The organism is Gemmatimonadota bacterium (assembly GCA_009838645.1).
In the GTDB taxonomy this organism is placed as follows: Bacteria; JAAXHH01; JAAXHH01; order JAAXHH01; family JAAXHH01; genus JAAXHH01.
The window spans coordinates 57,672-114,988 of record VXRC01000032.1 but is presented as its reverse complement, the minus strand read 5'-3'; the positions used below and the strand labels follow the sequence as shown (position 1 = coordinate 114,988).

Here is a 57,317-nt window from a genome sequence, read left to right as displayed (position 1 = left end):
GCCTCGGACTTTTTTCTAAATGTCACAGCCTGTATCCCGGGGGGGGCCGGGGGCGACGCCGGGGGCAAAGCGGGGATCGGAATCGGAGGCCATGAGCGCCTCGAGACGGCCGGTGTCGTTCAGTCCCGCCGCCGCGCACGCGTCGTATGCCGCGCCGTCCTCGATCAGCATGCGGGCGACTTCACGCTTGCCAAGGTTCCTGGGTGAATCGTCGTCGCCCCAGAGTCCGGGAGACACGGCCTCGTGCAGGGACGTTACGCCCCGCTCCCCGTTACCCTTGATAGGCCGTTCGTGATGTCTTCCGGCGCCGTACGCTATCAGAAGCCTGGCGACCTGGGGATACCCGCCCCAGGCGGCCCAGTACATGAGGGAAAGGTTCGCGGGCCAACCCGTATGGGGCTTTTCGACGGACACCGGGGTGGCGTCCGCCGCACCCGAAGTGAAAACGGCTTCGAGCGTGTCCGCGGAACCCGCCCAGGCCGCTTCGTGCAGCACGTTGTACGCAGTTGGGTCGATGTTGAACGGCACACCGCGATCAAGCAGAAGCGACACCGCGCCTCCGCAGCCGCGCATGCCGACGATGACGGTAAGCAGGTGGGCGCCTACGCGGTCGAGAACGGTAGGATACTCGGCAAGGATCGCGATCATCCGCGCCAGGTCCGGCTGGCCATCCCAACGACCGGGGTCCGGTCCCATGGCGGCTTCGATCAAGCGTCCTTCCGCCTGCGTGAGGTCCGGTGACGGCGCTTCGCGAAGGAACCAGTTTTCGTGGAACAGTCTGATGGATGGACTGTCGCGCACCGTACCTCCCGCAGGTCTTTCGCGCACTGCAGCGACCTCTGAAGCACCAACCGCTGTAACGGGACAGCCGCTATTCGAGCAGGTTCTCACCGCCGTCGTCCATCTTGTCGGGCTGTCGCCAGTACCGGTACTGGGGGGTCCATTCCGCTTCGCCGAGACCCGCAAGGCCCAGCAGGTTCCAGAGGGAGCAGTACAGGTCGCCGGGGCCGAACACGCCACTGTTCTTTCGCAGCACCTGGTCATCCTGCTGTTCGTAAAGCACCGCGCCAGGCATGTTCTCCACGCCCTCCATTACCGTCTGTTCTACGATATACGCGCCGCCACCGTGGGAAGCGAGGCGAAAGCGCCAGTTCCGCGAATTGGCGAAGTCACGCTGCAGGGCGGGGGGATCGCCGGACAGCAGCACGACGGACATGGCGTCCTCGAGATGGGCCAGCATGCCGTTGAATCCGTCCGCCCAGAGCGTACAGTACCGGCAGCCCTGTCCCATGTTGTGGATGGCCAGCAGGCGGTCGCGGCCGGCGAACAGATCGAGCAGGGAAACCTCTCCGGTCAGGGTGTCGAACCGGTAGTTCGGCACCGGACTGGGGTCATTGTCCCGCCGCAAGGCGTTCAACTTAGCGGTGAGTTCGAAGATCTGCCGTTCGAGGGCAACGATGTCCTTCTCGGCCATGCGAATTCCTTTCGTCAGAACTGGTCGATGACCGTCAGAACCGGTCGATGACCGTGACACCCGTCTGGCTGAATCGGCCCATGGCTTCCAGTTCGGCGCCGGCCTCTTCGAGGGAGACGGTCTTGCCGACCAGGCGACCGGGCTGCAGCGCGCCGGAGGTGACCATGCGCAACAGATCGGCAAACCGGTGGGCCGGCATGCCGTGGCTGCCCACGATTTCAAGTTCTTTTGCAATGACCGCGTTCATGGGGATCGGGACGTCGGCCTCGTCCGCCAGGGTCAGGCCGATCTGCACGTGGCGGCCCCGCTTGCGCAGGCACCGGACGGAATTGCGGCTGGTGACCTTGCTCCCGAGAGCATCGATCGAGATCAGGGCGCCGCCGCCCGTCTTCTGACGTATTTCTCTGACCACGTCGGTACTGGACTTTGCATTCACCGTCATGCGCGCGCCGAAGTCCCGCGCCAGCTGCAACCGGGTCTCGTCGATGTCCACGGCGATCACTTCGGCCCCCACGGCCGCCGCGATCATGGTCGCCGACAGCCCGACCCCGCCGCAGCCGTGAATGGCCACGAAATCACCCCCGGCGACCCGGCCCTGGTCCACCACGCCGCGGAACGCCGTCATGAACCGGCAGCCCAGGCTCGCTGCCTCGACGAAGTCCAGGTCATCGGGCAGGCCCACGAGATTCACGTCGGCGTACGGCATGGCCACGTAACCTGCGAAGGCGCCCCATCCCGTAAACCCCGGCTGGTACTCGTTGTCGCAGATATGGTGATGGCCGGCCAGGCACTGCGCGCAAGTGCCGCATCCGCCGCAGAAGGGCACGGTCACCCGGTCGCCGACCCGCCAGTTCCGCACCAGGCCGCCCTTCTCGACAACCACGCCGGCGAATTCGTGGCCCGGCACGTGCGGCAGCTTGATCGACGGGTCGTGTCCCATCCATCCGTGCCAGTCGCTCCGGCAGATCCCGTTGGCCCGAACCTCGATCACGACGCCGTCCTCCGACGGCACGGGATCGGGAACCTCCCGCACCTCGAGGGGTGATCCGAAGGCGTCCATTACGGCGGCTTTCATCAGGCTGTCCAAGGGCTTGGCGGGTATCCCGGCGACCGCAGGACTACCGGACGCACCCGCCTCGTGAAAAGGTGATCGATCATGGGACTGGAACGACGGGCAGTCCTAGAGACGCCAGACCACCAGGAACTGTATGGTGTTCTCGTCGTCGTCCGTACCGAGTTTGTTTCTCCAGTACTGGTACTCGAATCCGAGCAGCAGCTGATTCGGTTCACCGGCCGCGGCCCGGCCGATGTCCCAGACGAATTGAGGCTGCGCGAGTATCGACGCGTCGTACCGGCCGCCGAGTTCGTTGGACCTGCTTCCGATATACTCCGCGTGCCCACTAATCCCGAAGGACTGATTGCCGATTCCGAAGGGAGCGGCCCAGTTGACGTCGAACATGAAACTGTGCCCTTCCTTCGGCGCACCGCCTTTTGCCACGCCAAAGTTCCGGTCGATATAGGCCGTGAGATCGGTGTTCAGGAACAGGAATCCGGGGATATCCCACGACACCCGGAGTCCAGGCAGGAACTTGAACACTTTCGCGTCACCGGCCATGTTGATTCCCGCGATGATCGCCAGGTCGGAAACGAGCCCCAGGCTGGCATCGGACTGCTGCATCTTGCCGATACTGAGCGTCGGATACCACTCGCCGTAGAAATCACGGTCGTTAAACCCGTCCGTCTCCCGGTCAGTCAAATAGTTAATGAAGAAGAAACTGTCGCCGAGTTTCCATTGGGAGGCCTGCTGTACGTTGAGCACCAGGGACTGCACGCTCTTCTGCGCGAAGGGATTCCTCAGCTTCCCGGCCTTCAGATGGAACTCGGTCTGGGGGGCGGCCGCGGACGTGTACGCGGCGGCGATCGACATCACGGCGACTGCCGCGATTCGCCTGAGGCCGCTGTAGGCGTTACGCTTCATCCTGTGTCTTCGTCCGGTGATATCCACCCCCTGTTTCTTCCGAAGTGTTGCCGGGCGAAAAGAGTAAGGTTTGATCAATCTTCCCAGCGGTCGGGGTCTATCCCCCGCGCCTCGCTCTTCATGCCCTTCGGCTTGTGCGGCTGCTGCCATTCCAGGCCGGTCGTGTTCAGGCTCTGCAGGAAGGGTCTGGCCTGTGCGGGCGCGGCGGCGACGTCCCCGGGATCCCACTCCTCCATGGGTTGCACGGGTCCGGACCAGGCCGGCCGGTAACCGAACTGGATCAATTCCCGGGGAACCGTGTCGCGGTTGGGATGGGTACCGTGAAAGACGTCCTTCGGTATGACCAGGGCCGACCCCGCTTTCGCGCAAAGGGTCACCTCCTGGGGATGGGACTTATAGCGCACGTACGGGTTGCCATGGGCGTGGAAGGACAGGTGCGAACGCGGCACGACCCGGAACGGCGCTCTTTCCGGCGGCAGATCGTCCAGGTAGTAAAGCACACGGACCAGACGCGGCGAACTGCCCTCGAAGCTGAAAATGGAGGAGCCGTAGGGCTGGCCGTCCGTATGCATGGAAATGGGCGGCGAACCCGACAGGGTCCGCGTGAACAGGCCTCGCGTAAACACGATATCCGGCCCCATCAGCACTTCGAGGAACTCGATCATGGGCGGATGCCCGATCAGGGCGCACATGGCCGGACTGAGCCACTGGGCCTCCAGGCAGTAGGTCTGGCAGTCGCTGTAGTCTTTGCATTCCATGGGCACATCGGCCAGTTCGGCCTTCAGCGACGCGATGTGTTCGGCGTCAAGCATATCCGGGAGGAGGACAAAGCCCTCGACTTCCAGGTGACGGATGCGCTGGGCCGTCGTGAATGATCCGAAGTCCGTCTCGTCGACTTGCATGAATCCGATCTCTTCCCGGGGATCGATTTGAACCGTGGCGCTTTCCATGATGCGCTCCTTGATGTACTAAGGCATAATCTTACGGTAATCGATGATCGTGACGTTTGAGGAAACTATACGACATGCCCGGGTCTGTTCAAGGGTTTTCCGCGCGAAATCAGGCGAGACCGGCAACCTGCAGGCGCGCCGAAATGCCGGCGCACGAAATCCCAGGCCGGCGTCTTGAAGAACCGGTGTCCGCCTTCCCCGACGGCCAGCTCGCATTTATCTCCGGCGCCGGCAACCTCGTAGACGGCCTTGAGCCGGTCGAAGGCGGCATGGACGTGGTCGATGGGGAAGATGGGGTCGTGCCGGCCGGCAATGGCACAGAAAGGGCGGGGGGCGATCAGTCCGGCTACGTCGTACATTTCTCCCAGCCGCAGCAAACCGGGCACGTAGTTGCATTCACAGTGGTGGATCGTCCCAATGCTGCCCACGAACGTGCAGAAATAGCACCCTGGCATGGAGAGGGCGATCCGGGAGTCGCAGGCTGATGCGAAAAGCGATATCGTACCGCCGCCGGAGTTGCCCGTGATGGCGATGCGGCCGGCGTCGATGGGCAGATTGGCGACCGCCCAGTCGATCAGGCGGGACGTGTCCCACACGCGTTCGCCGATGGGCGTTCTCCCAAGCAGCAGGTCGTGGACGAGTTGGTCGCGGCAGGAATGGACTCTATCGGTCTCGATGTCTTTCGTGGTGCGTGTTTCCCCGAAGGCCCGAGTGGTCGGCGCGATGACGATGTAACCTTCCTCGGCGGCCGCTTGCCGGGCGATGTCGCGCTCGCCCTCCATCATGTGCGCCTCTTCCGCCGCGTCCCGGGCAATGCCGACGTAGATGTGGGGATGATTGTGGCCATGGGGCACGAGGACCAGGGGGAGCACCTCGTCGCGGTCGGTCCCTTCTGTGTCTGTGCCAGCGCCTCCGCCTGCGTCCCCACGCTTCACGCCCTTCGGCAACAGGAGGTAGAAGGGCAGCGGCACCGTCGGTTCGACCCAGAGATACCAGCGTTCCCGGACATGACTGCCCAGGTCGGCAGATTCAAGCCGCTCCGCCTTCGGCAAGTAGCCTGAGAGATCCGCCTCCATGTTATCCAGGCCAAGGGCTTCCCGCAGTTTCGGGCGAAAGGCGGCCTGCCAGGCGGACAGTCCATCCGGATCCGTCGCCCTGAAGGCGTACGCCCCGGAGACGTTTTCATACATGGCATTCAAATGAGTTTCCTGGTCATAGGGTTTGAACTTTCCGGCCGCCCACTTTCCCGTCCGGTTTTCCATCATGTACTCCAATGCTGGTTACGAAAACTTGATACGTTTTACGCGTGTGCTGCCAGGTGGTGCGCGTGTGCCGCGTCCTGTTGTATACCGTGTGTCAACGATATCCGAAGATCAACGGAAAAACGGCCACGACGAATGCCGCCCACACGGAAAATACGGGGAGATAGTCCGTCTGCCACCGTTCCACGGCAGAGAACGGCCCCCGCCGTCGAAGGAAACCGATGTACAGGCGGGCCGTCCACGCCAGGTTGACGAACAGGATGATGTTCAGTCCCATGGCCCACATTCGGTTCGGCGTGACCCCGAATTCGCTGATGCGCGCCGTCATGGCCGCCAGCACGAGGACGTCTACGACCAGGGCGGATGAAATGAGGGCAATCTGCAGGCCGTCGAAAATGCCCGGCGGCGCCACAGGGTCTCTTGCCGAGACCGAATACAGCACGAGACCCAGGACGACGATGAGCAGCGCATCGAAGGCGATCAGCATCTCGCGCTGCACGTCAATCCCTTTTCCGGTCCACACCATGACCGCGAGAAAGGACAGAAGCATCAACGTGAACAGTGGCGTGAAAATCCGCGTGAGCACCGGCGCCACCTGTTCGATGGCGCCCTGCCCGGTATCCACGAGCCAGGCCGCTACGACGAACGCGCCCATCGCTCCGCACGGAATGATCCACGACGCGGCGGCCCATTGCAGGTTAACGCCCAGCGCGTTAAACACTGTCAGTGTAATGCCGGTGAGCACGCCGCCGCCCAGGGCGATGAGCACGTACAGGATGAAGAGCTGTCCGCTGAACCGGACGAAATCCATGCGCAACCCGCGCGTCCGCCAGTCACCCCCGGCGTATGCGAAGCCGACGACGAGCCACAGGGCGATGGGCACATGCAACGTGACGAGTATCGCGGTATCGCCGCCCGGCTCGAATGGAAAGACGTTACACAGCAGCATGGCCACGAAGAAGGGCGGTATCAACCAGCTCCATCGGGCAATGTCCATCCCGCGTTTCCATGCGAAATAGGCCGTCACGAACGGAAACGCGAAGAAACTGATGTTCAGCGCATAGAATTGGTTGACGTCATCGTCGTCGAATGCGTATCCGAACAGCGCGGGGACCTTGATCGCCAGCGCCGCGCCGGCGGCTATGCAAAGGACGAAGATGAACTCCGTCAGCCTGGTCCTGGCGATCCCGGTAGCGGCGTGGGTTGCGCCTGTTTCCGTGGACACACCGGCTACGTCCGTGGCGGGTTCGTCTGTTGAAGCGCCCATCAACTGCGCCGCGTGATCCTGGACGAAAGCGCGCGTCGCCGTGTCGTCGCGGCCGATCCGCCCCGCCGCGACCTGGAAGGCTTCTTCGGCCGAGAGACCGAGCCGCAGCAGGTCGTCTGCCTGGACCCTCAGCCGTTCTTCGAGCTCGTCCAGCCCGGTCGCCGGAAGCGATCTATGCCGTTCAACGTAGGTCCGCCACCGCGCGATTGCAATTTCAAACAAGGGTTCGTTCAAGATCCGGCCCGAGGTTTTCTGGATATCCCGTAACCATGCGAAACGCCGTATTGGATACTAACGCGGAGTGCCGTGGAATGTTCCGCAACTGGATCAGTCTGCGCCCGGAAGATCACTGGGCAGTATTCCCCCGTACTGGGTCAGTCTGCGTCCGGCGGATCGCCGAGATCCGGAACCTGGAGCAGTGCGCCTCCGTGGATCGCGGACTCATGGGCCGTCAGTCCGGGCAGCATGTACCGGGCGGCGTCCCAGGCGTTGTTGGGGGGCAAGGTACCGTTCACACAGGCCATGACGAAATCGTCGACGAGGAACTGGTGGCTGCCCGCATGGCCGTTGGGCAGACCGGCGAAAGCCTCCGGTAGCCGCTCGACGGGGTGTGCCACGGAGACGCCGAGATGGGTGCCGTCGGATGCGGTCACCTTGCCCATCGGATCGCTGCCCGGCACGGGCTGGCCGGTGCAGGCGAGCAGGTCGTCGAGGGATTCCACCCGGTTCCCGTCCTTTCGAAGCCAGGACGCACCGGCGGCGGTCTGTTCGAAGCCGCCCTCGGTCCCCTGCAGGCCCATGCGCACGCACCCTGGATGGCCTACGCGGCGGAACTCGTTGATGCGGCAGACACTCCCGTCGGACATGCTGTACAGCGCGCTCTGGTTGCTGAAGGGATTGGCCCAGTCATTGTCCTCGTAGATCCCGTCCTCGTGGACGTCTCGATTTCCCTGGCAGGATACCCGGATCATGCGCGCACCGGTGACGGATATGATCTGGCTCGTCGAGTGGGTCGGGTAGTACATGGGTGGAATGCCGGCCGTTTCCCGCCAGTTCTCGCCGCCGCGCCAGCGCGCCACCTCGTAGAGGCCGTGGTCCCAGTCATGGTAGTACTCCGCCTGGCCGTAGACGATCCGGCCGAAGGCGCCCCGCGCGTACTGTTCCCGGCAAAACAGCACGCCTGGATAGTAGTAGCTCGTCTCGCCGAGCATGTAGACGGTGCCCGAGGCCCCGGCAGCGGCCACCAGGTTTTCGATTTCGGCCACACTGATCCCCGGCGGTACGGCCGAGTACACGTGTTTTCCGGCTTCCAGGGCCTGGACGGCCTGGGGACCGTGAAGCCAGTTCTGGGTAAAGAGGCACACGGCGTCCACGGCGGATTCGCAAAGGGCATCGAGGGAGGGACTGGTGTCCCTGATCTGGAATCGGGCGGCCGCAGCCGTCCTCTTTTCTTCTTCCAGGTCGCAAAGCACCAACCGTTCGACCTGTGGATGCGCCTTGAACAGGGGAATGAAAGACTGGGAAAAAGCACCCGTGCCGACAACACCGACCTGAAGCCCCATGACCCCTCATGATTTCCCAGGCGCGCCTGGAGGCCGCCCCGTAAACCGATGCCCGGTTTATTCGCCATTCCTACCGAGTAGATTCTGCAAGAAAGCCACGGCACGGGGAATCGCACTCGGCATCGACGTGATTTCGTGCGTTGCACCCGGATAGATATAAGCCTCGAACTCAGGCGGTCCGCGACCGATCTCCCTCATGGCCCGGATCATGGATTCCGCCTGGGTGACGGAAACCACCCCGTCCATGTCGCCGTGGTGGACCTGCAGCGGGGGAAGATCCTCGGCAAACAGGACGGGGGACCGGCGGATGAGCGCCAGCCTGGCATCCTGGAGTGTAACGTCTCCGGTCCACCATGGTACGAGGTACGTGGCGCGCAAGTGTTCGACACCGGGCAGGTCGACCGTCACGCCCCTCACCAGGAGACTGGCGATGTCCCGCGCCCACTCGTTCTGGAAATCCGTCGGGCCGAAGAACGTGATAACGCCCGCGATACGTTCGTCCCGGATCCCCATCAGCATGGCCACGCCGCCGCCTCTGCTTGCGCCCGCTGCAATGTACCGGTCGGTCCGGGCTTCCGGTATCGTCTCCATGGTGAGGTTGACCAGCGACAGCGCGTCGTCCACGTCGCGGTCCCACGGACTGGCCGGACCATCCGACAGCCAGGACCGGTCATCGTATCTGAGGGGTTCGTCCCGGAACGACGGGATCACATAGACGAAGTCGTCCGTCATTTCGCCGAGGGCGACGGTCAATATAAACAACGTGGTTTCCACCGTCACGCCGCCGTCGCCGCCATGGGCGTATACAATGATGGGGAGTTCCCCGGTACCAGCGCCGTCAGGTACGACGATGGCGCCGAAATGTCGCATGCCCTCGACCTGGTGCGAAACAACCCGCAGGCTGGTCGAATGACCGCCCATGTTGTAGGCTTCTTCAAGCTCGACCGTCCCCCCGGACGCCGAGAAATCCCGCGAAGCCCAGTCGGCGCGGATGGCCGACAATTCGTCCTCCTTGGCCGGCGCGAACAGGACGTCGAGCGAGTCTTCCACGGAGATCGCGTGACCGCTCACGGTGGTGGTCGCGCTCGAAGCGGTGACGGTCAGCGTCTGCGGTCCGGTGGTCGAACCCAGCGTCCAGTGGGTGGCGGCCATGCCGCCCGGGCCGGTTCCGACGGTTGTCGGTTCGGTAACGCCGTGGTTCGATGAAAACAGGACGAGCGCGCCGGGCAGGGGCTGTGCTTCCTCGTCGAGCACCTGGACCACGACCGGTTCCCGCAGACTCGAACCGGCAAGCGCGCGCTGCCCGTCGCCGGAAACGACGTTTATCCTGGCGGCCCGGGGCGGATCCACGGGATCGGGTGAGGTCGGACCTTCGCCGCTGCAGGAAACCAGTACGGCAAGGGAAAGGAGCAGCGCGATGGGAGCAAGGATGCGCCGGCGCCAGCCTGTGGATCCGAAGCCCGTCGTTCCGGGGCCTGCCGGTCCGAAGCTCGTCGTAACGGAGTCGTAGAAGGATACTGGCTGCGAAGGATTCTTAATTGGACGCATATGCTTTCTCGGCGGTAAGTGCAACGGAGTGTCGATGGTTTCGTAACTCTCGGTGCGAGTCTGGTATATCGGCGGCATTTAATTTACGGTTTGGCCGCAGAGATAGAAAGCATCGATTGCGGGAACCGGCCAAATTGTTGTGTTTGTTTAGTAATCTACCCTTTCAACCAGCGTATTGCGCACCATTCAACCTGTGTATCGCGTGCCTTTCAACCTGCGTGTTGCGCCTTTCAAGCCGCGTGTTGTGCGCCTTACAACCGCGTGTTGCGCTACGCGGTGAATCGGGAAGTGACGATCGAAGCAGGTACGCGCCGGAGCCACAACAGGCACGCTATGCCCGCCACGGCCAGTACGCCGTTGAAACTGAATACCAGGATCCACGCCGACGGCGCGCCGGAAAGGTCGAGAATCGATCCAGCCACAACCGGTGCGCCGGTTCCCACGACAAACCCGATGAAGGACTGCACGGCCTGCGCGGATCCGACCAGGTTCCTCGGGGCGAGTTCCGTGACAGCCATCGAGTAGATGGCGGAATCGGCCGCCGTGAAGAATCCATAAAGGAATCCCAGCGCAATGAGCCACGCAATCGGAAGTCCGACGAGCCAACCGGCGAGAAACGAACAGATGGCGCTGACCGCAAAGATCAACGTCGCCGTCCGGATTCTTCCGAACCGGTCCGACAACCATCCGCCCAAAAGCACGCTGAAGATGCCGGTCATGAACATGAAGCCTGCCAGGGTGGCGGCGCGCGAAGCAGCGGCGTCCGAATCGTAACCCGTCATCATGAGTGCGGCGACGAGCAGCAGAGGCAACCACAGGCGGGCCACGAAGAGTTCGGCCGTGTGCAGCGCGTAGGCCATGATCACCAGCATCAACCGGCGGTCTCGCAGCGGCGCCAGGGACAGCCAGCCCCGATTCCCATGGCGACTCTCCTCATGTGGGGACCGAGCACTTCGTCCGGAAGCAAGAATCGCAACAATTACAACGCTTGCCAGACCGGGAAGCGTGGTCGATAGAAATGCTGGCTCCCATCCGTCCAACCAGTCCAGCAAGATGCCCATGAAAACGTATGAAACCGTCGTACCGGCGTAACCTGATCCCACGAAGACGCTGACGGCCGTAGCCCGGCTAAGGCCGGCAAATCGGTCCGACGCTAGGCGGATCCCGGTGATGTAGACACATACATGACCGACTCCGTAGGCGAATCGCAGCAGACAGGCGGTCCATAACCCCTCCGCAAGTATGGGAAACAGCAACCCGCTGCTCGCCGTTAATACAACGCCAAAAAACAGGATCCGAATTGGATTGAACCGATCGGTGAAGGGTACAAGGAGCAGAGACGAAATGGCATAGCCGGCCAGGTACGAAGAGAAGATCACGCCCGACTGGGTATTGTTCAGACCCCACGCTTCGCGAATGAAAGGAAGGGAAGCGACGTAGCTCGAGGAGGACAGCAGGATGAGGAACAGAGAGGCGCTAAGTCCTGCGAGCCAGGCTAAGTCCGGTCCGGAGGATGTGTTGGACCGGGTGTGTCGAGTTAGGAATGGAAGACTAGGTGAAATTGGTCCGAATCACTTAGGGAGTAGCTGTTCGTAAGGGTTCAGATTGAAGTACGCCCGTATCAGCAGTCACTGGGATTTCCACTGGCTTGGATAAAGGCATTAACAGTTACTAGATGATAGCTAACTGATCTGAAATGACGCCAGCCAAATCGGGATATTTCACTTCACATCGACCTGTCTCCTTACTAATCAACCTTCTCAAAGGTTCAAGACCTATTGTTTTCTGTAACTCCAATAATCCGTTGAAGCTACATGTTCTGATGACGTAGAACGACCACTGATCTAGAATGAGGGGATCTGGATTTAGATCTGCTGGATCGCCAAGAAGGCAGAAAACATATGCGTCACTGCGATGTTCAGGGGTTTCAACGCTTTCAGACTTATTTGTAACGGGATCCCAAAACCACTTTCTAGGTGTGATATCGAATCTGATCTTGGACGGTTTATCTTGAGGCCAACTCTGATAGTAAGCTGCACTCTTAACTTCTATCTTTTTCTTGTCCGTGGTCTCCAGATCATACCATCCCCACTCAAGGCGAGGAGCATGGTTCACCTCCATGGCTTTGGCAACAAGAAACTCCGCAAGCACACCACGCTGAGCATTACTCAACAGGTCGGTGCCGGACCATTTCCAGTAATCACTCAACGAAAATCCGGCCGATTCGCCTCTTACCTTGAAGGTTTCTCTGCATGATCTTAATCTAGGCGGATGATCAAAGTTCGCTGTTCTCATGAACTTAACTTCTATTCTTCATAGTTTTGGGTGTGCGCAGTAATCAGTTCGGCAATCCTTTTGATTCGTCCCACGACTGATTCTAACACCGATTCATAATCGATCCCAACAGGCAGTGGAATCGGAACAACCACTTCATCAACTTCGCCGTAACATTCTTTTGGATCCGAATGTTCAAGCGACTCAAGTGCCTTTCGAGTCTGATCCAGTCTGATCGACGAATCCGCCTTCCATTGTTCGAAGATGAGCCAAATGGGAGTATCGGGATAGGAACCCTTTGCCCATCGAACAGAGTCAACTCCAAACCAGACTCCAGCACCGGCAATTCGCAGGTACCTACCATATCCACGATACCTCGGTGTGATTCTCAAACCTGCTATATCAGCGTATTGACGCTCTACCGAACGGTTTGTCGCATCGTTAACCAGTTGCCGTAGACCACGTAAACGTCGTGGAAACTCCGGCCCGAGTTCTTCAATCCTGAGCGGCGGAAATCCACTTTCGTCGATTCGGTTGACAAATCCCTGGAGTTGCCTGATTTCATCGATCATATCCAAGTCGTCGGCGTTCTCCAAGTGGTTAAGCAAATCCTGCCAACTAATCAACATGAGGTATTTCGTGCCGAAATCTGCTCTGCTTACAGTAGCACTCTTGAATTCGGTGGAACTCATAAAGATACTGATCGAACCATAAATGCCTGCAAGGTGTCGCAATTCAGCCCAGAGTGTTTCGATCCTAGAAACTGGTACGACGAACAGGAGCGCTTTCTCCGACGGCAGCCGCTTAAGGTATGCGGTCGGCTGATTGCCGGTAAGGCCAGCCCAAAACTTCGCTTCGATGATAAGGCACTCGTTGCTGTTTTCATCAAATCCGACCAGGTCGGGTCGGGTCCCGTCCTCACCACCAACCTGTGTCCGAACACTGGATATTTCTCCCGTATTCGTACCGCCGCTCTTCACTAGGTATTCCAAGACCTTTCGCGCCGTGGCGGACTTCAGAATGTATCCTAGTGCTTCAACGGCGACATCCTCGTGTCGCGATGACAGCATCCAGGCAAGATGGGCCAATAATGAATCATCGTTTGTTTTTATCGTCACTATCCGATCCCCCTCCATGGTCGTAGACATGGTTTCACCTAACCGAACTTTTAGCCAATTTAAAACGTTCTTTCTGCACTTTTCAACGATTACATTGTATACAGAAGTTGGACCGAAGAAAGAGGCGGATCATGACTAAACGCAAGGACCCCGACGAAACCTACCTTGCCTTGCTGCGCGGAATCAATGTCGGCGGGAAGAACATCATCAAGATGGCAGATCTCCGGAATTGTTTCGAGGCCGAAGGATTCCGCGATGTCGCCACGTATATCCAGAGCGGAAACGTGATCTTCCGCACGCCTTCCACCGGGCTCAGGACCTTGACTAAGCGAATCGAGGAGATGTTGGCTGTGGCGTTTGACTACGAAGCAAATGTCGTGATGCGCTCTCGAAAGCAGATGCGGGGAGTGGTTTCCGATGCGCCGGCTGGTTTTGGACAACGGCCGGAGACGTACAGATACGACGTGATCTTCCTGAAGGCACCACTTACGGCAACAGCCGCCATGGAGGGCGTCCCCACCAGGCCCGGCGTGGATGAAGCCTGGGCGGGCAGCGGTGTGCTCTACTTCTCCAGACGGATCGACCAGGCCTCGCGAAGCTATCTCAGCCGGCTTGCGTCGATGCCCGTGTACCAGCGCGTGACCGTCCGCAACTGGAACTCCACGACCCGGTTGCTCGAACTCATGGAAAGAGACTGAATGCAGACTAACCTGTCCGACGCCGGCCCGTCTGTGTTTCTTGTCGTCCGCTGTTCGGGGATTTGAACAGCGCTGACCGGGTTGAGCGTCGCGCTTGAGGGCAAGGCGTCACTCGGCGATGCACCGACCATCCTTAAACACCAGAACCGGCCTGTTGGGAATCGAGCAGTCGGAAACGTACCCGTAAAGCTCATTCATCTCGGCTTCAAAGGCGTCATACGCTTTCAACCGCTCGGCCAGTGCCGTCGAATCGGTGGATGAGACGGAATAAACGATGTACTCCCAGGGACCTCCGCAGGGCTTGGAGCCCAGGCCCGCGTAGCGACAGTCTGCAATCGACGCGGCCGCAGCGTCGCCGATTAGCATGTCGATTTCCTGACGCATCTCTACCAGCCGCGCCCGATCGCCTTCCTCGGTCCTTTGTTCGACTTCATTGGTCGGCTGTTCATCCTCATCGGATTGCAGTTCGCCATTGTTGCCTGATCCAACGACAGGATCGCGGTCGTCACAGGCAAGGAGGGAAACTGAGATCCAAATCGCCACAACCAGGCATACCGCCGCAACCAGGTATCGCATGAACTTTCCTTTCTTTCGGAAATGAGTCACAGATCCCACTTTGTAGAACGTGACATTTCCCGAACAGTTCCTCTGCCGAAATAGGAATCTCCACGGCTACAGATACTGAACTCGACCGCCAAGCCGATCGGCAGATCAGTTCCCAGGTTTCCTTGAAACAGATTCGAATTCCAATCTACTTATCACACCCTCCACTCTTCCTAAACGGGTGTTCATGTCATGCACTTCTTTACTTAGGTCTTTGATGTCTTCCCTGGAAGCCATTTTACCGCGTATAAAGAACAACCATCCGAGAATCAAGCAGGCCCCGGTGGTTACAGGCATGATCCAATCACTCATGTCGATTCCTTTATTGGTTTCGGCCTTTTCTCATAGATGTGAAACGTCTTCTTCGTTTGCAATGGTCTTTTCTCAGCCGCCTGCCGAATCCCGCGTTCGTTCCTCGAGCTTGACGTCTAATCGTTCGACCTTCTTGCCAACGCTCTCAGATCATCTTCGACGGAGAGCATCCGTTCGCTGAGGCCACCGATCAGAAAAACCATGATCGTACCGATGAGGCCCCTCATGGTAAGAAAAGGCACCCAGGACCAACCTCGCTTGTTTTCCGCCATGCCATCCCCTTCCTAATCTGTCGAATTACAGTGCTGGTGTCTTTCTTTTCTAACCGTCCGGGTAGCGTTAATTTCATCCGATACTACGTGTGAATCTCCCGGTTAATTGTTATAGTAGCCTTAACACATTCTATTCTCGAGTTCTGTAGCCGGAAAAGGAGATCGCTCCATGCAACCGTACCGAGTTGCTATTTTGGGCTGCCGAGGCCGGGGCACGGCCGCGGGCCGCGCGTACCATCAGCATCCCCGCACCGAGGTTGTGGCACTGTGCGACCTCGTGCCCGAGCGGCTGGCGACCCTCGGCGACGAACTGGGGGTTGCGGCTCGTTACGACGATCTCGACCGCATGATCGAGGCCGAGGCGCCGGACATTGTCGCCATTCCCACGGGCACCGAGTTCCACTATCCCCTGGCTATGCGCGTGCTGGAGCACGGCGTCCACATCGACATCGAAAAACCGATCTGCACGACCCTGGCCGAGGCCGACGCGGTGTTGGCCAAGGCCGCGGAAAAAGGGGTGCAGGTGGCCGTACATCACCAGGGGCGCAGCGGCGGCGCGCTTCAAGCGGTCAAAGCGGCGATTGCCGAGGGCCGGATCGGCGACTTGCGCTATGTCCAGGGCAGCGGCAAGGGCTACTACGGCGGCTACGGCCTGATGAATATCGCCACGCACTCGCTCAATGCGATGCTTGGTGTGGCTGGACCCGTTCGGAGCGTGCAAGCCGTGGTCTTGACCGATGGCCGTCCGATCACGCCCGAGGACGTGGTGCCGTCGCCGAGTGGCATGGGCTATATCGCCGGTGAGCATGTGACCGCGGCCCTTGCCTTCGAACACGGGATTTCGGGTGTCCTCTTGCAGCACCGCTTCCCCGTGATGGATTCAACAGCCTATATGATCGAGATCTACGGCACCGAGGGCCGGCTCTACTGGAAAAGCGACGCTCCGTGGTTTCTGTCCACGCCGCACTATGCCCCCGGCCAGACTGAGTGGCAGCCTCTCGCCCCCATCGTACCGGAGCACTACGATCCGGCGGGACCGGCTTCCGTGGAGGATTATCAGTTCGCCGATGAGTACGTGAAGGCGCTCGACGAGGGCCGTGCTCACGAGTGCTCGGGTGACGCCGGCCGCCACGTGCTGGAGATATTGATGGGTATTTTCGAGTCGGGCGCGCGCGGTCGGCGCGTGGATCTGCCACAAGCGGAACGCAATCACCCGCTCCTGCGCTGGCGCGAGGAGCACGGTCTGGACCCGCCCGGCCCGATGCCGCGCCCCTATGCGGAATGGCTCGCCGCGGAAGACAGCCGTTTGGGCCTGAATGCGAGCTAGCCGCCGGGCATTTCCGACAAATCCACCTCGTCCGCAGGCTCAACTTACCGGGATGTCGATAGTCCCATCCGTTGACTCGGACACCGAACGGCCCCAACAGGCCCCTGCCTCGTTCTTACCCGGCAAACCTGCCCACCTCCATGATCCGCTCCATATTGCCACCGAGGATCGCCTCCATCTCGCACTCGTCCAGAAACGGGCAGTAGCGCCTCACATAGTCCAGGCTCTGGCGATAGGTCCAGTGCAGCAGCACGATGGGGATGTCCGTTCCCCACAGGATGCGGTCGGCGCCGAAGCGTTCGACCATCTCTTCCAGGACGGGCCGCATCTGGGGCATGGGGTAGTCCCAGCGCGACTGCAGGAACACGGCGAAGAGGATCTGGATGTGAAAGCGGGGGTGGTCCGATGGCGCCGCGGCGTACACTTCATCGGGGACGTTGATCCGGTCGCCTTCGGCAAACATCCGCCAGGGGAATCCGTGCGTCACGATCACGTCGACGTCGGGGAACCGGTCCATCCATGCACGCAACGAACGTAACTCTTCCATGTATGCGGAAGGCGACCCGACCGCACCGAGGGTGAAAAACACCGGTATTTCCAACCTGGCCACCGCTGTCCAGAACGGGTCGAAATCGGGCCCGGTCCATTCAGCGGAGAGGTCGTAAAGCGGCCGGTGGAATGGCGCGAACTGAAGGCCCGATAGACCGTGAACACCGATTGCCCGTTCCAGTTTCGCAATGGCTTCGCCGGTCCTGTCGGGTATCCACCACTCGGGTATCTGGGCCAGTCCCTGGATCCGCTCGGGGTGGCGGCGGCAGCATTCCGCGATGTAATCGTCGTCGAGCCCCATGTAGGGCGTGCGGTGCAGGAGGGCCCGGTCGACGCCGGCGTAGTCCATCTCCGCTACCAGATACTCCGAAGAGAAGGAGAAGTCCTCCGTCCACGGCGGCAGGGCCTGCTTGACGTAATCTTCGCCGTCTAGTGTCCATTCGGCCAGTCCGTGTTTTCCGGTGCGGAAGTCTGCTTCCCGCAGGCCTTCGAAGCGCCAGGGCCAATCGGGGTCGTAGAGCCCCGAAGCGTCGGCAAGCGCGCGGTCGCCACGCCGCCAGACGGGCTGCTGCCGGGCCTGGGCCATGAACAGTTGCAGGTGGCGATGGAATTCGGCCCGATCGTCGAAACCACCGATTTCGTCCGGAGCAGGAAAACAATAGGCGTGTCCGTCGTAGATCATTAAATGCCTCGAAAGTTCACCGGGAACGGAGCTTCGAATCCCTGGAAAACGCATAATGAACAGGTATGCTTGCGGGACCGCAACTTCATTCCTGCTTGTTAGCGCTGAATGGGCTTGACGGAAAAACCCCACGATGTTAAGGATGGTGAGAGATCGACCAGGGCAGATAGGATGTGAAAGGATCCGGAATATGACCAACCACCCCACGGACGCCGAACGCTTCCTCTTCGACACGAACGGTTACCTGGTGCTGGAGGATTTCCTACCACCAGCACTGGTGGATTCGCTCAACGCCGCGCTGGAACGGACGATAGTGCGGCGCCGCGACCCCGGGTTCCATCGTACTCACGAACCAGCCTTCGCCGACAAACTGGATTCGGCCAACACGCGGGTCATGCACCTGCTGGCCGAAGACCCGCTCTTTCTGGACATGCTCGACTACGATCCGATGATGGAATACATCCACGGTCTGTTCAACGAGATGCCCCATCTGCACTCGACCGACGCCATCTACGAGATCGAACCCGAAGAGCATCACGGAAAGGGCTGGCATACGGACGGGATACAGGACGGGTTTCGCGACTTCCGGCCGCATATACCGCTATTGCAGTTCAAGGTGGGGTATTACCTGAGTGACATGACTGAACCCGGCCAGGCCAACCTGACCCTGGTACCGGGCAGCCACAAGTCCCTTGTCGAACCGGATTCGAAGAACGGCATGCCCGGCGCCGTACAGGTCTGCGGGCGGCCCGGCACGGCCGTGCTCTTCCACAACGGGGTGTGGCACTCGGCCGGTCCGTTCACGCGCCGCGGCGGCAAGCGGGTGATCCTCTACTACGGCTACGAACACCCCTGGATGCTGGCGTGCGCGGAGCAGTGGCGTTACGACAGGGGTTTCCTGAACAGCCTCACACCCCGGCACCGGCGCTTCTTCCACGGTTTCGTATTCGATCCGCCGGAGTACCGCTGGGGTTGAACCGACGCGTTTCGCAATGGAGTCGGACCATGAGGTTTCTTGTCGTTCCTGTCTTACTCTCGATCATCATCCTTCCGTCATGCGGCAGGGAAAGCCCCACGGGACCGCCGCCGGCGGCCAGCATCAGCATATCGCCCTCCGAGGCCGAGTTGGACGCCCTTGGCGCGACCGTGCAGTTCACCGCGTCGGTCCGGGACGGGAACGATCGGGTGATCGCGGACGCTGCCGTGACGTGGACCAGCGGAAACACCGAAGTAGCCAGCGTGACGGACGAGGGCCTGGCCACGGCCCGGAAGAACGGTTCCGCGGTCGTTACGGCCGTTTCAGGTCAATTCCATGCGAACGCCGCCGTCACGGTATCGCAGGCCGTCGCTCGTATCGAGGTCGCGCCCGCGAGCGTGACGCTGACGAAGACGGACGGGGCGCTGCGGGTTGACGCCGCAGCCAAAGACAGGAACGGCAACCCGGTGCCAAACGCGCGGCTCTTCTGGACAAGCAGCGATCCCTTCGTCGTCTCGGTGAACGCCCTGGGAGACCTCGAGGCGCGGTCTAACGGAAACGCCCGGATCACCGTGTATTCCGGGGAAATATCGACAAGCGTGGAAGTCACGGTCTCGGGCTTCGGACCAGACGCGCTGGACCGCGCCGCCCTGGTGGCGTTGTTCAACGGCACCGGCGGACCGGGATGGACGCTCGCCGAGAACTGGTCGAGCGACGCGCCCCTGGCCGACTGGCACGGGGTGACAACCGACACCGAAGGAAGGGTGATCGAACTGTTGCTCGACCGGAACGGCCTGGAGGGCGTATTTCCCGTGGAACTGGTCCGGCTGGAAAGGCTCCAATCTCTTTCACTCCTGGGCAATCGGTTGACCGGAAGCATTCCCCCTGGAATCGGACGACTCGCCAGTCTGGAGGTGCTGGAGATTTCCTATAACCGGTTTTCGGGAAGCATTCCCCCCGAAATCGGACGACTCTTCAGGCTCAGGGAACTCGGCGCCAGGGGCAATAACTTCTCGCACGGGCCGTTGCCCAGGGCCATGGCCAATCTCGGCAATCTCGAAAGACTGAGGCTTGACAGAACTTTCCTGTGCGCGCCGCTGGACGCGGCTTTCCAGGCATGGCTCGGCGCGATTGACGACGTGGAAGTGGACAACTGCGAGGACATGGAGCGGAGCGCGCTGATCGCGTTGTACAACGCGGCGGACGGGGGAAGCTGGACCGAACGGAACAACTGGCTCACCGCCGCGCCCGTGAACGCCTGGCACGGCGTCGCCACCAATGACCTGGGCCAGGTAACGGGTCTGGACCTGGAAGACAACAATCTGAGTGGAACGCTGCCGTCCCGGCTGGGCGATCTCCGGTCTATGGGCGTATTGGACCTGTCGAACAACCCCGGGCTGAAGGGACCGCTGCCTGCGTCGCTGGTTGATCTCGGCCTGACGGTCCTCAATTTGGGCGGAACGAGGCTTTGCGCGCCGCAGGACCCCGCTTACCAGGCCTGGCTGGCCACAGTCGGGGACGTACGGGTGGGCGGCTGTCCCGCCGCCGTCTCCCCCGACCGGGTGGCGTTGACTGCGCTATACGGCGAAACGGGCGGCGCGTACTGGAAGGAGGCCGCCAACTGGCTCAGCGAAGCCCCGTTGCGAGACTGGCACGGCGTCGAGACCGACGCCGGAGGGCATGTAACCTCCATCGACCTGGGGTACAATAACCTTAAGGGGCGACTGCCTCCGGAACTGGCGCTGATGGACCGTCTGGAAACGTTGCGTCTGATCGGAAACGGCCTGACGGGGCACATTCCGCCCGAACTCGCGCGCCTCGACCGGCTCGCTACGTTGGATCTCTCTGTGAACCTGCTGACGGGCCCTATTCCACCCGAACTGGGACAACTGGCCGCCCTCTCCATCCTCGATCTCTCCGCCAATGGATTGACTGGTACCGTTCCACCCGAACTGGGACGACTCGACCGACTCACCGTCCTCGATCTCAGGCTCAACCGGTTACACGGAACCCTTCCACAGGATTTGGGAAACCTCCTCAGTCTCGGACGAATGGAGCTTTCATCCAACCGGTTTACGGGTCCTGTTCCCCCGGAACTGGCACGACTGGCAGACCTCACCGTCCTCAACTTTGCCGTCAATGGACTGACTGGGTCCGTTCCACCTGAATTGGGGCGCCTCCGAAACCTCGTCGCACTCGAGCTCGGCAGAAACGAGTTGACGGGCTCCGTTCCGCCGGGTCTGGGACAACTGGCGGACCTCGAGGAACTGGATCTCTCCTACAATGCGTTGACGGGCCTCGTTCCACCCGAACTGGGAAGACTGGCAAACCTCGAGGAACTGAACCTCTCCACCAACGGGCTTACTGGCCCCGTTCCACCGGAACTGGGAAGGCTGGCCAATCTCGTCACGCTAAGCCTGGCGTCGAATCGGATGAGCGGGTCGGTCCCGTCCGAGTTGGGAGCACTCGGAGAGCTGAGGACGCTGAGTCTTTCCCACAATGCCGCACTTTCGGGGCCGTTGCCGCGCACCTTTCTCGACCTCGACCTGGCATCTTTGCTGCTGGCCGGCACGCGACTATGCGCGTCCCGGGACGTCGAGACCCAGACGTGGTTGCGGAATATAGACGAAAGGCGCGTTTCCGACTGTGGCGACCCCGTCGCGCGCGTTGCGTCGGCGTATCTCACGCAGGCGGTGCAGTCCCTCGAAAACCGGGTGCCGCTGGTTGCCGGCAAGCCCGCGCTCCTCCGCGTCTTCGTAACGAACGGCGGCATGGCCGACGCAAAACGGCCGCCGGTACGCGCTACGTTCTACCGGAACAATCTTCCGGTGTACACGGCCGAGATACCGGGCGGAGACTACAGCCTGCCGGACCGTCCTGAGGAGGGTGACCTCGCGGCGTCATCCAACGCCCATATTCCGGCCTATGTGGTTCGGCCGGGCCTGGAAATGGTGATAGAAATCGATTCCGTTTCGGTCGTCGATCGCCGCCTGCCGCCTGCCGGTCGGCTGGCCCTGGAGGTGTCGGAGGTGCCGCCCCTCGACCTCACCCTGGTCCCGTTTCTGTGGACGTGGAATCCTGACCGGACGCTCGCGGATTACGCCGCGGGCCTGTCGCCGGATGACGAACTGTTCAGGATGACCCGGGAAACGTTGCCGGTAGGTGATTTCCATCTGAATGTCCGCGAACCCGTGTGGACTTCGGTGGCCTCCGAGGCGAAGAACACCATATCGATCCTGATCGAGGTCTTTGTGGTTCGCATCCTGGACGGCGCCCGGGGACACTATATGGCTATCCTCCCTGCCAGCGAACGCGTGGGCGTCGCCGTCATCCCCGGTAAAATCGGTGTGTCGGCACTGGACGGATATACCATAGCCCATGAACTCGGACACAACATGAACTTGAGGCACGCACCGTGCGGCGGTCCGGCCGGCCTGGACCCCGACTACCCTTACGCCGACGGGACTACCGGCGCATGGGGCTACGACGTCCTGTCGGGATCGCTGGTGTCGCCGCGGAACCACGACCTGATGAGTTACTGCCCTCCCGGATGGATCAGCGATTTCCACTTCGTCAAGGCGCTGATCTACCGGAGGTCCTCGGAAAGACCCGTTCCGGCGGCGCGCGCCGCTTCCGCGACCAACCTGCTGCTATGGGGCGAAGTGAATGACCTGGGGGAAACCGTTCTCCATCCTGCTTTCGCGGTCGACGCCCCGCCCGTCCTGCCGGAGACCGGCGGTCCATATCGCCTCACCGGTGAAGACGGAGCGGGGAACACGCTGTTCGCGCTGTCCTTCGGCGCGACGGAAATCGCGGACGGGGCCGGAAGCGTTTTCGCCTTTGTGCTTCCCGTCCAGGCGGACTGGCTCGATCGATTGCATCGTATCGCGCTATCCGGTCCGGACGATTTGACGACGATGGATCGTAACGGAGGGCCGGCCGCCGGAGGGCCGGCCGCCGCGATCATGTTGGACCGGACGACTGGAGCGGTCCGCGGTATCCTCCGGGACTGGCCCGACCAGGGCGGCTCACCCGCGTTCGCCCGGCGCGTGCCGCCGGACGGAGATTTCGAAATCCGGGTCAGCCGCGGCATCCCGGATTGGAATCCCCGGTAGCGAAGGTCGCCTGCCGAAGCCCCGGCGGCCGGTTCAAAAAACTGTTTTTGGAACGGCGCAATGGTTATAATGATCAGGTATAGCCCGGATCGGTCGTGTCGTCCAGATCGGGGATGTCGTCGAGACCGGTCCCTTTGTACACCCGGATCGACCCGGACCGACCCGGATTCCAGCCCGGTTCCATGAATCTCGTTCTTGCCCTGGCGCTGACCGCCGTCTGCCTTGGCGGTGAGACCTTCTTCCACGCACCACGGGCCTATCTGGGAGAGCGGGCTTTCTCGCTGCACCTTTCCGATGGGCGGGTGGCGAACGGCCACACCCTTTTGCTGCAGTGCATCCCTGACGGTCCCGGCGAGGAAGCCGGGCGCGTGGCCGATCATCCGGAAGAGCGGGCCGACCTACCGGTGGTTCGGATCGAGCGCGCTGGCCCGGCCGGACGCGTGGCCGATCTGACCGTTTCGACGGGTGCCCGGATCCATCGCCTGTACTCTCATCCGACCGCGCCCGAAGGAGTATTGTTCGCCCTGATCGGCATTCCCTATCGTGCGGCGCCGGGACCCGACACGGTGCACGTGGAGTGGACCGAAAGCGACCGGATATTCGATAGGGAACTGCCCTTCACCATCGTCGCCGGCCCTTACCGGTCGGAGCAGATCCGCGGCGTGCCGCAGAGCCGGGTTACGCCTTCGGTCACGGACTTCCGGCGCATCGCGCGGGAACAGAAGATCATCGCCGCTGCGTACGAGGCGGTACGGGATACGGTGATGATGGAAGACACGTTCCGTTACCCCGTGGAGAAGAAGACCATCACCAGCCCGTACGGGACTCGAAGGGTGTTCAACGGACAGCTTCGCAGCTATCACGGCGGCCTCGACCTGCGTGCCTACGAGGGCACGCCCCTGTACGCCGCCCAGTCCGGCGTGGTCAAACTGGCGCAGAACCTGTTCTATTCGGGCAACCATGTCCTGATCGAACACGGCATGGGCATCCACACCGGGTATTCGCACATGAGCCGGCTGTATGTGAAGACAGGGGACGAAGTGTCCCGGGGACAACTGCTGGGACTGTCGGGGGCCACTGGCCGGGTGACCGCCGCACACCTGCACTGGACGGTGAGCGTAAACGGAGTGGGGGTCAGTCCGCTTCAGTTCACCGAGATCCTGGCCATGCTGTACCGGAAGCCCGTCGAGGTACGTAATCCGAATGACGGCTGAACGGGGTAGTCATGCGATCGAAGATCTGCCTGTTGCTCCCTGCGTCTTTGCTGATGATGGCCGTCGCCCTGGCGTCGGACGCACTGTCCGGCCCAAAAGGGTCGCCTGACCAGCCTGTGTCGCCTGGCCGGCCTGGTTCCCACGACCAACCTGATCCCGCAGGCCTGGTCAATTCCGTCGGCGTGACGCTCCCTCCGGACGCCGCGCCGCCCTCTCGGCAGATTCTGCGGACCTTCGAGCTGAACAACCGGTACATGGACCGGGCTACGTCCTCCTACCAGAAGTCCTTCGGGTTCGCCCTGACGAACGAACCCCTTACCCGGGTCGATCGCAATTTCAACCTGGTGCCTGCCGCGGCCACCCGCTGGGAGGTGACCGAGGACGGCCGCACCTGGATCTTCCATCTCCGGAAGGATATGGTTTTCGGCGACGGAAAGCCCGTAACCGCCTACGATTACGCGGACACGTTCCGGCGATGGGCGGACCCGGACGTCGGCTTCGATTTCGAATGGTATTACCGGCCCATCAGGAACTGGGGCGCGGTCGTCGCGCGGAAGATGCCGCTGGACTCGCTGGGCGTCGAGGCGCTGGATTCGCACACCATCGCCTTCACGACCACGCGGCCCGCGCCATTCGCGCCGCATCTGCTCAACTACAGCTGGGTGACACCCACCCACCAATTCGAGAAGTACGGCGCGGCCTGGTCCACCAAACCCGAAACCCACATCGGGTACGGCCCCTACCGGCTCAAGGAGTGGACAATCAATGACCGCATCGTCCTCGAACCGAATCCCCTCTACCCCGGACCCAGCACGCCCTATCTGGAGCGGATCATCGCCCGGTTGTACAATGCCGCGGCACAGCCGCCCTTTCTCGCCTCCTACGAGGCGGGCGAAGTCGACTACGTCCTGCTGAACAACCCAGCGGAGATCAACCGGGTCCGGTCCGACCCGGTGCTGCGAAACCACCTCAACACCTATACCAATTTCACCACGTACTATCTTTTCATGGATACCCGCGTTCCCCCCTTCGAAGACCTTCGCGTCCGCCAGGCGATCAGCCACGCCATCGACCAGCCGGCCATCATGAAGTCGGCTCTGAAGGATATCGCGGTTCCCGCCGTATCGATGATGCCGGAGGGTTTCCCCGCCGCCCACCCCACATTACTGGCTGACATTCAGCGATTCGACCCGGAAAGGGCCCGCAACCTGCTCGCGGAAGCGGGTTATCCAGACGGCAAGGGGTTCCCGGTGATGGCCATGTGGCTGCGCGGCGAGACCTACCTGAGAAAAGTGGCTGCCGAGGCCATACAGGCCATGTTGAAGCAGAACCTGAATATCGAGGTCGAGGTGCTGAACGTGGAACGGAAGGTCTACACGGAAGCACTGAACGCCAAGGAGATCCCCTTTTCCATGCTCGCCTACGGTTGGGACTACCTGGACCCCAGCAACCTGCTCAACCTGTGGTTGTCCCGCGGCCGCCATCCTTGGCGCAACGACCGGTTCGAGGAACTCGTCGAACGGGCCAACCACCTGGTGGACGATCCTGGCCGCCGGGCGCAACTCTATCATGAAGCAGAAGAAATCCTGGTCCGCGACGTGGGCGGCGTGTTCCTCTGGCACGACCTGGTCAATGAGATGTGGCGGCCCTATGTCCGCGGCGAAGCCCTGGAACCGAACGAATCGGGCTACAGGGCCTGGCGTGGAAACCAGATGCTGAACCTGATGACGACGATTTATATTACAGAGGAAGTGTCCCGGGAAACGACGTCGCGCATGCCGGCCGGACATTGAAGCTGGCCGACTGTACGTATGACGGGACCTGGCTCACCGCTTCAATCATCAGATCGGTCCGCTGCATGGGCATGCCATCAAACATAAGAACATTGGGTATTCTCGCCTCCGCGGTTGTATTGACAGGCTCGGCGGCACTCCTGTATTTCTCGCTATTGGGCCTCGCCGTCGCCGACCCATCCGGCCAGGATGAACCGGCTCAAGTGAATTCCGTGGGCGTCACGCTCCCCCGGGACGCCGCACCGCCGGAACACCAGCACCTCCGGACCTTCGAACTGAACAACCGGTTCATGGACCGGGCCGTCTCCTCCTACCAGAAGGTCTTCGGTTTCGCCATTACGAACGAGCCGCTGACCCGGGTCGACCGGGACTTCAACCTGCTCCCCGCCGCGGCCACGCACTGGGAGGTGACCGAAGACGGCCTCACGTGGATCTTCCATCTGCAGCAGGACCTGATTTTCGGCGACGGGAGGCCCGTGACGGCCTACGACTACGAGTCTTCGTTCCATCGCTGGGCCGATCCGAAGACCGGCTTCGATTTCGAATGGTACTACCGTCCCATCAAAAACTGGGGAGAAGTCGTGGCCGGCCGCATGCCGCTGGACTCGCTGGGCGTCGAAGCGCTGAACGAGCACACCATCGCCTTCACCACGACCCAGCCGACGCCCTACGCGCCGGAGCTTTTGAATTACAGCTGGGTGACCCCCACCCACCTGTTCGAGAAATACGGCCCGGCCTGGTCGACCCGCGCCGAGACCCACATGGGCAGCGGTCCCTTCCGGCTCAAGGAATGGACGATCAACGACCGCATCGTCCTCGAGCCGAGTCCCACGTACCGGGGTCCCAACAAGCCCTTCCTGGAACGCATCACCGCGCAACTCTTCAATGCCGCCGCCCAACCGCCCTACCTCGCAGCCTACGAAGCCGGCGAAGTCGACTACATCGTGCTGAGCAACCAGGCCGAAATCAACCGCGTCAAATCCAATCCCGCCTTGGAGGACCACCTGAACACCTACGTGGATTTCCAGACCTACTATCTACTGATGGATTCCTACAACCCGCCCTTCAACGACCGGCGGGTGCGCCGGGCTTTCAGCCACGCCGTCGACCAGGCTTCGCTCATGAGTTCGGCCCTGCGGGACATCGCGTTGCCGGCCGCCGCCATGTCGCCGCCGGGGTTTCCCGCGGCCAACTCAGAAGCGCTGGCTTCCATCCAGGCCTACGATCCGGAAATGGCGCGTAACCTCCTGGCGCAGGCGGGTTATCCCAATGGCAAAGGATTCCCGGCCGTGAACATATGGCTGCGTGGAGAAACCTTCGTGAACAGCACGGCCGCCGAGGCGGTCCAGGCCATGCTGAGGCAAAATCTGAATATCGAGGTCGGGGTACGGAACGTGGAAAGGAAGGTGTTTACGGAAACGATGAACGCCAAGGAACTCACCCTGGCGCTCATCCCCTACCGCTATGACTACGTCGATGCCAGCAACCTGCTCACGCTGTGGCTGTCGAACGGCAGACACCCCTGGTACAACGAGCGGTTCGAAGATCTGGTGCTCCGGGCGAATGTGCTGGTAGGAGATCCGGATCGGCGCAACGCATTATACCGGGAAGCCGAGGAAATCCTGGTCCGCGAAGTGGGCGGCGTGTTCCTCTGGCACACCCTGATCAATGAAATGTGGCGGCCTTACGTGCGCGGCGCGGCGCTGGAGACCAACAAGTGGGGGTACAGGGCGTGGCGGGGCAACCAGATGCTGAACCTGATGCCGACCTTGTATATATCGGAAGAACTCCTGGATACGGCCCAGAAGAAGGAAACCACCGGCTTCTGGGACTGGCTGACCACCCGGTAGATCCTCGCCGAGTTCCAGGTCCTGTCACGATTAAGCCGCGGCTTCCTGCACGATGCGCCCGTCGAAGAGACGGATGATCCGGTGGGCGTGGTCGGCCAGCGCCTGGTCGTGGGTCACCATGATGATGGTCGTGCCCGCCTCGTTGAGCCCATTAAGCAGTTCCATCACCTCGGAACCGTTGGCCGAATCCAGGTTGCCCGTCGGTTCGTCCGCCAGGATCAGCTTTGGATTGCCGATGACCGCCCGCGCCACGGCCACGCGCTGCTGCTGGCCGCCGGAGAGCTGTTGCGGGAAGTGGTTCCGCCGGTGGGGGATCTGCATGTGATCCATGGCCGCGTCCACCCGCTCCTTGCGCTCCTGCTTGGACGCGCCCAGGTAGATCAGCGGCAGCTCGATGTTCTCGTACACGGTCAGCTCGTCGATCAGGTTGAAGCTCTGGAAGACGAAACCGATGTTGGCCTTGCGCAGGTTGGCCCGCTGCCGCTCGGAGTGGCCGGACACTTCCTGGTCCAGGAAATGGTATTCGCCGCCCGAGGGGTTGTCGAGGAGTCCGAGGATGTTGAGCAGGGTGGACTTGCCGCAGCCCGAGGGACCCATGACCGCCACGAACTCGCCTTCGTCCACGGCCATGGTCACGTCGTTCAGCGCCGTCGTCTCCACCTCTTCGGTGGCGTAGAGTTTCTTGAGATGCTCTGTCCTGATCATGGTTTGCTCCCGTGATGTGATGATTACTGTAATACCAGCCTTTCCATGTCGCCGAAGTTGTCGTACATGGAGGTGATGACCGTTTCGCCCTCCTCGAGGCCTTCCAGCACCTCGAAGAACTGGCTGTTCTGCCGGCCGAGCCGGATCTGCCGCCGCACGGCGACCTCGCCCGCTTCATCGAGCACGTAGATCCAGCGCCCGCCCGTCTTCTGGTAGAAACCGCCCCGGGGCACCTGCATGGCGTCGGCCAGCTCGCCCAGCGCGACCCGCACCTGCAGCGTCTGGCCGCGACGCAGGCCGTCCGGCATCCCTTCAGGGAACTCCATGTCCGCCTCGAACTGCCCCTCGATCACCTCGGGGTACACCCGGCTGATCACCAGGTCGTAGGTGCCGCCCGCGAAATCGAAGGAACCGGCCTGGCCGGACCGGATGCGGGCGATGTAATGCTCGTCGATGGCCGCGCGCACCTTGAACTCATCCTCCACGTCGACCTGCCCCAGCCGGTCGCCGCCGGGCTTGGACTCGCCCACCTCCGCGATGAGCGAGGACAAAAGGCCCGTGATCGGCGCGCGTATGGTCAGGTTCTCCTCGTTCTGCTTGATGAGTTCCAGGTTCAGGCGCAGCCGGTCGATCGATTCCTCCAGCTGCCGGATCTGGATCGTCTGGAAGAGCGAATCCTGGTGCAAGGTCTCGACGGTCACGTCCCGCCTGGCCGTCAGGTACTCCAGGTTGTCCTTCGCCTCGTCGTAATCCTGGCGCGAGGTCAGGTCCGCCTTGAACATCTCGTCCTGCCGCGCGTGCTCCCGCTCGGCCTGGCGCAACTGGTATTCCGTCTCCACCAGTCCGGCGCGCATGCTCAGGCGCCGCTGCCCCATGGTCACCCGCGTCTCCCTGAGCCGGTTCACCTCGCGGAACAGCTCGGCCTCGCGCTGCATGACGCTCAATTGCAGGTTGGCGTTGGAAAGCCGCAGGATCGCCGTGCCTTCCTCGACCTGGGTGCCCTGCTCCACGTAGACCTCCTCCACGCGCCCGCCTTCCACGGCGTCCAGGTAGATCGTAGTGAGCGGCATCACCGCGCCCTGCTCCACGATGTACTCGAGGAAGGGGCCGTAGGTCACCGGGGCCAGGGTCAGCTTCTCGGCGTCCACGTTCAGCGAGGACGGGTTGACGCTGAGCAGCGCGTAGACTCCGAAGGCGATCACCGCCGCCGCCAGGCCGCCGAGGGCGATCCGGCGCGGCGTGAAGCGCTTCTTCTCGATCCTTCGGTCCATGGTGTTGTCCTGCTCACGCTGCCGCTCGGCCGTGAACATGCCCACCAGGCCCTTGGATGCTTCGCCGTTTTGACGCTTGTCGCTCATGCGCTTTAACCCAGGGTCGTCGCCATTACCCAGAATGGCTTGTCGCCTACAGTATAATCCCGCAGCGGATGCAGGGTTCCGTCGGAGGGGTCCACGCGGAATGCCGTCATCACGCCCGCGGCTTCACCGGCGCAATAAAGGAACCGGCCATCCGGATCGACGTTGAAGGACCGCGGACTGGCCGGAACCGAAACGTGCCCGAAGGCGCTCAGCGCGCCGTCGGCCGCCACGTCGTAGCCCACGATGCTGTCGTGCCCCCGGTTGGAGGCATAAGCCCACTTCCCGTTCCGGTGCACCTCCACGTGGGCGGTGGCCCCACCCTCCTCCCAGTCGTCGGGCAGGGTCGATACGTTCTGGAAGATCTCGAGGGTACCGTTATCCGCATTAAAGTGGTGGGCCGTCACCGTGTTGCCCTGTTCATTGACGATGTACGCCACGTCACCCCCGGGCCGGAAGCAGATATGCCGGGGGCCCGTTTCTTCGTCCGGTGGGTTCAGCACCGCGGGTTCGTTGGGGGTCAGCTGCCCCGTTTCCGCGTCGAACCGGAACTGGTTGGTCTTGTTGGTGGGAGAAACGTGGGGGACGATCACGTACCGGTCCTCGACCGCCAGGCAGACGGCATGGGCCTTTTCGCCCGTGTTGATGTACTGGACGAGTTCGCCGATCGCGCCGTCTCCGCCCAGGCGATGCACGGTGATGCCGCCGCCCCCGTAGTATACCGTCAACAGGAACCGGCCGCGGCGGTCCGTGACGAGATGCGCGGGGATCGTGATGTCGGTATCCACCTTGTTGACGAGGGTGAGTTCGCAGGAGTCCGTGTCCAGCCTGTAGGCCGCGAGCGTGGTGGATTCCACGTGGGCGTTGTACATGAGGTTGCCCGCCGGATGCAGGCACAGCGCCCCGGAAGGACCGTGGGCGTCGCTGGTGGACCGCAGGGTCAGGGCGCCCGTCTCCCGGTCCTGGTCGTAAGCCTTCACTTGCTCGTCGCCGGTCAACGAGACGAAAACAACGGTGCGTCCTGACGGGGAATCAGCCATGCTTTTCCGATCTCCTGTTTTCTGTTAAAGACTAACTTAACGGGTAAGACTTCAAAATATACTCCGAGGTTGCGTCCTCAAAGTGTATTTTGGATTCAGGATGCCCGTCGCTGTAACCGTACTCCACGGCTGGAACGACACGACGTGTTCATACGAAGGAGTCGAAGCCATTGCGGATCATGATCATCGCCGGAGAAGCGTCGGGCGAGATGCACGGAGCGGGGGTCGTGGCCGCACTCAAGGCCAGGCGCCCGGGAATCGATATTTTCGGCGTCGGCGGGGAACGCATGGAACGGGCCGGCTGCGCGCTGGTCTACCATATTGAACAATTCTCGGTCATGGGCCTCACCGAGGTCGTCCGACATCTGCCCTTCATTCGCCGGGCGTTGCGGCGGCTCGACGGGCTTCTCGAATCCCGGTGTCCCGACCTGGTCATCCTCATCGACTATCCCGACTTCAATCTCCGCATCGCCCGCAAGGCGCGCAAGCGGGGCATACCGGTCCTCTACTATATCAGTCCCCAGGTCTGGGCGTGGAGGCCGCGGCGGATCCACGCCATCGTGAGAAACGTGGACTGCATGGCGGTGGTGTTTCCATTCGAAGTGGAACTGTACGAGAAAGCCGGGGGAAAGGTGGTCTTCGTCGGCCACCCCCTGCTTGAAGTGCTCGAGAGCCGGCAATCCAGGACCGAATTCTGCGAAGCCGCGGGCCTCGATCCGGACCGGCCGATCATCGGGATGTTGCCGGGCAGCCGTGTCATGGAAGTGGAGCGCATGCTCCCCTCGATGGCCGGCACCCTGAAGACCGTCCGGCGGGAGCTGCCCGGAACCCAGGGGGTCATCGGACTGGCGCCAACCGTCTCCAGGACCGACCTGACGGCGTGTCTCGCGGGGAATGCAGCCCTGGAAGAAGACGCGAGGAAGGTGCCCGTGGTGGAAGGAAGCACCTACGAGGTCATGCGCCACGCCGACCTGTTGCTCGTCACGTCGGGAACGGCAACCCTGGAATCCGCCTGTTTCGGCACGCCCCTGCTGGTCCTGTACCGCATGTCCCGACTGTCCTGGTGGATCGCCCGCCGCCTGGTCAGCATACCGGACATCGGCCTGGTGAACGTGGTCGCGGGACGGCGCATCGCACCGGAATTCCTCCAGGACGCCGTCGATCCGGAAGTGCTGTCCCCCGTGGCCCTGGAGCTGTTGAAGGACCCGGGAAAACGGGAGGCCATGGCACGCGAACTCCGGGAGGTACGGACCCGCCTGGGTACACCGGGCGCTTCGTCGCGCGTCGCCGACCTGGCCCTGGACATGGCGGAAGGCGCGTACGAGCATCAAACGGATGATCGGGAAAGCGGGCCGCGCCGGGAAAGCGGGCCGCGCGGGGAGAGGGCAGCCGATGGCGGGCATTGAAGGCCCCGTATATACCTTGATTGGTAAGCTGAGCGCCGGGGCCATCGGCCTGCTTGGAAGATCGCTCACCATCCGCAGGATCGGAGCGGAGTACCTCGAGCAAGCGCGGGAAGGCGGCCGGCAGGTGATATACGCCTTCTGGCACGAGGGCTTGCTGGTGGCCACCTATGCCTTCCGCCGGCAGGGGATAAAGGTACTAGTGAGCCAGCACCGGGACGGCGAGTGGATTGCCCGGGCCATCGAGTGCATGGGATACGGGACCATACGCGGATCTTCCACCCGGGGGGGAACGCGCGCCCTGTTCCGCATGGCGGCGGCCGGCGCGGCCGGCGACGACCTGGGGGTAACCGTGGACGGGCCCCGCGGTCCCCGGCTTCAAGTCAAGCCGGGTACGCTGATCATTGCCGGGAGGTCCGGCCTTCCCATCGTGCCCTTCGCGGTCGCTTCGCACAAGGCCTGCTTGCTTTCAAGCTGGGACCGTTTCATGCTTCCACGCCCCTTTTCCAGGGTGGCGATTGCCTTCGGAGAACCGCTGACCGTGCCTGGAGACGCGCCGGTCGAGCGCCTTGAACCCCTCAGGGCCGAACTCCAGCGACGCCTGTTGGATGCACGCGAAGTCGCCGGACGAAGCTTGGCCACGTCCTGAATATCCGGCAGATACCTGAAGAAGCGGCAGATTCCTGACATGGTCTTTGTGTACACCTTACTGTATTCCGCGCTGACCGTGCTGCTCTCGCCGGTCCTGGCCTGCCTGTCCATCCTGGACCGGTACGGGATGCGCCAACGGCTCGGCCAGCGGCCGCTCGTCCCTGACGGGGAGAACCGGCCGGTCGTCTGGTTCCACTGCGCGTCCGTGGGCGAAGCCACCGGCCTTGCGGTAGTGATCGAAGGATTCGCGAAACGCCATCCCGATTGCCAGGTGCTGGTCACCACGATGACGGAAACCGGCCTGGCCTATGTCAGGCAGCACGTACCCCGGGCCCGGTACTTCGGACTGGCGCCCCTCGACGCGCCTTTCATCGTCCGCCGGGTGTTCAGGCGGGTACGCCCCCGCGCACTGGTGCTGCTCGAAGGCGAACTCTGGCCCGGCATGCTCGGGGCGGCCGCCGCTCACGATTGTCCCGTGGCCCTGGTCAACGGCCGCATGTCGGATCGCAGTCTCGTGCGAAACCGTTTCGTGAAGCCGCTGTTCCGGCGCATGTTGCGGCGGCTGGCTGTCGTGGGCGTCCAACATGCGCTCGACGGGGAACGGTTCATAACCTTCGGCGCGGACCCGGGCTGGGTGCGGGTAACCGGAAACGTAAAGTTCGACCTGGCCGCCGAACAGAAGGGACCCGGAAGGGAAGCGCTCCGTCGTGAACTCGGCCTGTCCGCGTCCGAACCGGTCATCATGGCGGGTTGCCCCCGGCCCTTGGAAGAGGAACGCGCCGTGCTGGCGGCCTTCGTCCGCGTACGGGAACGGTATCCCGAGGCGAAAATGATCTGGGCGCCCCGGCACCTCCAGCGCATTCCCCCGGCCGAGCAGATGCTGAAGGCGGCCGGCCTGCGATTCGTCCGTCGGACGCGCCTGGCCGACCCCGATGGTGTGGGCGGCACGGGCGTCGCGGGAGCAGGCGGCCCCGACGATTCGGGCGGGACGAGCCCCGCTCCGGCCGACGTAATCATCCTGGACACCATGGGCGAACTGGCGGTCATGTACACCGCCGCGGACATGGCCTTCGTCGGCGCCACGCTGGTTCCCCTCGGCGGCCACAACCTGCTCGAGCCCGCGGCATGTGGCATTCCGGTCCTCTTCGGTCCCCACACCGAGAACGTCCGGGCGAGCGCCGCTGCCCTGCTGCGGACCGGGGGCGGCATAGTCGTCCACGACGGCGACGAACTCGCCCGCCAATGGCTCGAATGGCTGGATGATTCCGGCATGCACGCGCAGGCGGGTGCGGCCGCCCGACAGGCCGTGCTCGAATGCTCCAGGGCTGTAGACCGCACCCTGGACCTGGTCGACCGGTGGATCCTCGAGCCGGACCCCAACGGATCCGGCGATTCCGGGCCGCGGCGCTACCCACATCGCATGCCGTTCATTACCCGGTTGATGGACCCCGGCGAGCGCGCACCGGCCATTCGCTTCCTGCGTGTCACGCTGTTGCCCCCGTCCCTGCTGATGGCCATAGCGGTCCGGATACGCAACGGGCTGTACGACAGGAAACTGCTGACTTCCTACCGCATTCCGGTCCCGGTAATCAGCGTGGGCGCACTGACCGCGGGCGGCGCGGGGAAGACGCCCGTGGTGAGATACCTTGCCCACCGCCTGCGGGACGCCGGCTACCGGCCCGCCGTGCTGAGCCGGGGTTACGGCAGGAATTCCCGCGCAACCCAGGTGGTCAGACCGGACGCCCCCTGGCAGGAGGCGGGCGACGAACCGGCCTTCCTGGCCTCGGTCCTTTCCGATGTACCTGTGGTTGTCGGTCCGAGCCGCACGGCTGCGGGACGGATGGCCATTGACCGCCACGGGGCGGACGTGCTGCTGCTGGATGACGGATTCCAGCACCGGAGCACGGCCCGCGCGGTGGACATCGTGGTGCATGACGCCTCCGGCCAGCTTAGCCTGCCCGGTCCGGAGTACAAACCCGGCCGACTGCTCCCCGCCGGCCCCTATCGCGAACCGTTTTCCTCGCTCCAGCGCGCCCATGCACTGGTGCTGACTCGGACGGATCAGACCCGTTTGGCGGCGGTCGACACGGCGCGTATCACAGGCGAGTTCCCCCACCTGGCGCTCATCGAAGCCGTCTATGAACCCGCAGGGCTGCGACGCCTGGACGACGGCGAGGACAACGGCCTGGAGAACAACCTAGACGACGGTCCGGACGACGGTACCCGGCTCCCGCCGACTTGGCTGGCCGGCCGCGAGGTGCTTGTCCTCTGCGGGATCGCCAACCCGGCTTCCTTCGTGCAGACGGTCACGGACGCCGGCGGCCATGTAACCCGGGTCCTGGCGTACCGGGATCACCACCCCTTTTCTCCGTCCGACCTGGACCGGGCATGGTCCCTGGCCGTAGCATCGGGCGCGGAATGCATCGTCACCACGAAGAAAGACGCCGTCCGGATCCCGGACCACGCCGCCAGAAAACACCTGGTCGCCCTGGATATCGCGCTCCGGCTGACCTCGGGCGAACCTGCACTCGAGGAAATACTTTCAACGCTGGACAAAACACGATGAACGGGCTATATTATCTAACCTGTTCGTTAATTTGACGGCACCCGTCTTTCATCCATCTGAATTCCATTAAATGGCTGACTCGAACTGGATTGCCATCCTCGATTTCGGCGCGCAGTACACGCAGCTCATCGCGCGGCGCATTCGGGAAAGCCACGTCTATTGCGAGGTGCTGCCCTACGATACGCCGGCGTCCGAACTCTCGGCGCGCAACGTCACCGGCATCGTCCTGTCGGGCGGTCCGGCCAGCGTGTACGGAGAAGACGCGCCGCACCCGGATCCGGGCATATTCGAGGCTGGCAAGCCGATCCTCGGGATCTGCTACGGCCTGCAGCTCATGGGGCATTACCACGAAGGCGAGGTCGCCCACGCCGGAACCCGGGAGTACGGCAACGCGGGGATCCGTACGACGGGCGACACGCCCCTGTTCCGCGACCTGCCGGAGCGCATGACGGTCTGGATGAGTCACGGCGACGAACTCAAGGCGCCGCCGCCGGATTTCGACGTCATCGCCCGCTCCGACAACGGACATATCGCCGCAGTCGCCCAACTGGACCGCCGGATCTACGGCGTGCAATTCCATCCCGAAGTGGTGCACACGGTCCAGGGCCGCGAAGTCCTGGAGAACTTCGTATTCGCCATTTGCGGCTGCGAAGGAAGCTGGACGCCGCGGACCTTCATCGACGAGGCACTGGCCTCCATCCGGGAGACCGTGGGCGAGCGCCGCGTGGCCTGCTTCGCCAGCGGCGGCGTGGATTCCTCGGTCGTTGCGGCGCTGATCGGCCGGGCCATCGGGGACCGCCTGACCTGCATCTTCGTGGACACGGGCATGCTCCGGAAGGACGAGGCCCGGGAGGTCGAGGAGACCTACCGCCGGACCATCAACGCCCGGTTCCGCTTCGTCGACGCCTCGGACCGGTTCCTGGACCGGCTGAAGGGCGTGGAGGAACCGGAGCAGAAGCGCAAGATCATCGGGGACGAGTTCATTCGCGTCCTGGAAAGCGAACTGACCTCGCTGCGCGGCGTCCACATCCTGGCCCAGGGCACCCTCTACCCCGACGTGATCGAAAGCGCCTCCGTGAAGGGCCCGGCCAGCGTCATCAAGACCCACCACAACGTGGGCGGGTTGCCGGACGACCTGGAACTGGAACTGCTCGAACCGGTCCGGAACCTGTTCAAGGACGAGGTGCGCACCGTGGGCCGGGAACTCGGCCTGCCCGACGAGATCATCAACCGACATCCCTTCCCGGGACCCGGCCTGGGCATCCGCGTGCTGGGGGAAGTGACCCGGGAGCGGGTGGCCATGCTGCAGGACGCGGACAGGATCTTCATCGACGAACTGCGCAGGGCCGGCCTGTACGACGAGGTCTCCCAGGCGCTGGCCGTGCTGCTCCCGGTCAAGACCGTCGGCGTGATGGGCGACGCCCGCACCTACGAGCGCGTCATCGCCCTCCGCGCCGTGACCACGCTGGACTTCATGACGGCCGATTGGGCGCGCCTGCCCACGGACTTCCTGGCGCACGTCTCGAACCGCATCATCAACGAAGTGCGAGGCGTAAACCGCGTGGTCTACGACCTCAGTTCCAAGCCACCCGGCACCATCGAATGGGAATGAACCTACGCCCGGCACCCGAAGGCTTCATAGTTCACGTTAGCCCGTTAAAAGCGGGCTTTATCTTTTTGAACAGGCACTTTCCGGCACGGTCGAGCTTTCACAGGTTGCCTTTTTGCGGAACAGGCAATCTTGGGCTTGACAACGTGTTTCTTTTAGTTATTATTCGTTACGTTATAACATAACATAAACTACGACGACCGGCCCGCTGGTCTTTGTCTATAGCGGTGGTAACAACCTCAGGATTCCGTTTGTTAAAAGGTGACTGTTCGATGCGAATCAGTGGCAAAATGAGGTTCTTTCTTGCATGCCTGTGTGCCGTCGCGTACTCGATGGATATCCACGCGACAACGATGCTGCCCGTCGAGACGGTCGCCGCCGAAGAATCCACGGGTGACGGTCACGCGGACACCAGGCAGGAAGTTGCGATCTGGGATCGGGTAGCGCTCTGGATCTGGGCATTGCAGAATGAATTCCTCATGGGCTTGATGCAGGAGTTTGAATCGCTGCGTGGCACGGATGGCTTCGGCTGGGCTTTGGTGCTGACGAGCTTTATTTACGGTGTCTTGCATGCCGCGGGGCCCGGACACGGGAAGATCGTGTTGACGACTTACCTGTTGACCCACCGAAGCCGGTTGAATCACGGTATTGCCATGGGCGCCGCCGCTGCGCTGCTTCAGGGTGTGACGGCTCTGGTGCTGGTTTGCGTACCGATCGGATTGGCCGGCCGGCTGCCGATAGATACAGAAACGGCATCACTGTGGGCGACGCGGGCCAGTTTCACGTTGCTTGCCCTCGTCGGTCTCTACTTGCTGGTACGCGCGGCTGGCGTCTTGTCCGAAAGCGTTCGCAGTTTGCGGCGCGTAGCCGGCGAAGTCCGCCACGTTCCTGCCGACCCTGTTCATGGGGCGGGCAACGGCTGCCGGCATATGCCCAGTGCGGCCGAGATCGATACGGTCGGCAGCCGGCCCGCGGCGGCTGGCGTGGTTCTGTCCATTGGACTGCGTCCCTGCAGCGGAGCCGTGTTTGTGCTGATCCTCGCTACCGCGATGGATCTGATCTGGTTTGGCGCGCTCTCCGTGATCGCCATGTCCATAGGTACCGCGATCACCATTGTCGTCCTGGCCATCATTGCTACGGAGGCGAGGGCATGGGCGAGTACGGTGATCGCTCACCGATCACCGCTGTGGACGCTGGCGGGCGCTGGCCTGGGTGCGCTTGGCGGCACGCTTCTGGTACTGCTGGGATTGTGGGCGCTGAACGCGTCGTTTGCACTGAAACCGGCAGTGGGTTTGTAAAGGACGGAAATCAACTCTATCTTCCGCACAAATAGTCTACAAATGGTCATGTTGCAACAACTGAACAAAGCTGGATTTTCACCTCTTCGGGCCGGCATTGGAGCGCGCCTTGCGCTGGCCGGCGTCGCCGCCGGACTGTTGTGGTTGGCAGTCGCCTGGGCCCTGATATGATTGCGCCAATGGACAGCACGATCTTGCGTTTTGAAAATCTGACCCTCGGATACGACCGCCATCCCGCGGTCCATCATCTCGATTACGCCATCCGTGCCGGGTCCCTCGTCGCCGTGGTGGGACCGAACGGCGCCGGAAAATCGACGCTACTCAAAGGGACCATCGGCAGCCTCGTGCCACTTGGCGGCGCAATCAGGTTGACGGGGATCGACCCCTCGGAAATCGCGTACCTCCCTCAACAAGCCGAAATCGACTGGAGCTTTCCGATCTCGGTCTTCGACGTGGTGGCCATTGGGCTGTGGAGGCAAAGAGGAGCTTCCCGTCGATTCGGACGGGAAGGCGACCGGATGGTTGGCGAGGCCCTGGATACCGTGGGGCTGGGTGGTTTCGAGCGGCGCCCCATCGGCACGCTCTCCGGGGGGCAAATGCAACGTGCACTGTTCGCCCGCCTGCTCCTCCAGGACGCTCGGCTGATTCTTCTGGACGAGCCGTTCACGGCCATCGATTCGGCGACGGTGCGGGATCTCAAGGGGCTCATTCGCCGCTGGCACCGGGAGCGGCGGACGGTGGTCGCCGTACTGCACGACCTGGATCAGGTCCGGTCGGAGTTCCCGGAAACCCTTCTCCTGGCCCGCGAGCAGATCGCCGCCGGACCGACGGAGGACGTCCTTTCACCGGCGAATCTCGATCACGCGCGCCGGCTTACCGAGGCCTTTGACGACGGAGCGGTCCTATGCGTAAGATGATCGCCCGGGTTCCTTCCCGTCCGGTGGACCTTCCGGTGGAGGGCGTATAATGTACGATGCCGTCATCGCCCCCTTCGTCGAATTCGGCTTCATGCGCCGGGCCCTGGTCGGTTGCCTTGCCCTCTCTCTTGGGGCGACCCCCATCGGGGTGTTCCTGACCCTGCGGCGGATGAGTCTGACCGGGGATGCCATGGCCCATGCCATTCTTCCCGGTGCGGCCCTCGGATACCTCGTGGCGGGGCTGTCGCTCGGCGCCATGACCCTCGGCGGGGTGATCGCGGGGGTGACCGTGGCCATGCTCTCCGGACTGGTGGCCCGCACCACCGTGGCCCGCGAGGATTCCAGCCTGGCTGCCTTCTATCTGATTTCCCTCGCCGTCGGGGTCGTCATCGTCTCGACGCGTGGCAGCAACGTCGACCTGCTGCACATCCTGTTCGGTACGGTGCTCGCTTTGAACGATGCGGCCATTTACCTGGTCGCGGGCATCGCCACGGTCACCCTGTTAGGGCTCGCTGTCCTCTACCGGCCATTGGTAATGGAGTGTTTCGACCCGGGCTTTCTCCGATCGGTGAGTCCCCTGAGTCCGGTGGGCCACTACAGCTTTCTCGTGCTGGCGGTCCTCAATCTGGTGGGCGGATTTCATGCGCTGGGGACCCTGATGGCGGTTGGGATCATGATCCTACCCGCCGCCGCCGCCCGGTTCTGGACGCGTGATCTCACGCCCCTGGTGGTCATCGGTGTGCTTGCGGCCTTTCTGGGCGGGTATGTCGGCCTGTTGTTGTCCTATCACGCCAGTCTGCCTTCCGGCCCAGCCATCATCCTGACAGCGGGAGCGTTCTATCTGTTCTCACTGTCCTTCGGACCTGACGGCGTAATCATGACGCACCTCAGGCCACGCCGTCATCTGGAAGCATGATGCCAGGTATGAACCAGGATATGGCCAAGTTGATTATTCGATCTATCCGCTCTTTTGTCTTCGCCGCCTGTTTGATCGCCTTGTCAGGGGCGGGTACCGCTCGGGCCGACACCTCCATCGACGTGGTCGCGTCGTTCAGCATCCTGGGTGATATGGTCCGGCAGATAGGCGGTGACCGGGTGCACGTTACCACCCTCGTCGGTCCCGGCGAAGACGCGCACGTTTATCAGCCGACCCCGGCGGACGCCCGGACCGTCGCCGAAGCCAGGTTGCTGGTCGTCAATGGACTGGGTTTTGAGGGCTGGATAGACCGCCTGACGAAGGCATCCGGGTACAAGGGACGGGTGGTGACGGCGACCGACGGCGTCAAGCCCCTCTGGGTAGGGGAAAGCGGCCACCGCGAGATCGATCCCCATGCGTGGCAGAGCCTGGACAACGCCCGGATCTATGTCCGCAACATCGCCGGTGGATTGGCCGCGGTCGACCCGGCGGGGGCCGAAATCTATCACCGCAACACGACGCGGTACATGGATGAGATCGACGCGGTCGAGGCACAGGTTCGCGCAACGATCGATTCGCTGCCGGCCGAACGGCGCATGGTGGTCACCTCCCACGACGCATTCGGTTATCTGTCGGCAGACTTCGGCATCGAGTTCCATGCCCCGGTCGGTTTCAGCACCGAAGCGGAGCCGTCCGCCGGCGACGTGGCCAGGCTGATACGTCAGATCAACAGGGAAAAGATCTCGGCCGTCTTCATCGACAACATCTCCGACCGGCGCCTGCTCGACCAGATCGTCCGGGAAACCGGAGCACAGATCGGCGGCACGCTCTATTCCGACGCGCTGTCGAAGGCGGGTGGGCCGGCTGATACTCACCTTGGCATGATGTTGCACAACATCCGAACACTGGTCGCCGCCTTGGGCGATTGATCGGGAAGGAGAGACCTGTGAATAACAAAGCGCTTTCCCAGGTACTGGAACGAGCCGAGGCTCTGTGCCATGAGCGCGGCGCGCGGCTGACCGAACAACGCAAGGCCGCGCTTCAACTGCTGTGCGTAGCCGAAAAACCGCTCAGTGCTTACGACCTATTGGAGCGCATGCGCGGCGTAGTCCGGAATCCCGCGCCACCGACGGTCTACCGGGCGCTGAACTTCCTGCTCGAGCAGGGTCTGGTGCACAAGCTCGAAAGCCTGAACGCCTATGTGGGCTGCGCACATCCGGATCATCCGCATGCCAGCCAGTTCCTGATCTGCGACGACTGCGGCGAAGTAGCCGAGGTTGAAGATCCCAGCGTGGCCTTGAGCCTGAAAGCGGCGGGCAACGAGATAGGATTCCGTACCAGGCGGCCGGTCGTCGAACTGCTCGGCACCTGTGCGCAGTGCAGTTCGGAGAAAGACGATCCTGCCTGAGACGCATCCCCATCAAATACACACGACTGAACTAGATGAACTTGACGCGAAAGGCATTTGTTATCAACAGCCGCCCGGCAATGTGGCCACCCCATGAGTAAAGGATCATCAATGCCCCAGTCAGAGAGACTGCCCGTTACGGTCCTGTCCGGCTTTCTCGGCGCCGGCAAGACCTCACTGCTCAACAACGTGCTCAATAACCGCGAGGGCATGCGCGTCGCGGTCATCGTCAACGACATGAGTGAGGTCAACATCGACGCGGCGCTTGTTGAGCGCGGTGGTGCGGAACTCTCACGGACCGAGGAGAAGCTGGTCGAGATGACGAACGGCTGCATCTGCTGCACGCTGCGGGACGACCTGCTCGCCGAGGTCTCACGACTCGCGCAGGAAAGACGCTTCGATTACCTGCTCATCGAGTCGACCGGGATCTCAGAGCCCATTCCGGTCGCGCAGACCTTCACCTTCGAGGACGAGAACGGCGTGAGCCTGGGTCAGGTTTCGCGCCTCGACACGATGGTCACGGTCGTGGACGCGGCGAGCTTCCTGCGGGACTACAACGCCGCCGAAGCGCTCCAAGACCGCGGTGAGTCGCTGGGCGAAGAAGATCACCGGACGGTGACCGACCTGCTCATCGACCAGATCGAGTTCGCCGACGTCATCGTGCTCAACAAGCTCGATCTCGTGAGCAACGATCAGGCTCTCGAGGTCGAGGCCATCGTGAAAGCGTTCAACCCCGGCGCGAAGGTCCTCATGGCGACGCGCGGACAGGTCCCGCTCGAATGCGTGCTCGACACGGGCCTGTTTGACTACGAGAAGGCGGCGCACTCCGCCGGCTGGATTCGAGAGCTTCAGGGTGAGCACACGCCGGAGACCGAGGAGTACGGGATCTCGAGCTTCACCTATCGGACGTCGCAGCCCTTCGACGCCGAGAAGCTGTGGGCGTTCCTGCACGACGACGGGAACTGGTCCGGCGTGCTCCGCTCGAAGGGCTTCTTCTGGGTCGCCGCGGACCACCGGGTCGCCTACGAATGGGCGCAGGCCGGGGGCATCAGCAGCGTGAAGCCCCTCGGGATGTGGTGGGCGGCCGTACCACGCGAACACTGGGGGCACCCGGAGGATCAGCGACCCGACCGGCAGCCAGGTTGGCATGCCCGCTTCGGCGACCGCGCGCAGCAGCTCGTTTTCATCGGTCAGCAGATGCACGAAGCGGCGATACGCGCTCGCCTCGACGCGTGCCTGCTCGAAGAGGACCTCGCCGCCGCCGACAGCAAAACCTGGGCAGAGGCCCGGAACCCCTTTCCGGAACTTCAGATGACCGAGGAGTCCGCATGACCGTAACGGCCTCACCCCTGTCGCAGGAAAAGGAGAGCACATGTTGATCAACACGTCACCCCGTCGCCCGGACCGCGAACGGGTCCGAAACATCAAAGAGGCATTGCGCGAAGCACTGAGCCTTTCCGATGACATGACGGTCACGGTCACCGAACTGGCTTGTCTCGAAGAAGGTTGCGCGCCTGTCGAAACCGTGATCGGACTGCTTCGGCCCGATGCGCCACAGCTTCAGTGCAAGCTGCACAAGTCCATTGAATCCGTTGACGCCGAAGACCTGGTCCAGGTCTGCAAGGTGTGGGGCTTTGACGCCCCGACGACCGTCCTCGAATACCCAGCAAACCCTTAAAGGAGAAACCAGATGATCTCGCCGCAAAAAGTACCTGTTTCCATCCTCACCGGCTTCCTCGGCTCCGGGAAGACGACCCTGCTCAACCGGATCCTGACCGAGGAGCACGGCAAGCGCATCGCCGTGATCGAGAACGAATACGGGGAGGTCGGCATCGACCAGGCCCTCGTCATCGACGCGGACGAAGAGATCTTCGAGATGTCGAACGGTTGCATCTGCTGCACGGTGCGCGGTGATCTTATCCGCGTGCTCAGCAATCTCATGAAGCGCCGCGACAAGTTCGACTATGTGCTGGTGGAGACCACGGGGCTCGCCGATCCCGGCCCGGTGGCCCAGACCTTCTTCATGGACGACGAGATTCGCGACGAGTACGCCCTTGACGGGATCGTCACGCTCGTCGATGCCGCCCACATCGAGCAACAGCTGGGTCGAAGCGACGAAAGCACCGAGCAAATCGCCTTCGCGGACGTCCTGGTGCTCAACAAGACGGACCTCGTCGACGACGAGGTACTCGACCGGCTCGAAACCCGTCTCCGGGAAATGAACCGAATGGCCAAAGTCGTGCGCAGCGAGCGGGCGGAGGTTCCCGTCGACACGGTGCTCAACCTCGAAGCCTTCGACCTGGACGATGTGCTCGAGCGTCGTCCCACTTTCCTCGAGCCCGAATACCCCTTCGAATGGTCCGGCGTCTATTCGCTCGATACCGGCAGGTACGAACTCAGCCTGGCCGATGGACCCGATCCGGCCATGTCGATCGTCGTCGTGCCGGACCAGGGCACGGATGACGCCGCCCTCCGCGAAGGCGCGGAGTGGTGTGTGCGAAGGTACGCCGAACCTGCGGAGGACCTTGGCCCGGGCGAAGAAATACCGATTGGTAAGCATGTGAACCTCCAACTCGATTCAACGGGGCGCAAGTCGTTCATCCTGGAGGTTGATAAGCAGGCGCGGGTCGGCCTCTACGCCCAGCACACCGCGGAAGAGTTCGATCTCCAACTGAGGAACACCGACGGAGTGACCATCGCGCAGGAGGTCGAGCGCACCTGGGTCGCGCAGCATGAGCACGACGACGAAGTAGGTTCGATCGCCATCGAGCGGGAGGGCGACGTCGATCCCGACAGGCTCAACAAGTGGCTTAGTACACTGCTCATGGAACGCGGGGTGGACATCTTCCGAATGAAGGGCTTCATCAGTCTCGCGGGCGAGTCCCGTCGCTTCGTTTTCCAGGGAGTTCACATGCTCTTTGACGGCCAGCCGGATCGAGAATGGGGGGATGATCCCCACCACAATCAACTCGTCTTTATCGGCCGCAACCTCGATGAGCAGGACATGCGACAGGGGTTCAATGCATGTCTGGTTTGAACGACGGTAACCCGGGCGGCGTAATTCGCCGAGGTTGGTCTGCGTCGGTCGGTGATTACCCCATCGCCGGGGGCTGGATACTGCGCGGTGAGGCGCTGGTGATCGGTGACACCGCAGGTAGCGTCTACGCCTTCGAAGGCAAGTCCGGCGCGACCGCGTGGGCGCATCACGAGGTTCATGAGGGCGGCGTGCTCGCGGCAGCGATCCATCCGGGCGGAACCGCCTTCGCCACGGCCGGGCAGGACGGTCGAGTCATAATCTGGTCTGCCTCCGATAGTCAGGTAAGCCGGGCTATCGACGTCGGTAACAGTTGGGTGGAAAACGTGGCGTGGTCACCGGACAGCCAGTGGCTGGCGATATCCTGCTCCAGGCACGTATACGTTTATACCGTGGACGGCACGGAGGTCTGGCGATCGGACGCCCATCCGAGCACTGTCAGCGCGATCGCCTGGTCCGGCGCGGCAGAGCTGGCGACGGCCTGTTACGGTCGTGTGACGTTCTTCGATGCGATCACCGGCGAGCCACGGCAGAAGCTGGAATGGCAGGGGTCCCTGGTGTCGATGGTACTGAGCCCGGACGGGGGCATCGTGGCCTGCGGTAGCCAGGACAACTCGGTGCACTTCTGGCGTCGAGACACGGGAAAGGACTCCATGATGTCCGGATATCCGGGCAAACCGTCTGCCCTCGCTTTCGATGACACCGGTACCCTTCTGGCCACCGGCGGTGGGGAGGCGGTTACGGTCTGGAGCTTCGAGGGCAAGGGTCCCGAAGGCACGCGGCCCGGCGTCCTGGACTATCATGGTCAGTTCATCACCGTGCTTTCCTTCGCTCCCGGCGCGATGCACCTGGCATCGGGAGACCGCGATGGGACCGTGGCCGCGTGGTCGCTGCAGCGAGATGGAGAAGGAGATCTGATCGGGTCCGGGGACGTGGCGGATGTCGTCGCCGGATTGCACTGGCGGCCGGATGGGGGTGCCCTCGCCGCGCTCGATGCGCAGGGCGGCGTGACGGTCTGGCGGGTGAAGAACTGGTGAGGCGCACCATCAATTTCCGCCGCTGGCTCTATCTCGGCCACCGCTGGCTGGGGATCTCCATGTGTCTGCTCGTGGCCATGTGGTTTTTCTCCGGCGTGGTGATGATGTATGTCGGTTTTCCGCAACTGACGCGGGCGGAACGTCTTGCTGCACTGCCGGAACTCGAACCGGATGAACTGCGGGTCGGACCTGCCGAACTGTTGCAGCGCCTTAATCCTGCGCAGACCATCGAGGAACTGCGCCTTACCTCCGTGCTTGGACGGCCCGCCTGGCTCATGCGAACGGGTGATGGACCGCACCATGGTCTATTTGCCGATACCGGCGGTGTGATCGGCGAGATAGACGATGAAGACGCCGTTCACGCAAGCCGAGTTTATGCCCACTCAACCGGCCTCTCATCGACACAACCGGTGCACAAGGCACTCCTGCTCGTGGACCAGTGGTCCGTGTCCAGCAGCCTTCATCCTCATCGGCCGCTTCACTCGGTGGCATTGAACGATCCGGCCGGTACTGAACTGTATGTCTCTTCGGTGACCGGGGAAGTGGTACGCGATACTAACGCGCTGGAGCGCGGCTGGAACTGGCTGGGGGCGAACCTGCACTGGATCTACCCGGTGCAGCTTCGCCAGCATGTCTCTGTCTGGCACTGGGTAGTCGTTGTGCTCTCACTCGCCGGCCTGGTGTCCATGGTCACCGGTGCGGTGATCGGCTTTCTGCGATTGAGGTTTCGCAGGCGTTACCGCGGCAAAGATGTGACTCCCTACCGGGGCACGCTGAAACTACACCATGTGCTGGGGTTGATTTTCCTGATACCGCTGACGACCTTCCTGCTCAGCGGCCTCCTGTCGATGAACCCCTTGGGGGTGTTTGACGATGACATCCCTTTTAGCGATCGACTCGCCGCCTACAGAGACACGCCCACCGTCGGCGCCACCGTTGGCCGCGACATCCTGACTGGGGTTGTCTACGCCTCACTCGGTCACAGCCTGGAAATGCCACCCGGCCGAGGCCTGAATATCCCGACAGACACGCGCGAACTGGTGTGGCAATGGCTGGGTGGCTCACCCTATGCCTATGCCGTCACCGGCGATGGTCAACGTCATTGGCTGACTCCACTGGAGCAGGGCAGTCTCGAGAAATCCGTCCTCGCACAAATAAGGCGGGTCATGGCAGGCCACCGGAATGTCTCCATCGAACGGCTTACGGATTACGATCACTACTATTACTCCCATCACCAGCGCTGGCGTCCACTGCCCGTGTTACGGGTGCGCTTCGATGATGCCAACGCAACCTGGTTCCATGTCGATCTCACCACCGGTGAACTGATCAATCAACTCACCGAAACAGGACGCGCGAAACGCTGGCTTTACAACGGCCTTCACAGCCTGGATTTCCGCTTTCTCATCGACAATCGCCCCGTTTGGGATGCGGTGGTGATCGTGCTGTGCAGCGCCGGTTTCCTGTTCTCTTCAACCGCCGTCATCGTGTCCTGGCGACGTGTGCTTCGCATCCGTAAACGTTATCGCGGGAATAAAGCATGAATGCTCAGACCCAACGCGTCCGCGAGTCACTCCGCAGACACGACGCATTGGCTACGGGCCGAGGCCGCGTTCTTGGCCAGGTCGTGTGCTGCGAAGGCTGTTGCTGCGGACAGACAGACAAGGGGTTCCCGCCGTTTCCCCGTGACTGGCTCAAGCAGCAGTGGAAAGAAGAAAAACTGAACAGGTCGGTGCAATTTACGATCTCCGGATGCCTTGGTCCGTGCGATCTGGCCAATGTCTTCTGCGTCATCTCGCCTGAGGGGATGCAGTGGTTTGGCGGCCTCCAGGAACAAAGGCATTACGACTTGCTCCTGGCATGGGCCAAAGCCTCCCGGGATGCGGGTGTGTTGCTCGAATTGCCTGCCGAAATGAACCTCCACCTGTTTGAACGGTTCGCCATTTCCCAATACCATGAGAATGGAGTTGACCCGGTTTAGTGGACTTGTATAACTTCCTGTGTCTATAGGAATGCCACTTTTGCGGATGCCATGGTACTTTACGGCGGCCTTCCACGGCAGATTTTCGACCCCGTTCGCTCCGGCCACAAGCACGTAAATCACTGAATTCGCAGTGCAAGCATCGCTCGTTTGCCATCGAGTAGGAATGAACCCTTGATCCTCCAGGACTACCTCGCCGCCCTGCCCATGGGCGACCTTAAATCCATGGCCGTCACCCTCGGCGTGCAGCCCGGTATGATCTCCCGCGCACGGCTGATCCGCGAAATTACCGACCGAGTCTTCGAGCCGGGGTACATCGATCAGTGCGTGGACGATCTGAGCGAAGAAGCCCGGGAGATTCTCCTGGCCGTGCTTTCCGCCGGAGAGGCTGGACGGGTCTACGACACGAGGAAACCCTCCAACGACGGGTTGATCGAACAACTCCACGGACTGCTGAACCGGGGGCTCGTGATCGGCCGGCGGCCGGCGTTCCGCACGGTCGACTTCACTGTGCCGGAAGACCTCCGGGACATGCTGATCCGCAATTTCACGGACCGGCTGGCGGGGTATTTCTCGACGGAAGTGGGGAAATCGGAAGACGACGAAAGCCGGGACCTCACCGCGGTCCGAAACGTCTTCGCCCTGGTGAACGGACTGCGCCACAACCCGGCGCGGCTCACGGACCGGGGCCTGCCCTACAAACGGGCGCTCGATGCCATGGTGGATCGGCAGGAGACCCTGACGAACGGCTTGCAGGATTCGGAGGAGGAAACCCCCGATCAGATGCGCTTCGTCATGGACTATGCGCGGTGGCGCGGATTGACGCGCATAGAGGACGGACGCCTTCGCGCCGACAGCGAATTCGAATCGTGGCTTGAGCTGCCCACCACCGAAAAACTGGCGAACCTGTTGTCCTTCTGGCACGCACGGGACCGGGCGCGTTCCCCCGCGATATCCGCACTGCCGGGTATCCTTCAACTGTGTGTAGGTTTCGCGCAGGTGGACCTGGACCAGATCCTGCGCTGCGTGCTGACCTGTTCTTCTACCCACGTGCAGACGGATGCCTTCAGCGACGAGGAAAGAGCGGAGATCCACGCCGCGCTGCGCGAGCTCGAATGGATCGGCCTCCTGCGTCAGTATGACGGCAAGAACGGGGCCGGAGGCGGCCTGGTGATTACGCCGGCGGGACGGCACGTGTTCGGCGGGGAGGACTGGCCAGACGAGCAGGCCTGGAGCGCGCGGTTCGTCGTCCAGCCCACCTTCGAGATCATTGCGCCCCGGGACCTGGACTTGAACATCCGTGAAAAACTCGAACGCTTCTCCGACCTCGAAAAGGTCGATCTCACCCTGACCTACCGGGTCACCCGCGATACCATTTACAGGGCCGCCAACACGGACATGTCCGGCGCGGACGTCAACGGTTTCCTTGCGGACAATTCCGAGAAGGACGTGCCGCAGAACGTTGCGTACTCGATCCAGTCGTGGGGCGATGCGTACGGCCAGGTGTACTTCATGGAGACCTTCCTTCTCCGGACCGCCAGCGCCGAGATCGCCAGCCACATCAAGGCCCACGGGGAACTCGCGCCATATATCAAGGGCGAGGTGGCGCCCGACGCGCTCATCGTGGAACGCAAGATGTACCGGGAGCTGATGGACCTGCTTCAGAAACAGGGTTACATGCCGAGATCGGGGATCGTCGGACCCGCGGAGGCCGCTTCGAGTTCTATCGCCGGAGATGCGGTCCAGCGTGCCCGGTCCGCCAATGGGAACGGACCGAGAACAGACCCGAATGAATCACGGGAGCGAAGCGGTCATTCCGACCGAGGTGGTCATCCCGGCCGAAGCGGCCATTCCGACCGAAACGATCCACCCACGGACGGTACGGAGCGTACACCCCCTGAATCCGAACGAAAACCAGTCCTCGGATTCGGGGACTGCCTGCCCGGTTATCAGCTGCACCAGGGATCGGGCGGGGCCGACCGAAACGCTCCGCACATCGAGCAGGCCGCCAACCTGCAGTACCTGTCTCCCGGGCAGACCGAGGAACTCCTGGAAATGGCGGTGAAGAACAACCACCGGGCCGTCATCGAATACTACCTGGGCAACCGTAGCCGCAGCTTCCTGCACCGGATCAAACCTATCCGCATCGAACGGACCCGGGGCACGCCCTTCATCGAGGCGCACCGCATACCCGAGGGCGACGTGCACGCCTTCAAGATCGCGAACATCCGGGCGATCCGGATCGTATACGAGCACGAGGAACAGGCAGGCGGCAACTGATTGATAAGGCGAATCGAAGGTGAGAAGACCGTCGTAGTTCGCCCAACGGAGGTGGAAATGCATACCACGCTCATCGACGTACACACACTGAACCGGCATCACCAGGACCCGGACTGGCGCGTGATCGACGCCCGGTTCTCCCTGGCCGACGCGGACCAGGGCGCCAGGGAGTACGGTGAAGGCCACGTGCCCGGCGCCGTGTACGCCCACCTGGACGACGATCTGTCCGGTCCTATCGTGCGTGGAGTGACCGGCCGACATCCGCTGCCTTCCGTAGAGCGGGCCGCCGAGGTCTTCTCTCGACTCGGAATCGACGGAAGCGTGCAGGTCGCAGTCTACGACGGTGCGGGCGGTTCAGTGGCCGGGCGGGTGTGGTGGATGCTCCGCTGGCTGGGTCACGATGCCGTAGCCGTATTGGACGGCGGTTGGCCCGCCTGGACCGGAGCGGGCCTGCCGGTTACGCAAGAAGTAAGGGAAGTGGCGCCGCGCACCTTCGTGCCCAACGTTCGGGCACACCTGGTCACCGACGTGGACGGCGTCGACCGACACCGGAAGGACGCGGACTGGGCCGTCCTGGACGCCCGCACGGCGGAGCGTTTCCGCGGAGAGCAGGAACCCATCGATCCCGTGGCCGGCCATATCCCGGGTGCCACATGCGCGTCTTTCGATGCGAACCTGGGGGAAGATGGGTGCTTTCGGTCGCCGGAGGAACTGAGACGGAGATTCGAGGGGTTGTTCGGCGGCGTGCCGGCCGACCGCGCCATAAACTACTGCGGATCGGGCGTCTCGGCCTGCCACAACCTGCTTGCTATCGCTCATGCGGGCTTCGGTGACGCCGTGCTCTACCCGGGTTCCTGGAGCGAGTGGATTACCGACGAGGACCGGCCGATCGGGACGGGTGAGGGGTGAGCCTAATCCCTCACTTCCCCACCGCATACCTGAAAGTCACCCACAGGATCTTCACGCCCGCCCGGACCGCACCGGACAGCGTACCCGTTATCTTCGATACCCCGACCCGCTTGCGATACCGCACTGGTACGTCGAGCGTCCGAAAGCCCTTCCGCGCCGCCTTGATCTGCATCTCGACGGTCCAGCCGAAGTTCTGATCCGCCATTTCCAGCTCGAGCAACCGGTCGTAGCGTATGGCCCGGAATGGTCCGAGATCGGTGTACCGATGGCCGTAAAGCCACCGGATGATCCGCGGCACGAGGACGTTCCCGATGACGGCCTGGATCGGCATGGAGCCCGGCGCGCGGCGGCCCAGCATCCGCGACCCGATCACCAGGTCGTAGCCGTCGTCCAGGATCGGCCTCACCAGCTCTCCCATTTCCTCCGGGTAGTCGCTGTAGTCACCGTCCAGGAACACGATGACGTCCGGGGTGAACCGGGCGGCCTCGGCCATGCCGCGCAGGCAGGCCGCCCCATAGCCGCGCCGGGGCTCCCGCACGACGACGGCGCCGCCTTCCGCGGCCACGGCTGCCGTCCGGTCCGTCGACCCATTGTCCACCACGATCACGGCCGCGGCCATCCCCTCCGGGATATGGGCCAGGACCAGCCCGATCGAATCCTCCTCGTTCAGGACCGGTATGATGACCACGATCTTCCGACCGTCCACCGGCCGCGCCATATCCGGCCGCGCCATATCCGGCATCGCCATATCTGGCCCCTCAAAATCCCTTTCGATCCGTGTTTACAGTGGTTTCCAGCGGTCCGGGCCCGCCGTATATAATGTATAATTCGCTTGACAAGGCCCTACATATACTAATATATCCCCTTAATAGTCTCCTGAAACCCATTTTCAACCCGATCCGACTTTACCGTATTTCAAAACCGGCTGTATTCGCCATCAGGATCCGTGTCCGATGCGTCTCTCCCATCTTGAAATGATCGGTTTCAAGTCATTCTCCACCCGGCTGAAGGTGAAGTTCAGCGACGGCATCACGGCCGTGGTCGGTCCGAACGGCTGCGGCAAGTCCAATATCGTCGACGCCATTCGCTGGGCGCTGGGGGAGCACCGCGCGACTTCGCTGCGGGGCGACCGGATGGAAGACATCATCTTCAACGGCACGGCCGCCCGCAAGCCCCTCGGCATGGCGGAGGTGTCGCTGACGATCGACAACAGCGAGCAGATGCTGCCTGTCGAATACAGCGAAGTCACGATCACGCGCCGCTATTTCCGCTCGGGCGCGAGCGAGTACCAGATCAACAAGGTTCCCTGCCGCCTCAAGGACATCACCAACCTCCTGCTGGACACGGGCATGGGCGCCCACGCCTACTCCATCATCGAGCAGGGCATGGTGGAATCGGTGGTGAACGGCAGCCCCCTGGAACGGCGCCAGCTCATCGAGGAAGCCGCCGGCATCAACAAGTACAAGACGCGGCGGCGCCTGGCGCAGCGGAAGCTCGAAGGGACCGAGCACGACCTGGTCCGTATCGCCGACCTCCTGGACGAGGTCGAGCGCAGCGTGAGCACGCTGCGGCGGCAGGTGCGCAAGTACGAGCGGTACGAGCGGCTGATGCAGCAGATGAAAGACGTGGAGATCGTGGTCGCCTGCCACGCGTTCCAGGACCTGCGAAGGCAGACCGAGCCCGTCCGGGAGCGGATCCGGCAGTTCGCGGAGCGGAAGGAAGCCATTCAGACCCGCATACGGACCGCCGAGGCGGAGGTCGAGAAGAGCAAGGCCGTCCAGTTGGAAAAGGAGGAAAAACTCCAGCAGCGGCAGGACGCCGTCAACCAGATCGACGACCAGATCAGGGCGCTGGAAGAGGAACTCCTGGTGAGCAAGGAGCGCCGGACCGGCCTGGAGCAGCGGGCTCGTTCCGCGTCGGGGGAAGCCGAACAGGCGGAGACCGAACTGGAAGGTATCCGGTCGCAGCTCGCCCGGATCGGGGACGACCGGAAGACGTTGGAGACGGCGCTGGAACAGGCACGCGCTGCCTTCGCGGAGCGGGACGAGGCGTCCCGGACCTACGCCGGCCGGATCTCCGCGCAGAAAGAAGCCACCCAGGCGCTGCGGGACCGCAGCATGGCGGCGATTCAGCAGCACTCGAGCGAGCTGGCGGCCATCAGTTCCCTTGAAACCCGCGTAGCATCCCTTCGCAAAAGAAGCGCCGAAGTGGGGTCCGCCCGGAAGAAACTCGCCGAGGAACTGGCATCGAAGAAAGCGGCCGTCGAGACCGTGCAGAAGGAACTGCGGGACGTCCGGGCCGTAGTGGAAGAGAACGCGTCGCTGCACGCGAACCTGACGGAATCGGTCCAGAACGCGCAGCAGTGCATCGAGTCGGCCCGGGACGAGCTGTCCGGCCTCGAAACGACCATTGCGACGGCGGAAAAGGAATGGACGCTCCTCGATCGCATGCACCGGCAGTACGAAGGATACGGCCAGGGCGTCCGGACGCTGCTCACCAACGGCGCGGACGTCGATGGGCTCCGCGGCGTGCTGGCGGACGGGATCACCATCGACAAGGCCTACGAAACAGTAATCGCGGCCTACCTGGACGACATGCTGCAGTACGTGGTGGCCGGCCGCACAAAAGATGCCGAGGCGGGCCTGGCCTACCTCCGGGAGCAGGAGGCCGGCCGGGCTTCCTTCATCCTCCTGGACCGGATGAAGTCCCGCCCCGCGCCCGCGGATCTGCCCTTCGAGGACGACGGCATCATCGGCCGCGCGAGCACCATGGTCAAGTCCGACAAGGCGCTGGCTCCGGCGGTGACCCACCTGCTCTCCAGGGTCGTGCTCGTGAAGGACGTGGAAACGGCCCTGCGCCTTTCCCCCTTGTTCGACACCGACCAGGACTGGAGACTGCTGACGGCCGGCGGCGAGGTCGTGGACCCGGCCGGCGTACTGACCGGTGGTTCGTCCGGATCGTCCGAGGCCGGCGAGTCGGACCTTCTGCGCCGCGCGGAGCGGATCGCGGAGATCGAAGGGGAACTGGAGGAAGACCGGGCGCAACGGGACAAGGTCGCCGGCGAACTGGAAGGCCTGGAGACGGAACTGGCCGCGCTGGCGCAGCGGCAGGCCTCCGTCGAGCAGGTACTCGGCGAGTCCCGGCGCAAGTTGATGGAAACGGAGTCCGGGGAACGGCAGTTGGATTTCGAGCGGTCCCGGATGACGGAACAGGACGAAGAACTCGCGCGTGAAGCGGATACCCTGGCCGCGGACGCGAAGGCTGCGGCCGGGGAACGCGAGCAGCGCAAAACAGCGATGGAGACCCTGGCCCGCGACCGGGTATCGGCCGAAGCAGAAGAACGGACCAACCAGCAGACCCTGGACGAGATGGAGGAGGAACGCCAGCACCTGGCCGAAGCGGCCAACGAAGCGCGGGTCGCCCTCGTGTCCATGGAAAGCCGGAGCAACGAGTTGAGCACCGCCGATGAATTCCTTACCCAGGAGAACGAGCGCCTGGCCAATCTCCTGACGCAGCGAAAGACCGAGGCGGTGGAGGCCGGCAGCCAGTCCACGGAACTGGAGAAGGCCCAGAAAGTTAACGAGAAGCAGCTGGAGGCGCACTACGCGACCCGGCGGGAGCGCGCGTTGGACCGCGACGCCGTCCTCGAAGAGCACCAGAACCTGCAGGAAGCCGAACGCCATCTGCAGCAGCACCTCGGCGAGAACCGGAACGAACTGACCCAGGTACAGGAACAGGTCCACCAGGCGGAACTGGAAGACGCCGAGTTATACATGAAGAGCAACGAGATCCGGCGACAGTTGATGGACCGGCACGACACCGACCCCGAGGGCATGGACGAACTGCCGCGGATCGAGGAACTGGACGAATACTCGCCCGACGCCGCCCAGACCCTGCGGGACGGCATCCAGCGCAAGGTGGACGACTTGGGTCCCATCAACATGGCGGCGGTGGAAGAGTACCGGGCGGGCAAGGAGCGGCTCGACTTTCTCCAGCAGCAGCAGAACGACCTCATCGAGGCCAAGGACAACCTGGAGAAGACCATTATCAAGATGAACAAGGCCGCCCGGTCCCGCTTCATGACCACCTTCGAAGAGGTCCGGACCAACTTCATGACCACCTTCCAGACGCTGTTCGAAGGCGGCGAGGCCGACCTCATGCTCGAAGAAGGGGACCCTCTCGAAGCGGGCATCGAGATCATGGCGCGGCCGGGAGGAAAGCGGCTGCAGAGCCTGGCCCTGCTGTCCGGCGGCGAGACGGCCCTCACGGCCATCGCCCTGCTCTTCGCCATCTACCTCGTGAAGCCCAGCCCCTTCTGCGTGTTCGACGAGGTGGACGCGCCGCTGGACGACGCCAACGTCCGGCGCTTCGCCAGCGCCCTGCGCCAGTTTACCAGCGACACGCAGTTCCTGGTGGTCACCCACAACAAGCGGACCATGGAAGCCGCCGATTACCTCTACGGCATTACCATGGAAGAACCCGGCCTGTCCAAGATGGTCTCCGTGCGCCTCGAGGATGCCGATTCGGAGGCGCTGGAAACCGCGGCCGCTCCGGGCGAGGAGGCCAACGGCGCCGGTACGGTCGGGGTATAGGTGAGACTTGATCGTCATCGGAGTAGCCGGCGGCATCGCCTCGGGTAAATCGACGGCGGCACGGGTATTCGAGCGGCTCGGCGCCCGCGTGCTGGACGCCGACGCCATCGGCCACGACCTGCTGCGGACCGAACGGATGCGCGACGATATCCGGTCGGCCTTCGGCGAGGCCGTCCTGACGGCCGAAGGGGACGTGGACCGGCGGGCCCTCGGACGCCTGGTCTTCGGCGACGAGCAAGCCCGGCAACGGCTGAACCGCCTGGTACGGCCCGCCATACGCGGAGAAATTCGCCGCCGGATCACCGGGATGCGCGCCGAGGGCTATGACGGGGTCGTCGTGGTGGACGCCCCCCTGCTGGTCGACACCGGACCCACCGACCTGGCCGACCGGGTCATCCTGGTCACCGCACCCGCTTCCGCACGCAAAGAACGGATCATCCTCCGCGGCCTCACCGGCGGCGAGGCCGAAGCGCGTATCGCCGCCCAGGAGTCTGACGCGAAACAGGCCCGGTGGGCGGATTTTATCCTGGAAAACAACGGCACGCGGAACGAACTGATCGAAAAGGCCGAAGCGCTCTGGAAGCGCATCCTCTCCTGAAACAGCCCCGTTACCTGTAAAGGCCGCGTTCTTCGATATAGTCCGCCACTTCCGCCGGGACAAGGTGGGTGATGGGGAGTTCTGCTTTGACGCGACGGCGGATGTCCGTGGAAGAGATGTCGATCTCGGGAAGCTGGAGGGAGACGACCCGGTCCCGCCAACTGGGATCCAGACCGGAGAGGTCTTTGCCGGGCCGGGGAACCGTCACGACCGTCGCCAGTTCGAATACCCGGTCCGGTGCATGCCAGGTGTCGATCTCGAGCAGGCTGTCGGCCCCGATGACGAGGTGGAATGCACAGGACTCGCCGTAGATCTCCCGCAGCGCCTCCAGCGTGTCCACGGTATAGGACAGGCCGGGGCGGTTGATCTCCGCGTCCGACACCTCGAACCGGGGATCGTTCCGCGCGGCCAACTGCGTCATACGATACCGATCATCCGGCGAGGCGACGGCGTGCCCCCGCTTGTGCGGAGGGCGGGCGGAAGGGATGAACAGGAGCCTGTCGAGGGCACAGTGTTCGACCACGCCCCGGGCAATGTCCAGGTGGCCGGCGTGAATCGGGTCGAACGTACCCCCGTAAACACCGAGCCGTTGGATGTTCACGGTGAGTTGCCGCTCTCGGATTCGGCCGGTGAGGATCCGTCCGTGGAAGCCGGGTCGTCCGTGGAAGCCGGGTCGTCCGTGTAAGACGTGTCGTCCATGGGGCCGTCCTCGGCCAGGGATGGCGCTACGTAACTGTTTCTCAGTTCGGAAAGACGCTTTCCGGCCTCCGCCGACCGTTCGTTTTCGGGATAGCTCTGGATGAAAATCTCGAACTGCTCGATGGCTTCCCGGTATTTCCCCTCCCTCGCGTAGCTGTCGGCGATTTCGAATTGCGCCCGGGAAGCCCAGTTGCTCATGGGGTAGGTTTCCAGCAGTTCGCCGAAATAGAGACGGGCCGCTTCCCAGTCCTTCAACTTGTAGTAGAGGTTGCCGATCCGGTAATCCTTCTCGGCCACCTTGTCGAAACATTGCTGCAGCAGCTCGTGGACTTCCGCGCTCCATTCGCTGTCGGGATACTCCTGGAGGAAGAACTGGAGTTCGCGGATGGCTTCGAAGGTCTTGTCCTGTGTGAGATGGGGCGGATTGGACTGGAGGAACGTGGCATAGGCCAGCTTGTACTGGCTCTCGTCGCTGTACGGGCTCTGGGGAAAATCGCT

At 62.7% G+C, this 57,317-nt stretch carries 46 protein-coding genes (1 of these 46 only partly in view); 26 read left to right on the top strand and 20 right to left on the bottom strand.

Annotated features, from left to right (window positions below):
• Positions 1-15: 15 nt before the first annotated feature.
• The 12 genes from F4Y38_09705 to F4Y38_09650 form a co-directional block, all read right to left on the bottom strand.
• Complete coding sequence (locus F4Y38_09705; protein MXY49550.1) at positions 16-801, bottom strand: ankyrin repeat domain-containing protein; 786 nt, start codon at positions 799-801, stop codon at positions 16-18.
• 70 nt (positions 802-871) lie between these two features.
• Positions 872-1,474, bottom strand: a complete 603-nt coding sequence (locus F4Y38_09700) for a DUF899 domain-containing protein (GenBank protein MXY49549.1) — start codon at positions 1,472-1,474, stop codon at positions 872-874.
• Positions 1,475-1,508: 34 nt separating this feature from the next.
• Positions 1,509-2,549: a zinc-dependent alcohol dehydrogenase family protein gene (locus F4Y38_09695; protein ID MXY49548.1), complete on the bottom strand. Its 1,041-nt coding sequence runs from the start codon at positions 2,547-2,549 to the stop codon at positions 1,509-1,511.
• 105 nt (positions 2,550-2,654) lie between these two features.
• Positions 2,655-3,452 carry a nucleoside-binding protein gene (locus F4Y38_09690; GenBank protein ID MXY49547.1) on the bottom strand — a complete coding sequence of 266 codons (798 nt, stop codon included), beginning with the start codon at positions 3,450-3,452 and terminating at the stop codon, positions 2,655-2,657.
• 74 nt (positions 3,453-3,526) lie between these two features.
• Positions 3,527-4,402, bottom strand: a complete 876-nt coding sequence (locus tag F4Y38_09685) for a phytanoyl-CoA dioxygenase family protein (protein ID MXY49546.1) — start codon at positions 4,400-4,402, stop codon at positions 3,527-3,529.
• 65 nt (positions 4,403-4,467) lie between these two features.
• Positions 4,468-5,592 (bottom strand): hypothetical protein, encoded by a 1,125-nt coding sequence (locus tag F4Y38_09680; GenBank protein ID MXY49545.1) that lies wholly within the window; start codon positions 5,590-5,592, stop codon positions 4,468-4,470.
• Positions 5,593-5,758: 166 nt separating this feature from the next.
• Entirely contained in the window at positions 5,759-7,168 is a 1,410-nt protein-coding gene (locus tag F4Y38_09675) for a hypothetical protein (protein MXY49544.1), read from the bottom strand.
• A gap of 137 nt (positions 7,169-7,305) precedes the next feature.
• Positions 7,306-8,493 carry a Gfo/Idh/MocA family oxidoreductase gene (locus tag F4Y38_09670; GenBank protein ID MXY49543.1) on the bottom strand — a complete coding sequence of 396 codons (1,188 nt, stop codon included), beginning with the start codon at positions 8,491-8,493 and terminating at the stop codon, positions 7,306-7,308.
• 57 nt (positions 8,494-8,550) lie between these two features.
• The gene (locus F4Y38_09665; protein ID MXY49542.1) at positions 8,551-10,041 is read right to left on the bottom strand and encodes a hypothetical protein; all 1,491 of its coding nucleotides are present in this window, start codon (positions 10,039-10,041) and stop codon (positions 8,551-8,553) included.
• A gap of 269 nt (positions 10,042-10,310) precedes the next feature.
• Positions 10,311-11,603 (bottom strand): MFS transporter, encoded by a 1,293-nt coding sequence (locus F4Y38_09660; protein MXY49541.1) that lies wholly within the window; start codon positions 11,601-11,603, stop codon positions 10,311-10,313.
• A gap of 109 nt (positions 11,604-11,712) precedes the next feature.
• Positions 11,713-12,249 (bottom strand): hypothetical protein, encoded by a 537-nt coding sequence (locus F4Y38_09655; protein MXY49540.1) that lies wholly within the window; start codon positions 12,247-12,249, stop codon positions 11,713-11,715.
• Between the two features lie 98 nt (positions 12,250-12,347).
• On the bottom strand, positions 12,348-13,463 hold the full coding sequence (locus F4Y38_09650; protein MXY49539.1) for a hypothetical protein: 1,116 nt from the start codon (positions 13,461-13,463) through the stop codon (positions 12,348-12,350).
• A 101-nt stretch (positions 13,464-13,564) separates the two neighbouring features.
• Between F4Y38_09650 and F4Y38_09645 the strand changes: the two genes are divergently transcribed.
• Positions 13,565-14,131, top strand: coding sequence for a DUF1697 domain-containing protein (locus F4Y38_09645; protein ID MXY49538.1), 567 nt, complete (start codon positions 13,565-13,567; stop codon positions 14,129-14,131).
• A gap of 108 nt (positions 14,132-14,239) precedes the next feature.
• Here F4Y38_09645 and F4Y38_09640 read toward each other — a convergent pair whose 3' ends face one another.
• Positions 14,240-14,707, bottom strand: coding sequence for a hypothetical protein (locus tag F4Y38_09640; GenBank protein MXY49537.1), 468 nt, complete (start codon positions 14,705-14,707; stop codon positions 14,240-14,242).
• Between the two features lie 780 nt (positions 14,708-15,487).
• On the opposite strand from F4Y38_09640, the gene F4Y38_09635 reads away from it, so the two are divergent.
• Positions 15,488-16,645: a Gfo/Idh/MocA family oxidoreductase gene (locus F4Y38_09635; GenBank protein ID MXY49536.1), complete on the top strand. Its 1,158-nt coding sequence runs from the start codon at positions 15,488-15,490 to the stop codon at positions 16,643-16,645.
• Positions 16,646-16,760: 115 nt separating this feature from the next.
• On the opposite strand, the gene F4Y38_09630 is transcribed toward F4Y38_09635, so the two are convergent.
• Positions 16,761-17,930, bottom strand: a complete 1,170-nt coding sequence (locus F4Y38_09630; GenBank protein MXY49535.1) for an amidohydrolase — start codon at positions 17,928-17,930, stop codon at positions 16,761-16,763.
• Between the two features lie 79 nt (positions 17,931-18,009).
• On the opposite strand from F4Y38_09630, the gene F4Y38_09625 reads away from it, so the two are divergent.
• The 5 genes from F4Y38_09625 (at position 18,010) to F4Y38_09605 (ending at position 27,824) form a co-directional block, all read left to right on the top strand.
• Positions 18,010-18,852, top strand: a complete 843-nt coding sequence (locus tag F4Y38_09625; protein ID MXY49534.1) for a phytanoyl-CoA dioxygenase family protein — start codon at positions 18,010-18,012, stop codon at positions 18,850-18,852.
• A 29-nt stretch (positions 18,853-18,881) separates the two neighbouring features.
• A complete protein-coding gene (locus F4Y38_09620; protein ID MXY49533.1) occupies positions 18,882-22,967 on the top strand; it encodes a hypothetical protein in 4,086 nt (1,361 codons plus the stop codon).
• Between the two features lie 95 nt (positions 22,968-23,062).
• Complete coding sequence (locus F4Y38_09615) at positions 23,063-24,181, top strand: M23 family metallopeptidase (protein ID MXY49532.1); 1,119 nt, start codon at positions 23,063-23,065, stop codon at positions 24,179-24,181.
• A gap of 11 nt (positions 24,182-24,192) precedes the next feature.
• Positions 24,193-25,974, top strand: coding sequence for a peptide ABC transporter substrate-binding protein (locus F4Y38_09610; protein ID MXY49531.1), 1,782 nt, complete (start codon positions 24,193-24,195; stop codon positions 25,972-25,974).
• 65 nt (positions 25,975-26,039) lie between these two features.
• Positions 26,040-27,824: a peptide ABC transporter substrate-binding protein gene (locus tag F4Y38_09605; GenBank protein ID MXY49530.1), complete on the top strand. Its 1,785-nt coding sequence runs from the start codon at positions 26,040-26,042 to the stop codon at positions 27,822-27,824.
• 30 nt (positions 27,825-27,854) lie between these two features.
• Here F4Y38_09605 and F4Y38_09600 read toward each other — a convergent pair whose 3' ends face one another.
• Genes F4Y38_09600 through F4Y38_09590 form a run of 3 tightly spaced genes read right to left on the bottom strand, consistent with a single transcriptional unit; the run spans position 27,855 to position 30,924 of the window.
• Positions 27,855-28,529, bottom strand: coding sequence for an ABC transporter ATP-binding protein (locus F4Y38_09600; GenBank protein ID MXY49529.1), 675 nt, complete (start codon positions 28,527-28,529; stop codon positions 27,855-27,857).
• Positions 28,530-28,552: 23 nt separating this feature from the next.
• Complete coding sequence (locus tag F4Y38_09595) at positions 28,553-29,887, bottom strand: HlyD family efflux transporter periplasmic adaptor subunit (protein MXY49528.1); 1,335 nt, start codon at positions 29,885-29,887, stop codon at positions 28,553-28,555.
• A gap of 5 nt (positions 29,888-29,892) precedes the next feature.
• A complete protein-coding gene (locus F4Y38_09590) occupies positions 29,893-30,924 on the bottom strand; it encodes a lactonase family protein (protein ID MXY49527.1) in 1,032 nt (343 codons plus the stop codon).
• 170 nt (positions 30,925-31,094) lie between these two features.
• Between F4Y38_09590 and lpxB the strand changes: the two genes are divergently transcribed.
• The 17 genes from lpxB (at position 31,095) to F4Y38_09505 (ending at position 50,930) form a co-directional block, all read left to right on the top strand.
• Positions 31,095-32,330 carry a lipid-A-disaccharide synthase gene (gene lpxB, locus F4Y38_09585; GenBank protein ID MXY49526.1) on the top strand — a complete coding sequence of 412 codons (1,236 nt, stop codon included), beginning with the start codon at positions 31,095-31,097 and terminating at the stop codon, positions 32,328-32,330.
• Positions 32,260-32,976 carry a lysophospholipid acyltransferase family protein gene (locus F4Y38_09580; GenBank protein ID MXY49525.1) on the top strand — a complete coding sequence of 239 codons (717 nt, stop codon included), beginning with the start codon at positions 32,260-32,262 and terminating at the stop codon, positions 32,974-32,976. Before lpxB ends, F4Y38_09580 begins: the two co-directional genes overlap by 71 nt.
• 39 nt (positions 32,977-33,015) lie before the next feature.
• Positions 33,016-35,544: a tetraacyldisaccharide 4'-kinase gene (lpxK, locus tag F4Y38_09575; protein ID MXY49524.1), complete on the top strand. Its 2,529-nt coding sequence runs from the start codon at positions 33,016-33,018 to the stop codon at positions 35,542-35,544.
• Positions 35,545-35,614: 70 nt separating this feature from the next.
• Positions 35,615-37,156, top strand: a complete 1,542-nt coding sequence (guaA, locus tag F4Y38_09570; GenBank protein ID MXY49523.1) for a glutamine-hydrolyzing GMP synthase — start codon at positions 35,615-35,617, stop codon at positions 37,154-37,156.
• Between the two features lie 248 nt (positions 37,157-37,404).
• Positions 37,405-38,451: a hypothetical protein gene (locus F4Y38_09565; protein MXY49522.1), complete on the top strand. Its 1,047-nt coding sequence runs from the start codon at positions 37,405-37,407 to the stop codon at positions 38,449-38,451.
• Positions 38,452-38,618: 167 nt separating this feature from the next.
• A complete protein-coding gene (locus F4Y38_09560) occupies positions 38,619-39,368 on the top strand; it encodes a metal ABC transporter ATP-binding protein (GenBank protein MXY49521.1) in 750 nt (249 codons plus the stop codon).
• Positions 39,369-39,417: 49 nt separating this feature from the next.
• On the top strand, positions 39,418-40,284 hold the full coding sequence (locus tag F4Y38_09555) for a metal ABC transporter permease (protein ID MXY49520.1): 867 nt from the start codon (positions 39,418-39,420) through the stop codon (positions 40,282-40,284).
• Between the two features lie 20 nt (positions 40,285-40,304).
• Positions 40,305-41,213 (top strand): metal ABC transporter substrate-binding protein, encoded by a 909-nt coding sequence (locus tag F4Y38_09550; protein MXY49519.1) that lies wholly within the window; start codon positions 40,305-40,307, stop codon positions 41,211-41,213.
• 17 nt (positions 41,214-41,230) lie between these two features.
• Positions 41,231-41,692 (top strand): transcriptional repressor, encoded by a 462-nt coding sequence (locus F4Y38_09545; protein ID MXY49518.1) that lies wholly within the window; start codon positions 41,231-41,233, stop codon positions 41,690-41,692.
• A gap of 111 nt (positions 41,693-41,803) precedes the next feature.
• Entirely contained in the window at positions 41,804-43,024 is a 1,221-nt protein-coding gene (locus tag F4Y38_09540) for a GTP-binding protein (GenBank protein MXY49517.1), read from the top strand.
• 40 nt (positions 43,025-43,064) lie between these two features.
• The gene (locus tag F4Y38_09535) at positions 43,065-43,370 is read left to right on the top strand and encodes a nitrate reductase (GenBank protein ID MXY49516.1); all 306 of its coding nucleotides are present in this window, start codon (positions 43,065-43,067) and stop codon (positions 43,368-43,370) included.
• Positions 43,371-43,382: 12 nt separating this feature from the next.
• Entirely contained in the window at positions 43,383-44,729 is a 1,347-nt protein-coding gene (locus F4Y38_09530) for a GTP-binding protein (protein MXY49515.1), read from the top strand.
• Positions 44,717-45,763 carry a PQQ-binding-like beta-propeller repeat protein gene (locus F4Y38_09525; GenBank protein ID MXY49514.1) on the top strand — a complete coding sequence of 349 codons (1,047 nt, stop codon included), beginning with the start codon at positions 44,717-44,719 and terminating at the stop codon, positions 45,761-45,763. The genes F4Y38_09530 and F4Y38_09525 overlap by 13 nt, the downstream gene beginning before the upstream one ends.
• A complete protein-coding gene (locus F4Y38_09520) occupies positions 45,760-47,304 on the top strand; it encodes a PepSY domain-containing protein (GenBank protein MXY49513.1) in 1,545 nt (514 codons plus the stop codon). Before F4Y38_09525 ends, F4Y38_09520 begins: the two co-directional genes overlap by 4 nt.
• Positions 47,301-47,741 carry a (2Fe-2S) ferredoxin domain-containing protein gene (locus tag F4Y38_09515; GenBank protein ID MXY49512.1) on the top strand — a complete coding sequence of 147 codons (441 nt, stop codon included), beginning with the start codon at positions 47,301-47,303 and terminating at the stop codon, positions 47,739-47,741. Before F4Y38_09520 ends, F4Y38_09515 begins: the two co-directional genes overlap by 4 nt.
• Positions 47,742-47,915: 174 nt before the next feature.
• Positions 47,916-50,021: a hypothetical protein gene (locus tag F4Y38_09510; protein MXY49511.1), complete on the top strand. Its 2,106-nt coding sequence runs from the start codon at positions 47,916-47,918 to the stop codon at positions 50,019-50,021.
• Between the two features lie 57 nt (positions 50,022-50,078).
• Positions 50,079-50,930: a sulfurtransferase gene (locus F4Y38_09505; protein ID MXY49510.1), complete on the top strand. Its 852-nt coding sequence runs from the start codon at positions 50,079-50,081 to the stop codon at positions 50,928-50,930.
• A gap of 10 nt (positions 50,931-50,940) precedes the next feature.
• Here F4Y38_09505 and F4Y38_09500 read toward each other — a convergent pair whose 3' ends face one another.
• Positions 50,941-51,648 carry a glycosyltransferase family 2 protein gene (locus F4Y38_09500; protein ID MXY49509.1) on the bottom strand — a complete coding sequence of 236 codons (708 nt, stop codon included), beginning with the start codon at positions 51,646-51,648 and terminating at the stop codon, positions 50,941-50,943.
• Positions 51,649-51,883: 235 nt separating this feature from the next.
• On the opposite strand from F4Y38_09500, the gene smc reads away from it, so the two are divergent.
• Positions 51,884-55,522 carry a chromosome segregation protein SMC gene (gene smc, locus F4Y38_09495; GenBank protein ID MXY49508.1) on the top strand — a complete coding sequence of 1,213 codons (3,639 nt, stop codon included), beginning with the start codon at positions 51,884-51,886 and terminating at the stop codon, positions 55,520-55,522.
• Between the two features lie 7 nt (positions 55,523-55,529).
• A complete protein-coding gene (locus tag F4Y38_09490; GenBank protein MXY49507.1) occupies positions 55,530-56,120 on the top strand; it encodes a dephospho-CoA kinase in 591 nt (196 codons plus the stop codon).
• A gap of 10 nt (positions 56,121-56,130) precedes the next feature.
• On the opposite strand, the gene F4Y38_09485 is transcribed toward F4Y38_09490, so the two are convergent.
• The gene (locus F4Y38_09485; protein MXY49506.1) at positions 56,131-57,129 is read right to left on the bottom strand and encodes a nicotinate-nucleotide adenylyltransferase; all 999 of its coding nucleotides are present in this window, start codon (positions 57,127-57,129) and stop codon (positions 56,131-56,133) included.
• Positions 56,718-57,317, bottom strand: partial view of an outer membrane protein assembly factor BamD gene (gene bamD, locus F4Y38_09480; GenBank protein ID MXY49505.1) — the 3' portion only. It continues 303 nt past the right edge of the window; the window shows 600 of its 903 coding nt (coding positions 304-903); the start codon falls outside the window, past its right edge — the gene reads right to left on this strand; its stop codon occupies positions 56,718-56,720. The genes F4Y38_09485 and bamD overlap by 412 nt, the downstream gene beginning before the upstream one ends.

Bases quoted from the DNA above. Each gene is read 5' to 3' on its own strand.
- F4Y38_09550 (MXY49519.1), top strand. From the start codon at position 40,305: ATGGCCAAGTTGATTATTCGATCTATCCGCTCTTTTGTCTTCGCCGCC.
- F4Y38_09650 (MXY49539.1), bottom strand. From the start codon at position 13,463: ATGTCTACGACCATGGAGGGGGATCGGATAGTGACGATAAAAACAAAC.
- lpxK (MXY49524.1), top strand. From the start codon at position 33,016: ATGGTCTTTGTGTACACCTTACTGTATTCCGCGCTGACCGTGCTGCTC.
- F4Y38_09680 (MXY49545.1), bottom strand. From the start codon at position 5,592: ATGTATGAAAACGTCTCCGGGGCGTACGCCTTCAGGGCGACGGATCCG.
- F4Y38_09700 (MXY49549.1), bottom strand. From the start codon at position 1,474: ATGGCCGAGAAGGACATCGTTGCCCTCGAACGGCAGATCTTCGAACTC.
- F4Y38_09505 (MXY49510.1), top strand. From the start codon at position 50,079: ATGCATACCACGCTCATCGACGTACACACACTGAACCGGCATCACCAG.
- smc (MXY49508.1), top strand. From the start codon at position 51,884: ATGCGTCTCTCCCATCTTGAAATGATCGGTTTCAAGTCATTCTCCACC.
- F4Y38_09580 (MXY49525.1), top strand. From the start codon at position 32,260: ATGATCGGGAAAGCGGGCCGCGCCGGGAAAGCGGGCCGCGCGGGGAGA.
- F4Y38_09590 (MXY49527.1), bottom strand. From the start codon at position 30,924: ATGGCTGATTCCCCGTCAGGACGCACCGTTGTTTTCGTCTCGTTGACC.
- F4Y38_09665 (MXY49542.1), bottom strand. From the start codon at position 10,041: ATGCGTCCAATTAAGAATCCTTCGCAGCCAGTATCCTTCTACGACTCC.
- F4Y38_09540 (MXY49517.1), top strand. From the start codon at position 41,804: ATGCCCCAGTCAGAGAGACTGCCCGTTACGGTCCTGTCCGGCTTTCTC.
- F4Y38_09635 (MXY49536.1), top strand. From the start codon at position 15,488: ATGCAACCGTACCGAGTTGCTATTTTGGGCTGCCGAGGCCGGGGCACG.
- F4Y38_09625 (MXY49534.1), top strand. From the start codon at position 18,010: ATGTTAAGGATGGTGAGAGATCGACCAGGGCAGATAGGATGTGAAAGG.
- F4Y38_09690 (MXY49547.1), bottom strand. From the start codon at position 3,452: ATGAAGCGTAACGCCTACAGCGGCCTCAGGCGAATCGCGGCAGTCGCC.
- F4Y38_09685 (MXY49546.1), bottom strand. From the start codon at position 4,402: ATGGAAAGCGCCACGGTTCAAATCGATCCCCGGGAAGAGATCGGATTC.
- F4Y38_09515 (MXY49512.1), top strand. From the start codon at position 47,301: ATGAATGCTCAGACCCAACGCGTCCGCGAGTCACTCCGCAGACACGAC.
- F4Y38_09645 (MXY49538.1), top strand. From the start codon at position 13,565: ATGACTAAACGCAAGGACCCCGACGAAACCTACCTTGCCTTGCTGCGC.
- F4Y38_09555 (MXY49520.1), top strand. From the start codon at position 39,418: ATGTACGATGCCGTCATCGCCCCCTTCGTCGAATTCGGCTTCATGCGC.
- F4Y38_09695 (MXY49548.1), bottom strand. From the start codon at position 2,549: ATGAAAGCCGCCGTAATGGACGCCTTCGGATCACCCCTCGAGGTGCGG.
- F4Y38_09485 (MXY49506.1), bottom strand. From the start codon at position 57,129: ATGTTTCGACAAGGTGGCCGAGAAGGATTACCGGATCGGCAACCTCTA.
- F4Y38_09605 (MXY49530.1), top strand. From the start codon at position 26,040: ATGGGCATGCCATCAAACATAAGAACATTGGGTATTCTCGCCTCCGCG.
- F4Y38_09500 (MXY49509.1), bottom strand. From the start codon at position 51,648: ATGGCGCGGCCGGTGGACGGTCGGAAGATCGTGGTCATCATACCGGTC.
- F4Y38_09630 (MXY49535.1), bottom strand. From the start codon at position 17,930: ATGCGTTTTCCAGGGATTCGAAGCTCCGTTCCCGGTGAACTTTCGAGG.
- F4Y38_09600 (MXY49529.1), bottom strand. From the start codon at position 28,529: ATGATCAGGACAGAGCATCTCAAGAAACTCTACGCCACCGAAGAGGTG.
- F4Y38_09525 (MXY49514.1), top strand. From the start codon at position 44,717: ATGTCTGGTTTGAACGACGGTAACCCGGGCGGCGTAATTCGCCGAGGT.
- F4Y38_09595 (MXY49528.1), bottom strand. From the start codon at position 29,887: ATGAGCGACAAGCGTCAAAACGGCGAAGCATCCAAGGGCCTGGTGGGC.
- F4Y38_09535 (MXY49516.1), top strand. From the start codon at position 43,065: ATGTTGATCAACACGTCACCCCGTCGCCCGGACCGCGAACGGGTCCGA.
- F4Y38_09530 (MXY49515.1), top strand. From the start codon at position 43,383: ATGATCTCGCCGCAAAAAGTACCTGTTTCCATCCTCACCGGCTTCCTC.
- F4Y38_09610 (MXY49531.1), top strand. From the start codon at position 24,193: ATGCGATCGAAGATCTGCCTGTTGCTCCCTGCGTCTTTGCTGATGATG.
- F4Y38_09620 (MXY49533.1), top strand. From the start codon at position 18,882: ATGAGGTTTCTTGTCGTTCCTGTCTTACTCTCGATCATCATCCTTCCG.
- F4Y38_09670 (MXY49543.1), bottom strand. From the start codon at position 8,493: ATGGGGCTTCAGGTCGGTGTTGTCGGCACGGGTGCTTTTTCCCAGTCT.
- F4Y38_09640 (MXY49537.1), bottom strand. From the start codon at position 14,707: ATGCGATACCTGGTTGCGGCGGTATGCCTGGTTGTGGCGATTTGGATC.
- guaA (MXY49523.1), top strand. From the start codon at position 35,615: ATGGCTGACTCGAACTGGATTGCCATCCTCGATTTCGGCGCGCAGTAC.
- F4Y38_09560 (MXY49521.1), top strand. From the start codon at position 38,619: ATGATTGCGCCAATGGACAGCACGATCTTGCGTTTTGAAAATCTGACC.